Origin of the sequence: Mesorhizobium sp. M7A.F.Ca.US.005.03.1.1, from assembly GCF_003997975.1 — a bacterium.
In the GTDB taxonomy this organism is placed as follows: Bacteria; Pseudomonadota; Alphaproteobacteria; order Rhizobiales; family Rhizobiaceae; genus Mesorhizobium; species Mesorhizobium ciceri.
On the sequence record NZ_RZRO01000044.1, the window covers coordinates 1 to 50,165 of the forward strand.

The following is a 50,165-nucleotide window of genomic DNA, read 5'->3' on the forward strand; positions in this document are numbered from 1 at the left end:
GCCCATGCGCTTGCGCATTTCGGCGATGATTTTTGTCCGCGCAATGATGTTCTTGTGCAGCGTCTCGCGGCGCAGGTCGAGAAAACGGTATTTCAGCCTGATATCCTCGGGATAGTCAGGCTCGCCGAACACCGGCAGCGGCAATTCCTTGGCCGCCGACAGCACCTCGATCTCGCGGGCGAAGATCTCGATCTCGCCGGTCGGCAAATTGGCGTTGGTGGTCTCGGGCAAGCGCGCCTTGACCTCGCCGTCGACGCGGATGACCCACTCGCCGCGCACGGTCTCGGCGACCTTGAAGGCCGGCGAATCCGGATCGGCGACGATCTGGGTCAGGCCGTAATTGTCGCGCAGGTCGATGAAGAGCAGGCCGCCATGATCGCGCACGCGATGCACCCAGCCCGACAGGCGAACGGTCGAGCCGACGTCGCTCTTCCTCAACTGGGCACAGGTATGGCTGCGGTAACGGTGCATTGTCATTGGTAAAGTCCGGGATGCTGGGTTGCAGGCCAAGCATCAAGCCCGGCCTCAAAATTTGCGCGAAAAGCGCATGGGAGGCCGGATTTGTCAAGGCAAGCAGGCCTTTGGGGTTCGAGTCTCTGCCGGCCTTCATGCATTGCCGCCAGAAGTGTTTCTTGCAACGATGCAGCAATCAAACGATTTGGAGATGCTTTGTGCCAAAACGCACTCCCCCAAAGGGCATCGCGCCATATAATGGTCGCGAGTTGGAATTGATGCTTCGGGGCGACAAGCCAATGGCCTTGTTCGCAGCGGAACCGGGTATGGACACCGAAGATGTTGGTGACGCGCATTTCGGACCGATTGTCGAGGAAGGCCGCATCCTGAAATTTTCCCAGGTTGATTCAAAAACGTCTGTGGAGGAACGCTGCTACTGCCTGCCGACGGAGGAATGGCGCTGCAAGCTCAGCCTGCTGATCGCTCGGATGTGCCGTAGCGAAGCAGCCTTTGATGTCTTCACACCGAACGATCTGGCGAGGCTGGAAGGCACTCTTCTCGGCTACTCAAAGGAGAGTGTTGAAGCGTTTGTTGCACATGCAGCGTCTCTGAAATTTCTGAACCCCAGCACGGATTGAACGGCCTGCCCCTTCCCGGCCCAGGCCGGATTCGAACTTTGCTTCCAGGAATTGCCGCTGGTATTGGTCAAGGCGATGGTTCAAGAAGAGATCACCGACACGTGATCGCCTCTTCATGTCCTCCATCCGCCCGATGATCCCGCTTCTTCTCGCCGCAGGCATCCTGCTCGGCGGCAATGGGCTGCAGAGCACGCTGATCGCGCTGCGCGGCGCGCAGGAAGGGTTTTCGGCTTCCGACATCGGCCTGATGGGCACCTTCTATTTCGCCGGCTTCCTGCTCGGCTGCCTTGCCATCACCCGCATCATAAAGGCGGTCGGCCATATCAGGGCATTTTCGGCGCTGGCGGCAATCGCCTCAGTCGGCACCTTGCTCCTGGTGCTGGTCATCGATCCGGTGATGTGGTGCGCGGTGCGTCTTGCCGGCGGCTTCTGCTTCGCCGGGCTGTTCACCATCGTCGAAAGCTGGCTGAATTCCGGCGTCAGCAATCACGATCGGGCACGCGTGCTGGCGATCTACCGGATGGTCGACATCGGTTCGGTGACATCAGCCCAGTTCCTGATCCCGATCTTCGGCGCCGGCGGTTTCGCTATCTTCGCCATCATGTCGATGATGATCACCCTATCGCTGGTGCCGGTGTCGCTCGGCGACCGCTCCAACCCGACACCACCCGAAGAGGTCAAGCTCGACCTGGCGCGCGTCTGGCGGATTTCGCCGCTGGGCTGCTTCGGCTGCATCGCCGTCGGCGTCACCAACAGCGCCTTTCGCACCTTGTCGCCGGTTTATGCCGAGCAGATCGGCATGTCGGTCGCCGATGTCGTGACCTTCGTCAGCGTCGGCATCTTCGGCGGCGCCATCATCCAGTATCCGCTCGGCTACCTCTCCGACCGCTGGGACCGGCGCCGGGTGCTGCTGATGACGACCTGCTGCGCGATGCTTTCGGCGCTGGCGCTGGTGTTCATCGCCGGTAGCAATCCGCTGCTCAACTTCGTCCTCGTCTTCATCTTCGGCTGTTTCGCCATGCCGCTCTATTCGTTGTCGGCGGCCCACTCCAACGATCGCGCCGACACCGGCGAGTTCGTGCTGATCAACGCGGCGCTGATGCTGTTCTATTCCTTCGGCGCGATCGGCGGCCCGTTCGCCGCCTCGACGGCGATGCAATATTTCGGACCGGGCGCCCTGTTTGTATTCAGCGCGGTGGTCTATGCGATCTTCATCGCTGTCATCCTCTACCGCATGCAGGCTCGGTCCGGCGTGCCGGCGGGCAGGCGCGGCCGCTTCATTGCGCTCCTGCGCACTTCGACGGTTTTCGCGCGGCTGGCCAGGAGAAACGGCGATTCCGACGGTCCGGGAACCTCATGATGGCGGTGCCAAAGCTTGACGAAAGCCCCGGCGGCTGAAATCTAGGAAGACCTTACTCCTGCCAAAAGCGATTTGATGCACGTCATCACCACCCAGAAAGAACTCGAGACCGTTCTCGCCGCTTTCGAAAAGTCGGATTTCGTCACTGTCGACACCGAATTCATTCGAGAAACGACGTTTTGGCCGATCCTGTGCCTGATCCAGATGGCCGCTCCCGGCGTGACGGCACTGATCGATCCGCTGGCTCCCGATATCGACCTGAAGCCGTTCTTCAGGCTGATGGCCAACGAGGCGGTGGTCAAAGTCTTCCACGCCGCGCGGCAGGACATCGAAATCATCGTCCATCTCGGCGATCTGGTTCCGCATCCAGTGTTCGACACGCAAGTGGCGGCGATGGTCTGCGGCTTCGGCGACAGCGTTTCCTACGATCAGCTCGTGCAGCGCATCACCGGCGCGCGGCTCGACAAGTCGTCGCGCTTCACCGACTGGCGCCACCGGCCGCTTTCCGACAAGCAGCTCGACTATGCGCTGGCCGACGTCACCCATCTGATCGAGGTCTATCAGCACCTCAGCGCCGAACTGGAGCGGGAAAACCGCGCCCATTGGCTTAACGAGGAAATGGAGGTCCTTACCTCCCGCGAAACCTATGATCCGCATCCCGAGGACGCCTGGAAGCGGCTGAAGATGCGGCTGCGCAAGCCGCAGGAACTGGCGATCGTGCAGGGCGTTGCGGCGTGGCGCGAGCGCGAGGCGCGCGAACGCGACGTGCCGCGCGGCCGCGTGCTCAAGGACGACGCGATCTACGAGGTGGCGCAGCAGGCGCCGCGCGACGCGGCAGCCCTGGGCAAGCTGCGCACGACGCCGAAGGGCTGGGAACGCTCCTCGACGGCGACGGCGCTGCTCGGCGCGGTCAACACCGCCCTTGCCTTGCCCAAGGAGCAGATGCCGAAACTGCCAAAGAGTTTCCAGCCGCCCGAGGGCTCGAGCGCCGCGGCGGAACTGTTGAAGGTGCTGCTGCGGATCGTCGCCGAAAAGGAAGGCGTCGCCTCCAAGGTGCTGGCCTCCAGCGACGACATCGACCGTATCGCCGCCGAGGGCGAGGAAGCCGACGTACCGGCCCTGCAGGGCTGGCGGCGCGCGGTGTTCGGCGAGGCCGCGCTCAAGCTGGTACGCGGCGAGATCGGCATCAAGTTCGACAAGCGCAAGATTGCGGTGTTCGACCTGTAGACGTCCCTCGCGGATTTTCCTTCTCCCCTTGCGGGAGAAGGAAAAAGTGCCCTGCTCAAACCATGCCGAGCAGGTGCAGCGCGAACCAGATCCATCCCAGCAGGAGAATCACCGCACTGACGAAGAATGACCGGCTGCGCAGCAGCAGATTGTTGCTGGTCAGGTGAACCCAGGCGTGGAAATAGCGCGATGCGACGAAAATCCACATCAGCGCCAGGGTCAGATAGTTGACGCCGTTGGTCAGGTGCAGCGTCAGGCACAGCACATAGAACAGCACCGGCAGCTCGAACTGGTTGGTGAGATTGGCGGCAACGGTGACGCTGGAGGCCGGCTCGGTCGAACGCACCTTGAACTGAGCTGGCTTCGCCTCGCCTGACCTGATTGCGCCGTATCTGCGGCGACCCAGGATGCAGTAGACGATGTAGATCAGCAGCACATGCGCCAGAACAGGCCAGAAGATCGTGGTCTGGTTCACGAAGTTTCCCCTACCCGGCTAAGCTTTGCGCGCGGCATCAGGCCAGGCGTTTCTGGCCTGCCAGCCAGAAGGCGGCAATGACGATCACCGGGACGGCGAAAAGCGCGAATTTGGTGACGGTGAGCGCCGAAGCCAAAGACAGCGAGTCCGGATTCGCCGACAGGAAATCGGACAGAAGCCGCGCTACCGCGATGTTCTGGGCGTAGTCGGCAAGCGTGTAGGGCAGCACCAGGACCAGCGCGAAGATCGACTGCAGCTGCACCGGCTGCACGCGGAAAGCCTTCAATCGCCGGCCGGTGGCCAGGATCAGGCTGACCAGCGTCACAGACAGCAGCGCCGGGAACAACAGAGCGAAGGTCAGATAGTGCCAGACGAGAATGATCTCGCCGCCGCGCCGGCCGAGTGCCGTCAGCCAGGCCATGCCTTCGTCCGGAGTGAAACCGAAAATACGCATGTCGAGTGATGGCAAGCCGCCGCTCAACTGGCGGAAGTAGAGGAATTCCATAGCCGTCATGGCGGTGAAAACCACCGCCGACAGGAAACAGAGTGCGCCTGCGTGGCGCGGCAGCCGCAGGATCGTTGCCGTCAGGCTCCGCCCGAGCCCGTACTGGTCAGGCTCCGCCGGGATAGTTCGGGCTTTCGCGGGTAATCGTGACGTCATGGGCGTGGCTTTCACGAAGTCCGGCATTGGATATGCGCACAAAGGTGGCGCGCTCGCGGAAATCGGCAAGGTCGCGGCCACCAACATAACCCATAGCGGCTTTCAGCCCGCCCGCAAGCTGGTGCAGCACACCAGACACAGGTCCTTTGTAGGGAACCTGCCCTTCGATGCCTTCCGGGACCAGTTTCAGCGTGTCGCGCACCTCGGCCTGGAAGTAGCGATCGGCGGAGCCGCGGGCCATGGCGCCGACCGAGCCCATGCCGCGATAGGCCTTGAAGGAGCGGCCCTGATGCAGATAGACCTCGCCCGGGCTTTCGTCGGTTCCGGCCAGCAGCGAGCCGATCATGGCCGCACTGGCGCCTGCGGCCAACGCCTTGGCCAGATCGCCGGAATATTTGATGCCGCCATCGGCGATCACCGAGACGCCGGATTTGTGCGCCGTCTCGACCGCCGACATGATGGCCGAGAGCTGCGGCACGCCGACGCCGGCAACGATGCGGGTGGTGCAGATGGAACCCGGGCCGATGCCGACCTTGACGGCGTCGGCGCCGGCGTCGATCAGCGCCTGCGTGCCCGCGGCGGTGGCGACGTTGCCAGCCAGGATGCGGACGGAGTTGGATAGTTTTTTCGCCCGCGTGACGGCGTCGAGCACGCGCTGCGAGTGGCCATGCGCGGTGTCGATCACCAGAAGGTCGACGCCGGCATCGATGAGGCGTTCGGCGCGCTCGAAACCGTCATCGCCGACGCTGGTGGCGGCGGCGGCGCGCAGGCGGCCCTGTGCGTCCTTGGTGGCGTGCGGATTGAGCTGCGACTTCTCGATATCCTTGACGGTGATCAGTCCGACGCAATTGCCTTGCCTGTCGACGACGACCAACTTTTCGATCCTGTGCTGGTGCAGGAGGCGCTTGGCCTCGTCCTGGTCGACGTTCTCCTTGACCGTGATCAGGTTGTCACGGGTCATCAGTTCATGGACCTTCTGCGCCGGATCGGACGCAAAGCGCACGTCGCGATTGGTCAGGATGCCGATCAGCCGGCCGATCTTGTGGCCGCCGCTGCCGCCGTTCTCGACCACCGGAATGCCCGAGATCGAATAGCTGCGCATCAGGCCCAGCGCGTCGGCGAGCGTCGCGTCGGGGCCGATGGTGACGGGATTGACCACCATGCCGGATTCGAATTTCTTGACCTGCCGCACCTGCTCGGCCTGTTCGGCCGGCGAGAAATTGCGGTGGATGACGCCAATGCCGCCGGCCTGGGCCATGGCTATGGCAAGCCGCGCCTCGGTGACGGTGTCCATCGCCGCCGACAGGATCGGCACATTCAGGTCGATGTCGCCGGCGATGCGGGTGCGGACATCGGTTTCGCCAGGCATGACCTCGGAATGACCCGGCTGCAGCAGCACGTCGTCAAAGGTCAGCGCCAATGCGCCGGTGGACGTTTCGATGATTTTTGCCATGGCCAGTCCCTTGAACATAAAAACGGTGGGGGAATACAAAAAAGCGCTGGACCGGAATGGACAGCGCCGACTCGTTTCTTCCCTTTCAGGATTGGCGCTGGCTGGTACCACGTCCAAGCACCGATGAAAAGCCGATGATTTCACGCTCCCGGAAAGGTGACTTTCCGGCGAAGGGATGCCACCTGTGGTTGCCGGTCGCACAAAAGTGACAGCAAATTAATGCGACATCCCGGCGAAGGCATGGTAACCGCCCGCCTCAGGGCCGACATGCAACCGGCAACGCAACATTCAAGTCTGGACGCGTTCGTTGAACCGCACCATCCCGCTTATATTGGCGGTCGCCCTTTTCATGGAAAACATGGATTCGACTGTTATCGCGACATCGCTGCCGGCGATCGCCGTCGACATCCACACCAGCCCGATCGCGCTCAAGCTGGCCCTGACCGCCTATCTCGTCTCGCTGGCGATCTTCATTCCGATCAGCGGCTGGATGGCCGACCGTTTCGGCGCCAAGAATATCTTTCGCGCCGCGATCGCCGTCTTCATCGTCGGTTCGATCGCCTGCGCGCTCTCCGGTTCGCTGCCGGCTTTTGTGGTCTCGCGCTTCCTGCAAGGCATTGGCGGCGCCATGATGACACCGGTCGGGCGGCTGGTGCTGGTGCGCGCGACACCAAAAAGCGAACTCGTCGCGGCGATGTCCTGGCTAACCGTTCCGGCGCTGGTCGGTCCGCTGGTCGGTCCGCCGGTCGGTGGCTTCATCACCACCTATTTCACCTGGCACTGGATCTTCCTGATCAATGTGCCGATCGGCCTGATCGGCATCTGGCTGGCGACGCGTTTCCTGCCGGAGACCGAATCGATGGAGACGCGGCGGCTCGACTTCCTCGGCTTCGTGCTAAGCGGGTTGGCGGCATCCGGCGTGGTTTTCGGCCTGTCGGTGGTGAGCCTGCCCTATTTGCCGCCGGCCACCGGCCTTATCACCGTAGCGGTCGGCCTGCTGTCGGGCGCGCTCTATCTGCTGCACGCGCGGCGCGCCAAAAATCCCTTGCTGGCGCTCGAATTGTTCCGCAACCAGGTGTTCCGCTCCTCGGTGCTTGGCGGCGGACTGTTCCGCATCGGCATTGGTGCCGTGCCGTTCCTGCTGCCGCTGATGTTCCAGATCGGTTTTGGGCTGACGCCGTTCCAGTCCGGCATGATCACCTTCGTCTCGGCGATCGGCGCCATCGGGATGAAGTTTGTCACCGCGCTGATCTTCCGCGTCGCCGGCTTCCGCCGCGTCCTGGTTGTCGGTTCTCTGGTCGCCGCCGCCTCGATCGCCATCAACGGCCTGTTCACACCCGACACACCCTATCTCTTGATGCTGGCCATGCTGCTCGTCGGCGGCTTCATCCGCTCGATGTTCTTCACCGGCGTCAATGCGCTCGCCTATGCCGAGGTTTCGGCTGAAGACACCAGCAAGGCGACACCGATCACGGCGGTGTTCCAGCAGTTGTCGGTCGCGCTCGGCGTGGCGCTGGCCGGCGGAATCCTGGAAGTGTCCACAAGCCTGCACGACCGGTCACTGACGCTGGCGGATTTCCACACCGCGTTTTTCGTCGTCGCGGCGATTTCGGCCGCCGCGTCGCTGTCGTTCATGCGGCTGGCGCCCGATGCCGGCAACGCCATCTCCGGCCACGGCCGCCTGACCACACCCAAGACGCTGGAAACGAGCACGGCGGGGAAGTAGTTTCCTCTTGCCTTCTCCCCTGTGGGAGAAGGTGGATCGGCGCGAAAGCGCCGAGACGGATGAGGGGTGTTCCAGCGGAGTGAAACGTTGGCGCTCCCTGGAGCTCATCCGTCGCCTTCGGCGACACCTTCTCCCAGGGGAGAAGGAAGATCTCGCCCTTTGAAATCCTTGGCCAAGAGATAAAGCTCGACCGATTCATCCCGCGACGCCGGCGGCTTGACGTGATGGACCGAGCGGAAGTTCTTCTTGAGCATGGAGAGCAGTTCGTTTTCGGCGCCGCCCTGGAAGGTCTTGGCGAGGAAATGCCCGCCCGGTTTCAGGACGGAGAGCGCGAAATCGGCCGCCACCTCGCACAGATGCATGGTGCGGATATGGTCGGTCCGCTTGTGGCCGGTGGTCGGTGCCGCCATGTCGGACAGCACGATATCGGGATCCCCACCCAGCGCCTCGGCCAGCTTCTGCGGCGCCTGCGGATCGAGGAAATCCATCAGCAGCACCGGCGCGCCGGGCACGGCGTCCATTTCGAGATAATCGATGCCGATGACATGCGGCTTGTCGGCCGTCGATTTCGTCCGCGCGGCGGCGACCTGGCACCAGCCGCCGGGGGCGGCGCCGAGGTCGATCACCTTCATGCCGGGTTTCAACAGATGATGCTTGTCGTCGATCTCGATCAGTTTGTAGGCCGCGCGCGAGCGATAGCCGTCAGCCTTGGAGCGCTGGACATAGGGATCGTTGATGTGGCGCTGCAGCCAGCGGCGCGACGATTCCTTCAGCCCGCTCTTCTTCTTGATCCGCGTCTTCAGCACACGAATGCTGGCGGATCCTGGTTTTTCCGGTTTCTTGGTCATTGCTTATTTCTTCGGTTCGGGCTCACGCTCTGCCACGCCCATCGTTGCGCCAGACGCCATCATCGGCCATCAGTTCGCTTAAAATACCTTCGCGCAGGCCACGATCGGCGACTCGCAGCCGCTCGGACGGCCACACGGCGCGGATCGCTTCGAGGATAGCACAGCCGGCCAGCACCAGATCGGCGCGATCGGCACCGATGCAAGGGTTGGCGCAGCGCTGCTGGAAATCCCAGCCAACCAGTCTTTCGACCATGCGATCGACGCTGTCGCGGTCCATCCAAAGCCCGTCGACACGGCGGCGATCGTAGCGCTCGAGCTCAAGGTGGACACCGGCCAGCGTCGTCACCGTTCCCGACGTGCCCAGCAGATGAAAATTCGGGCTGGCCTTGAGATGGCTCAGCCGGTCGCGACCGTCGAAGTTGGCCAGCCGGCCGGCGACATCATCGACCATGGCGGCGAAGATCTCGCGCGTCACCGTGCGGCCGCCAAAGCGCTCGGCCAGCGAGACGACGCCGACCGGCAGCGACGTCCACGACACGATGTGATTGGCGAGCCTCGGCGAACGGCGGCCTGCGAGGTCGATGAGCGCGATTTCGGACGAGCCGCCGCCAATATCGAACAGGACGACGCCTTGAGTGTCGCGCTCGACCAGCGAGCCGCAGCCGGACACCGCCAGCCGCGCTTCGGTCTGGCGGTCGATGATCTCGAGCTTCAGGCCGGCCTCGCGCTCGACGCGGTCGATGAACTCGACGCCGTTTTCGGCCGTGCGGCAGGCCTCGGTGGCGATCAGCCGGGCTTTTCTGATCTTGCGGTTGCGCAATTTGTCGCCGCAGATTTTCAGCGCCTCGACCGCGCGGTCCATCGCCGGCTGGCCGAGCCGGCCATTGGCGGTGAGCCCCTCGCCCAGCCGGACGATGCGAGAAAAGGCGTCGATGACGCGGAACTGGCCATGCCGCGTCGGCACGGCGACCAACAGCCGGCAATTGTTGGTGCCAAGGTCAAGCGCCGCAAACACCGGAAGCTCCTGGACCGGCGGCCGACGGGCGCTCTGTTCCGGCCGTGGCACTACAGCGGCGGGCGAGACCGCCGACTCCACCGGTCTGTGGGCCTCCGCCGCCGGGGCACCGGCTTTGCCTGGCGCCGGCGATCGATTCTCCGCGGGACGCGCTTCGTCGCGCGCAAAAACCTTGCGCCCGCGCCTTCGCTTGCGCCGCTTCTTGGGCTTGCCTTTGTGGGGTGCGTCGCCCGCCTGCCCGTCCGCGGAGCGGAGCTCCGTCGGGCGGCGTTGCTGCCAGCTTGCGTTCCCCGGGCCAGCCGACCCCTGGGAAGCGCTGGACACGCCCACCTCCGGCGCGCCGGCGCCGGTGTCGTGGTCTTCCACTGTCGTTCCTTCCGGCGCCGCGCGAACCTATGATGGACGCAGCAGGCGCTTCAGTGTTTTAAGTTGCCGCCAGACTAACAGCGCCGCGCCCGATCACCAAGAGCCGCATGCCGAATTTTGCCGGCAGGCCGCTGACCGCCGTTCCGGCGCGGCCGCTCACTGCGGCAAATCTTGCCGGCCGGCGCTGCGACAAGGGTTCGCGGTTGAATAGCCGGCTTCGATGAGGCATTTCTGAAATGAGCGGAAGAATCCGGCAAAGCCGGCCTCCCACCAGCCACGAAAAGGAAGCGGACCCGCAACGCATGGCAGTCAGGCAATGAACTGGAGACGCTATTTCTGGCCGGTCGTCGGCATCGCCGCCGTGATCTTCTCGCTGCTGCTGCTCTGGCACGAATTGCGCGGCGTTTCGCTCGACGACGTCTGGGACGGTATCACGGCCATTCCGACCCGGGGTTGGGTTCTTGCCGCGCTGAGTTCGATCATCGCCTATGCCTCGCTTGCCGGCTACGACCACATCGCGCTCCTGCATATCGGCAAGCGCGTGTCGTGGCTGTTCGTCACGCTGTGCTCCTTCACCACCTATGCGCTGTCGCACAACATTGGCGGTTCGGTGTTTTCCGGCGCCGTCATCCGCTACCGCGCCTATGGTACCAGGGGCCTGACCGGACAGGATGTCGGCGTGCTGGTGGCGGTCTGCTGGATCACCTTCGTGCTGTCGACGATTTTGGCCTCGGGCCTCGTTCTGGTGTTCGAGCCTGAGATACTCGACCGGTTTTCCGGCATCGCCCATCATGGCCTGTCGGAAGCGGCCGGCATCGCGATGCTGCTGCTCGTCGCCGCCTATGTCTTCGGCAGCTGGCTGCATCTGCGCCCGCTGAAGATCGCCAGTTTTCAGCTCCACTACCCGGCGCTGCCGATCGTCGCGCGGCAACTGCTGATCGGCCCGATCGAACTGCTGGCCGCCGCCGCGATCATCTTCTTTGCCCTGCCCGCAGCCCACAATCCCGGCTACTTCGTCATACTGGGCGTCTTCCTCGTCTCCTTCTCGATCGCGCAGATCTCGCACGCGCCGGGCGGGCTCGGCGTGTTCGAGGTGGTGTTTCTCGCCGGCCTGTCGGACATGGATCCGGTCGGCGTGCTGGCGGCGCTGCTGGTGTTCCGACTGTTCTACCTGATCATCCCGCTGATTCTGGGCCTGGGCGTGGTGCTGTTCTTCGAACGCTCGCAATTCAGCCGGACGGAGGGTTGAGACGCGGGATTGGACTGGGAGCCGCGCGCCGGCATCTGAAGTGCGGCGTCTGAAATCACCTGACGAAACGTGCCATTGAACCACAGAGCAGGCTTGACTATTTTCCGCTGGCGGCTACAAGGCAGCGCTCACAGCGGCTTGCCCGCTCGGCCCGCACGGTTCATGACCGCGCCTGCTGGGGAATAGGTTAACGGTAGACCCACGGACTCTGACTCCGTTAGTCCTGGTTCGAATCCAGGTTCCCCAGCCAGTCCATTTTTTACGGTGAAATCAGGTACTTAACTTTTTTCATTAGCAAGGTGCGTTAGCACCTTTTGTTAGCTCGCGGGCCTGTGGAAATTGCCCTTCCGCCCGACTCTCGACGGTGATTCCGGCCTATAGTCGGCTCCCTTAACGCGAAGGGAGAACGACATGGGCGGCGAAGCTATGCTTGATGACGATAACGGCGCGGCAGAAATCGCTGCTGAATGGGGCGTCGATCTGGACCTACTCAACGATGCGTCTTGGGAACTGGAAACGATAGATGGCAATGACGGCGAGACCTACGGCTTTCTCGTTCGCTTTGATAGGGATACCGATCCAGACCTTTTGGTTTCTCTAGGTGTAGATTCCGGCAGTCTCACAAGAGAGGTTAGCTTGAACGCTTTCGACAAGCCCGATCGTGAGCCGGACGAATGAGCGTGCAGAACTCAGGCGCGGGAGGGCGACATGGAATTTGTTATAGGAATGCTTGTAAGTGGCTTTGTCGTTTGGGTGATCATGCGTCCAGCAGCTAGGGCACATCTGCCTCCAGAGAACGGCAGTCTGCCGAAGGCCGATAGCTGGAAGGACACATATTTTAAGTGCTAGGCAAAGACGAAGGGTTAGTAGGCATGCCAATCTCTGGCTTAATGGACGAAGATCACTTGGATGAGCGGCAATGAGCAACAATCCCGGCAAGAAGGGAAAGCCCGCTCCATGGCAAAAGCGGGCCGCCGAACACCGCGATCAGGCGCTAGAGGAGTATCGGCTCGCAAATAATCCGTCATACGCGGAGTGGTCAAAGCGACGGTCGGAAGCTGCCAGATCATTCAGAAAAGAAACTGGGGCCGATGACTTTTCGAACCGTGATCTTTTCAAGGCCATGAAAGCCGCGTCTGCTCGCTTGCGGGCATGGGACAAGGCAAACCCCTCCCCGACGTCATGGGACGACCACAAGCGGCTGGAAACAGAGTTTGCGGCGCAATATGTGCCAAGGGATTATTCCTAAAGGTCGTCAAGGCGGCATCAAACGATAGGCGGCGAGCGCCGACGCCAAGATGCAAAGGGCCGACAGGATGCCGGCGGCGATTCCAGTCCAATGGGTCCAACTAATCCAACGATTTGTGCCGTCATCGAACTTTGGCCAGTGCTCATCGTCGTAGAGATCATGCCGGGGCTCACGGCCTCATAGATGCGGGCGTGAAAGCTCCAGTTCGCCCAAACAAGGAAGCCGCACAGGAAGGCCAGAAGCAGGCCGGGCACATGCCACCAAAAGACCGAAGGCAGCACCGCCTTCGATAGCCGGTCGTTCTGTGCGAGGAACGCGACGGCAGCGCCATGCGCGAGCAAGAGCGATGCTATCAGCCACCCCCCGTAGTTGGCATTCAGTTGGAAGGCATGGCGCTTGTTCTTTTCGAACTCCTCATAGGTGAGCTTCCGAACCTCAATGGCTTCCCAACGAATCTTGACGGCCGGCCCTGCCTATGGTCGGTTGCGATGGGCAATCTACTTGGGGCAGGTTCATGAATATAAAAGACGCCTATAACGCTGCTGTTCGCTTGCAAGCGAACATTGTTAAAAACAAATTAGTTCAAGCTAGTTTGCAAGCTGGATCGCGGAACACGCCTAAACAGTGGAATTCTGAATTCATACGGCTGTTTGAGGATCTTGATTTCGAGGAGCGTAAATTACTCCGCGAAATCGGACAATACCAAAAATTACTTGAAGTTTATGATATCGCCAAGGAAGATCAAGGTCAGGTGTCCGTATTTGTTGTCCAAAATGCTTCTGAAGCACTTGGCAGAGTTAACGCCTACGTTCAAGCAAACGCTCCCTTTGCTAAGGGTGGAGAGAATCATGGCGCTCAGGATTCAGTCGAAATAACCTTTCCAATTGCGTCATTGAAATCGACAACCTTCGAATTATCAGAAGAGATCGATTGGTTCTTTAAATTATTTAACCGTGTATCTGCTGAATTTAGCGACGAAGAAAAGCCAACGATTATCAGCGTCGATAACGTCGACTTATCAATTGCAGTTGCGATTGATTGGAAATTCCTTCTTGTAATACTTCTTATATGGACGCGGTTCCAGAAATACATGAAGGATTCTCAAGAGATAAAAAGCGGTGCGGCGGCTGTGGAACCTCAAGACCGGCGCGCCGGCGCCGAATTCCGATGTCGTCGAGGCGCTCGACGTCTGCGAGCGGTCGATCCGGCTTGCCGATGAGGCCGGCGCAGCACAACATCCGGCGATCGTCCACCTGCACATCCATCTCCTGGAAATGTCCACCATGCCGGAGCGCGGCATGCGGTCAGCGGATCTGCTCGGCGAGATGTGCCCCGATGCCGGGCACATGAACCACATGCCGGGGCATATCTATGTGCTGTGCGGCGAGTATGAGAAAGCAAAACGCGCCAGCGAAAAGGCGGTGCGTGCCAACGACCTCTATCTCGCCTATGCCGACGAGCCGACCTATTATTTGCTCGGCTGCTGCCACGATCTGCATCTGATGATGTTCACCTGCATGTTGTCGGGCCAGCACCAGCCTGCACTGTGGGCCGCCGACAGAGTGCGCAGCCTGGTCGCGCGCGACGTGGTCGCCATCCAGGGCCGGCCAAAGCTCACGCAGACGGTGGAAGGCTACCATGCGATGAAATCGCATGTGCAGGTGCGCTTCGGCCGCTGGCAGGAGATCATCGACGAACCGGTCACCGAGGAGCCTGGCCTCTATGTGCTGACGGCGGCCATGCAGCGCTACGCCAAAGGTGTGGCGCATGCGACGCTCAAGCATTTCGCTGAGGCTGAACGTGAGCGCGAAGAGTTCCATCGGCATCTGAAAGGCATTGCGCCCGAGCGGCGCTTCCTCAGCAACCCGGCGCAAGCTTCGCTGGCTGTCGGTGCCGCCCTGCTCGACGGCGAGCTCGCGTACCACCAGGGCCGGCATGAGGAGGCGTATGGCCATTTGCGGCAGGCGGTCGAGCTTGACGACAATCTGTCCTACACCGAGCCGTGGGCCTGGATGCACCCGCCGCGCCATGCGCTGGCGGCGCTGCTTCTCGACCAGGGTCACGCGCAGGAAGCAGAACAGGTCTATCGCGACGATCTGGGCCTGAGCGGCACGGTGCAGCGCTGTGCCCAGCATCCGAACAATGTCTGGGCATTGCACGGGCTTGTGGAATGCCTGAAACGGCGCGGCGAGACCGATGAATTGCCGACATTGCAGACAAGCCTTGCAGCGGCGCTGGCCAAGGCGGACGTACCGATCACCTCGTCCTGCCTGTGCAGGACGAGCGCGCAGCAAGGCTGCTGTCACTGACGCGAAGTCTGCCTGTCGCCACTGTTGCGGCCGATCGGCTAGAGCAATTCCAGGAAAAGTGTGAAACGGTTTTCCATCCGGAATTGCGTCAAAACAAGGAGTTAGAGCGGGTCGCCGTTTCCGTGAAACGGTGAACTGCTTTAGCCAAACAAATTGTCGACCAGATCGTCGTTGGCGGTGGAAACCTCGCCGCCCGGGTATGTCACCTGCCGATCAGCCGAGGCTCCATGCTGCGTCGCCCCACGCCTTCGATCAGCACGGAACAGTCTATCTCATCGTGAAGTTGGGCGTTTGGGTCAGACGAAAGCCAGGAAGCATAGGAGCGAAGCTGCTTGAGCCTGGCTGTTTTCTCAAGCCGTGCCTGGCGCTCATCCTCGGCTGGTTGAGCCGGTCCTTTGTTCTTCTGGGCAGGAAATTGCATCCTGGCTCTCCTCGGTCACCGAGCCTGTGGAGACGGACTCAATCGGGCGTTGGCCCGTTGTCGCTCCGGTCTCTGCGGTTCTGAAGCCAACACATGCGCTGACGGGAGTCGCCATTCATCTTGATGATGGCGGACCCTTATCAACAATGCACCCGCGCCACCGCCGGGTGCTCCTGGTCCGGGTTCACTGCGCGCACGGCACTCGGCAGTCGGACGCAACTGCAGGAAATGGAACCAGATCGGCCGTGCGACGTCATAGAAGCAGGTGCCCATACGGGAGTGTGACCTCCATGATCAGGCTCGTTCTTGTCGCGGTCGCCATGCTCGTCATGGCATGCGATGCAACGGCGGCGGCAAAACTGGACGCGGCCGCCGTCAACAACGCCCAATTTGACGGCAGCGAAGCGAAAGGCGTCAGTGCGACCGTGCTGAAGGCGCAAATCCTCTTGGATCGTGCACGCTTCTCGCCAGGCCTGATCGATGGCCGCCAAGCAGAGAACTTCACCCGGGCAGTCAGTGCGTTCCAAGCGGCCAACGGATTGCCTGCCGACGGCAAGCTCACCCGCGAGACATGGGACAAGCTGGTCGCGACCTCCTCGCGCCCCGCGATTGAGACCTACGATTTGACACGCAAGGATGTGCATGGGCCGTTCACCAGGCGAATTCCGGCACGCATGGAGAGGATGGCCCGCCTGCCCAGGCTGGCTTACCACAATGCCTTGGAAAAGATGGCGGAGCGCTTCCACATCAGCGAGCAACTGCTTGAACGGCTCAATCCCGGCATCGGCTTCAGGAGGGCGGGGCAAAAGCTGCTCGTGCCAGCTGTCACCCGAGGTGATCCGCCGCAAGACATCGCGAGCGTCGAGGTCGACAAGAGCGCTCGCCAGGTTCGGGTGCTTGACCCTTCCGGCAAAGTGCTTGCGACGTACCCCGCCTCGATCGGAAGCCAGGAGAAGCCCGCGCCGAGTGGCCAGGCGGAGGTCAAACGCGTGGTGCACCACCCAACCTATCATTACGATCCCGAGTTTGCCTTCAAGGGGGTGAAGACCAAGCGCCCCTTCACGATCGCTGCCGGGCCAAACAATCCGGTGGGATCGGTCTGGATCGACTTGTCCATCGATAGCTACGGCATTCACGGAACGCCGGACCCAGGCAAGATCGGAAAGACCTTCTCGCATGGTTGCATCAGGCTGACCAACTGGGATGCCGAAGACCTCGCCTCTGAAGTGCAAAAAGGCACAAAGGTCGTCTTCAAGGACGAAGCGGCAGGATCGGTCGAACAAGGATCGCAGTAGGTAGGCGCTACGGCCTACCCATTTTCGACCGTGTGACTAGTCACACGGTCGTGTGACTGGCGTCGCCGAGGGCGTGGAGCGGCCCCTTACCCCAGCCACTTCTCGTAGTCGGACACCAGCAGATGGATCGGGGCAACGTCTTCGTCGATGTTGGAAAAACGGCCGATCGGTTCGCGAAACACATTGTCGGTGAGATCGTCGTTGACGGTCGAGACCTCGCCGATCAGCACATCCTTGCCCTCGGCCCAAAAGGCATGCCAGACGCCGGGCAGCAGCGTGACGCTTTGGCCCGGGTCGAGCTTCAGGAGCCCGCCCGCAGGCAGCCTGTGGATGGTTCCGTCGACCGGCACCGAAACCTCGGCCTTGGGATCGATGCCGCCGTCGCGGTCATGCATGAACAGTTCCAGCACCAGCTTGCCGCCGCCACGGTTGATGATGTCCTCGGCCTTGATGTTGTGGCGATGCATCGGCGACAGCTGGTCCTTGCGCGAGATCATGATTTTCTCGGCATAGAGCATGCCCATGCCCTTCTTCATGTCCTCGTAGCGGCCGTTGCGAACGGTGAACAGGAACAGGCCGAGCTCCTTGAACTTCTCCTGACCGTAATCGGTGATGTCCCAGCCGAGCCGCGAGGTAAACACGGCCGCGGAGTCGGCCTGGCGCGCCTTCGCCTCCTGCGGCGACCAATAGGCGAAGGGCGGCATGATGTAGCCGAACGAGCGGATGAAAGCGTCGGCTTCGCGGATGATGTCGTTGATGGCGGAGCGCTTCATGATCATGATCCCTTCGTATCGATTTGTCTGGCAAATCGCATAGCCGAACGTCGATGCGGTGTCGATCCATCTCGCCGCCTGCCCGGCCTTGCGCTTAGGCGCATGGACCACAGATCCGCTTCGCTGGCCGCGTGACATCGCGGATTTTCAGGGCCATAAATCCCGCGGATTCCTCATGGGGTGAAAGATGATGCCGACCGTCCACGACCTCGATACGCCGTCGATTCTCATCGACGCCGCGCGCGCCGAAGCCAATATTGCCCGCGCCCAGGCGCATGCCGACAGGAATGGGCTGAAGCTCAGGCCGCATATCAAGACGCACAAATTGCCCTATTGGGCGAAGAAGCAGGTGGCGGCCGGCGCCGTCGGCATCACCTGCCAGAAGATCGGCGAGGCCGAGGTGATGGCCGATGCCGGGCTGGCCGATATTTTTCTTCCCTACAACATCCTTGGGCGCGCCAAGCTGGAGCGGCTTCTGGCGCTGCACGGGCGCGTCACCCTGTCGGTGACAGCGGACAGCATGGAGACGCTCGAAGGGCTGGCAGCCACCTTCACCGATGCCGGTCATCGTCTACCGGTGCTGGTCGAATGCGACACCGGCATGGGACGCTGCGGCGTGCAGTCGGCCGATGAAGCGGTTGCGCTGGCAAGACAGATCGACAGAGCCGGTGGCCTCGCCTTCGGAGGACTGATGACCTACCCGGCCGCCGGGAAGGCAGCGGAGGCCGAAGCCTGGCTCGCCGACGCCAAGCAGGCGCTGGCCGCATCGGGCCTCGCCTGCGAACGCATCTCCAGCGGCGGCACGCCGGATATGTGGCGCTCCAGCGATACATCTGTTGTCACGGAGTATCGTCCAGGCACCTACATCTATCTCGACCGCTATCAGGTCGCCAAAGGCGTCGGCACGCTCGACGATTGCGCGCTGACGGTGCTGTCGACGGTGGTCAGCCATCCCACCGCGACGCGCGCTATACTCGATGCCGGCAGCAAGGCGCTGTCCAGCGACACGCTGGGTCTCGCCGATTTCGGCGAGTTGCCCGGCGTGCCGGGAGCGCGGGTGACGGGCCTGAGCGAGGAGCACGGCACCGTCACGCTTTCGGGTGACGGCAAATTGCGCATCGGCGAGCGCGTGCGTGTCGTGCCCGACCATTGCTGCGTCGTCACAAACTTGTTCAACGAGGTCAACCTGGTCGACGGCGACAAAGTGCTGGAAACGCTGCCTGTGGCGGCGCGCGGAAGGATGGGGTGAACTAAGAAGCGTCTTGCCTTCTCACACAAGGGGAGAAGGGGGAGAGCGCTCCGCCTGCCGTGCCGCGACCCTGCGCATGGCAATCACCCGGCGACGGCGGATTTCGGTGCGCATCGCCATCAGGTGCAGCGCGAAGAACAGCACGGTGAAGCCGAGCGCCATCACCAGAAGCGGCCACAGCAGGCTGGGGTCGATGGTGGAGCCGCCCATGCGGAACACCGAGGCCGGCTGATGCAGCGTGTTCCACCAGTCGACCGAGAATTTGATGATCGGGATGTTGATGAAGCCGACCAGCGTGATGATGGCGGCGGCCCAGGCGGCGCGGCTGGCATCGTCGAGCGCACGGGTCAGCGCGATGATGCCGAGATACATCAGGAACAGCACGAAGACCGAAGTCAGCCGCGCATCCCAGACCCACCAAGTGCCCCACATCGGCTTGCCCCAGATCGAACCGGTGATCAGCGCCAGCGCGGTGAAGACCGCACCGATGGGTGCGGCTGATTTCAGCGCGACATCGGCCAGCGGATGCCGCCAGACGAGCGTGCCGAGCGCCGAGACCGCCATCAGCGTGTAGCACATCATGGCCAGCCAGGCGAAAGGCACGTGGATGTACATGATGCGGACGGTGATGCCTTGCTGGAAATCCTCAGGCGCGGCGAAGCTCATATAGAGCCCGACGGCGAGGATCAGTGCGGCGATCGTGGCCAGCCACGGCACGACCTTGTCCGCCAACCCGACGAAGCGCGTCGGGTTGGCGAGATCCATCCAGCTCGTCAGGCGTGAAGTCGTGTCGCTCATACGGTTCTACATAAACCGCCGCGGCGTTCGGGGCAATCGAGCGGTGGTGTCGCAGGGCTGCAGCGCTTTGCCTTCTCCCCTGTGGGAGAAGGCAGAGACGTGCCTGATCAGGCGGCCGCTTCCTGCTGTTGCAGCACGGTGCGGCTGAGGCGGCGGACCTCCTCGTCGTTGAGCAGGCCGCCAGCGCGCAGCAGGCTGGCAAAGCGCCCATTGCGCAGCGACAGCTCGGTGAAGCCGCCCATCTCGACCACCCTGCCCTTGTCCATGAACACGACCAGATCGGCGTCGCGAACGGTGGTCAGGCGGTGGGCGATGATGAAGGTGGTGCGGTCGCGGCGCAGTTCGTCGATCGCTTCCTTGACGCGGTCCTCGGTCTCGACGTCGAGCGCGCTGGTCGCCTCGTCGAGCACCAGGATCGGTGCGTCCTTCAGCACGGCACGGGCAATGGCGATGCGCTGACGTTCGCCGCCCGACAGCTGGCCGCCACGTTCGCCAACCACCGTGTCGTAGCCATTGCTCTTGGACAGGATAAAGTCCTGTGCGGCAGCCGCATTGGCGGCGGCATGGATCTCGTCATTGCTTGCATCGGCGCGGCCGACACGGATGTTGTCCTCGATCGAGCGGTTGAGCAGGCCGGCATCCTGGAACACCGTGGCGATCGAATGGCGCACCGACTTGCGGGTCACGGTGCGGGTGTCGATGCCGTCGATCAGTATACGGCCATGGGACGGCGAGAAGACACGCTGCAGCAGGTTGATGAGCGTGGTCTTGCCGGCACCCGTCGGGCCCACGATGGCGACGGTCTGGCCCGCCTGCACCTCGAAGGACACGTCGTCGATGCCTTGGCCGGAATTGGCGAATTCAAAGCCGACATTCTCGAAGCGCACATGGCCGGTGACGTTGGAAAGATCGCGCAAGCCGTCCGGCTCGGCGGAATCAGCCGCGGAGTCCTCGAGATGGTAGAAATCCTCGAGCTTGGCACGGGCCTCGGAAATCTGGTTGGCGAAAGCCGACATCTGGTCGAGGCGAGCGATCAGCATCGTGGCAAAACCGGTGAAGGCAATGACGTCGCCGACACCCAACTGACCATGAGTCACGAGATAGGAGCCGATCGACAACACGATCAGCATCGAGATTGCCGATGACAGACGGTGCAAGGCATTGGCCAGCGCCCACCAGTCGAGCACAGGGTTCTGCGCGTCGAGCAGGTTCTTGACGTAGCGGCGCAGCGTATCGGCCTCGTGGCCGAGGCGATTGTAGCTCTGCAGCACCGCAACGTTGCTGACCGAGTCGGTCACATGCGCGAACACCTTGTGGTAGTGGCGCTCGACCGCGGCCTGGCCCGCCTTGGTGCGGCGCATGACCATCCGGCCGATGCCGACATAGAGCAGCCCGAGGCCAAGCAGCACCAGCGACATGCGCAGGTCCATGCTGATCGCGGTCGGGACCAGCAGCACGAGGGCGACAGCCGTGGACAGATGCTGGCGCATGAATTCGAGCCAAAGGCTGAACAGGGTTTCGACGGCGCGCAGCATCGTGTGCAGCGCATTGGAGGTGCCGTGCTGATGGTGCCAGGCGAGCGGCATGGTGATCACGCGCTCGAACGACTCGCAAAGCACTTCGCTGCGCCGAGCATGGGCGAAACGGTCAGCGCCGCGCGCCACCATGACGAAGGCAACGATGTTGAAGGCGCCGAGACCGGCCCACATGACCAGCGTGGTGAAGACAGAGCCACGCTCGGAGATGGCGCCGATGACGCGACCGAACATAATCGGCTCGAGAAGCGCTACGATGGCGAGAGCCACGTTGGCCGAACAGATCAACGCAACGCGTTTCCTGTCCGCGGCCAGATAACCGAGAGCTCGCCAGTAGATTTGCAGAAGGGTCACCCCAGTTACTCCGCCACGCTGTTTATTGTGCACTGCATCATTTTATTCGTACCGGTTGATACGTCGCAAAACAATGGCCGTGTACCCCTTCAGTTCCCTTAGAGCGAACAAAAGATGGCGACGTTCCGAAATCTGCCGTGATCACCTAACGGTTTGAGAAGACAGGTAAAATGTCAGGCATGCGGCGAAATCATGGCAGTTGGCACGTGCTGCCATAATTTTAATCAGCAACAATGTCGGGCGGATGACTGAGGCCGAAATCGCCTTTCGCGAAGTATAAAGCAAAACAAAGCTGCAGGATGCCCTTCCAGGCGAAGGGTGGCCAAAGCCTCACCGCTCGCGGCTACTCCTATGGGGCGCCTCAAACCTTTGATTTCATAGACTTCTCGGCGGGATGCCCGTCAACGGCAGACGGCAACGCCAGGCGGGATGGGGCCTCTCATCCCGCCTGGCGTGACAAAAGTCGCGGTCGGGGCCTCAGCCCCGAGCGCATGCTTTTTGGGCAACAGGCCTCAGGCCGGAATCCTGACGACAACCTCGGCAACTTCGCCGTCCTTCAGCTCGACTGCCGAAGCCTTGGTCTTTGCCCCATTCACCTCCAGCGACACGGCCTTGGCCTTATTGTCGCGGATGACACGAACCTTGAGTTCCGCCCCCAGCATTTTGAGATTTGCCGAGTACCCATCCCAGTGGCTTGGCAGCTTCGGCTTGAACTGGACACGCTTGCCGCGCCGTTCGATGCCCAGAATGCCTTCGACCGCAGCCCTGTAGAGCCAGCCGGCAGAGCCGGTGTACCAGGTCCAGCCGCCACGGCCGCCCTTGCCGTTGCCGGCATTGTCGTCCCCGGCATAGATGTCGGCCGCCACGATATAGGGCTCGACTCGATAGTGCTCGGCCGTGGCCTCGTCGGTCGCGTGGTTGACGGGATTCAGCATCGAGAAACAACGATAGGCCTCGTCGACCTGCCCCATCTCGGCAAGCGCGATGACGAACCATGTGGCGGCGTGGGTGTACTGGCCGCCATTCTCGCGCACGCCAGGCGGATAGCTCTTGATGTAACCGGGGTCCTTTTCCGTCTTCGAGAATGGCGGCGTGAACAGCTTGACGATCTTCAGCTTGTCGTCGACGAGCAGCTTCGTTGCTTGCTCCATGGCGGTGGTCGACCGTGCCGGGTCGCCCTCTCCCGAAAGCACACTCCAGGACTGGGCGATCGAGTCGATCTTGCACTCCTGCGAGTGGCGAGACCCCAAAGGCGTGCCGTCGTCGAAACTGCCGCGCCGGTACCATTCGCCGTCCCATGCGGTGCTCTCAAGCGCCCGCTTCAGAACATCGGCATGCTTTGCCCAGGCCTGTGCTCGCTTGGCATCACCCTCGGTCTTGGCGACGGGGGCGAAATCGCCCAGCGTCTTCAGCAGGAACCAGCCGAGCCAGACGCTCTCGCCCTTGCCGTGCTCGCCGACGCGGTTCATGCCGTCGTTCCAGTCGCCGCCGAGGATCAGCGGCAGGCCCGCGGGGCTGCTGCGCTTGATGGCGAGATCGAGCGCACGCGCGCAATGATCGTAGAGCGTCGCTGTCTTCTTCGAGATTTCCGGGGTGAAGAAGGCATCGTGCTCGCCCTCGCCCAGCGGCTGTCCATCGATGAAGGCCAATTGCTCCTTGAGGATGGAGGCATCGCCAGTGACCAGCAAATAGCGCGCCGTAGCGTGGGCAAGCCAGACCACGTCGTCGGAGATCAACGTGCGTACGCCAGCACCCGTGCGCGGCAGCCACCAGTGCTGCACGTCGCCTTCGGGGAACTGCCGCCGCGCCGCGTTGAGGATCTGGTCGCGCGCCAACTGTGGGTCATGCGCCAGCAGCGCCAGCGTATCCTGCAACTGGTCGCGGAAGCCGAAGGCGCCGCTGGCCTGATAGAAGGCCGAGCGGGCGCGGATGCGGCAGGCCAGGCTTTGATAGGGAAGCCAGTGGTTGACCATGGCGTCGAGCGCCTTGTCGGGCGTCTCGACCTGGATGGTGTCGAGGAAGCCGCGCCATTCGCGCTCATTGTCGGCCAATCGCTGGTCGAAGTCCTTGGCCCGATGCTCCTGCACCAGCGCGCTCGCCTCCTCGACCGACTCGGCGTCGCCGAGCAGCCAGAGCAGCGTCACGTCGCCGCCTGCCGGGATCTCGACGTCGCGGGCAATCGCCGCGCACGGATCGTCGCCGGCCTCGACACGGCCAGACAGCGCCGCACCACTCAGCACCGCCTGCGGTAGCTCGCTGGAACCATGCCGGCCCAGGAACTCCGATCGGTCTGTGGTCACCGAATGGACGCCGCCGTCGGCCGCCAGGAAGGCCACACGCTCGCCGAAATCCAGCCCATAGGGGTTTTGTGCCAGCAGCGCACCGGTTGCCGCGTCCCGCGACGGGACGATGGTTGCCGCAGTGCGCGACCGATGCCCGCCGAGCACCCATTCGGCATAAGCATAGACACGCAGCCGCGCCGGCACCGAGCCGGAATTCTGGATGCGCAGCCGCGAGATCTTCAGGGAATCGACCGGATCGACGACATGGGTAAGGTCCATCGACAACGGTCCGCGCTTCGAGCGGAAGGTCGAGAAACCCTGGCCGTGCCAGGCCTCGTAGGTCATCGAGGGATCGCGCACCATGGCGGCGAGCGGCGAGAATGCCTTGCCGCTGGCCTGATCGTAGATATAGAGGCCCTCGCCCGGGCGGTTCGAGACCGGATCATTCGACCACGGCGTCAATTGGTAGTCGCGGCTGTTTCGGCTCCAGGTGAAGGCTGCGCCCTCGGCGGAGGTGTGGAACCCGAACGAGGCGTTGGAGACGACGTTGATCCACGGCTGCGGCGTCGTGCGCCGCCCGGCCAGGCGCACGACATAGTGCCGTCCGTCGCCGTCGAAACCGCCAAAGCCGTTCCATTGGCTGAGTCCGCTGCCATCGGCGCTGACATTGGCCACCGCCTGCGAGGCAGGAGTATGCGTCGTGGGTGTCGGCGACGGCAATTCACGCGGAATCGGCAACGTTGCCAGAGCATCCCGCGCCTGCAGGGCCGCCGCCTCGGCGCGCTCGATCTGGTCGAAGATGGTGCCGTTGCGCGTGTGCAGGACGACGCGGGCGACGGCGAGCAGCGTCTTGTAGGTGGTCTCGTCCATGAGGTCGCGGCGTACCGCGAAGATGTGCTGGCGCGGCCCGAGCTCCTTGCCGCGCAGACGGCTGTTTTCGCACAGCGTCTCGACCGCCCGCTGCAGGTCCTGGACATAGGAGGACGCCTGCTCGTTGACGACGACGAAGTCGATCATCATGCCGCGGGTGCGCATATATTCCTGGAACCGCAGCGCCTGGGCGACGATTTCGAGATCGGCGACATCGCCGATCCTGACCAGGAAGATCGGGAAATCGCCGGAAATGCTTGTCGGCCACAGGCTCGACTGCTTGCCCAGCCCCGAGGCGATGGATTCGGCGGGAAGACGCAGGAACGGATCCGGATAGATCAGATAGCGCGCCAGCTTCTGCACATTGGCGGCATCGGTCAGGCTGAGGCCCATGTGGCGGGTCTGCACCTGGCTGCGCGTCCAGGCAAGCATGGCCTGGCGGGCAAAGCTCTCCGGATGGTCGAGGCGGGCGATGGCTTCGTCCAGTTCGGCACGGCCGGCGCCGACAACCGTCCAGAAGGTCAGCGATATCTTCTTGTTGGCCGGCACGCGCACCTGGCGGCGCAGCGAGGCGACGGGATCGAGCGTAAAGCCTGAGTGGCCGCCCAGCCTGGCGCCCGGGTCGAAAGCGGCTGCGTCGACGATGGTGCGGCCACGGCCGATGAAGGCGCGCCTGTCGGTCTCGGCCTCGGCGTCGCGCGCCGATCCGGACGGATCGGTGACGAAATGCACCATGGCGATATCGGGCTCGCTGGTCTCGCGCTTGCGCCGCGTGGCGAAGATCGCCGCGTTGTTCGCAGAGATTTCGGTTTCCACGAACATCTTCGAGAAGGCCGGATGCGCGTTGTCGGACGCCTCCAGGCCGAGCACCAGCTCGGCAAAGGAGGTCACTTCGATGTGACGGTCGGACGGACCGTCATTGTAGAGCGTGACCCGACGGCCCTCGCCATTGCCTTCCGAGATGACGATGCATTCGACCTCGGAGCGCAAGGTGCCCACCGATTTGACGAAGCTCGCCTTGTCGTCGGAGAACAAGGTCTGCGCCTTTTCCTCGGCGGCTCGCTTCGGTTCGGCTGTAGCCGACCACCAGTCGCCGGTGCCGGCGTCACGCAGGAAGATGTAGGAGCCGAGCCGGTCCTCGGTCGGATCCGGCTGCCAGCGGGTGACGGAGAGATCGCCCCAGCGGCTGTAGCCCGAGCCGGTCGCGCTGACCATCACCGAATAGCGGCCGTTCGACATGACGTTGGTCGACCGCAGCGACTGCAGCGGATTGAGCACGATGCGGGTGTCGGGGCTGTCGACTTCGGTCTCGTCCTTGGAGCGTTCGTCGGCCTCGGTCCTGACGGTCGCTGTCGGGATGTCGCGCGGCGCCCTCTCCTGCAGCAAGAGTTCGGCCGATTCGATGACCGGATCGCTGTGGAAGCGGTCGCGCATGCGACCTTCGAAGATGGCGTCGGCAACCGCCGCGATCGACATGCCCGAATGGTGGGCCATATAATTCTGGACGACGACATGGTCCGTGCCTTCCGGCACGCGCTGCGGCGTGAAGTCGACGGCATCGTAGTAGCCGTGGCGGCCGAGCGCCCCGATCTCCCGCAATCGGGCGAGATTCAGCACGGCTTCACGCGGATTGAACTGGGCCGCCAGTATGGTGGCGTAAGGCGCGATCACCGTGTTCTGGCCAAGACCGCGCTTCAGCCCGAGGCCTGGAACGCCGAAATTGGTATATTGGTAGGTCAGTTCGCGGTCGCGGGCATTGTAGGCGGCCTCCGAAATGCCCCACGGCACGTTCTTCTGGCGGCCATACTGGATCTGGCGTTTGATGATCAGCTTGCTGGTTTGGTTGAGGATCGAGCCCTGCGGCTCCTTCATGACCAGCGGCGGCATCAGATATTCGAACATCGAGCCGGACCAGGACATCAGCGCGCCCTGGAAACCGATTTCGACGATCGGCCGGCCAAGCCTGAACCAGTGCTCGGTCGGCAGATCGCCCTTGGCGATGGCGAACAGGCTGGTCAGCCGCGCTTCGGAAGCCAGAAGGTCGTAGCAGCTTTCGTCGAGCTGGTGTTCCTCGACCCGGTAGCCGATCGACAGCAGCTTGCGCTCCGGCCGCATCAGGAAGGAGAAATCCATCTCGAAGGCATAGCGGCGGGTGCGCTCGCGTAAGGTGAGCAGCTTGGCACGCAGCGCCTCGACGGCATTGTCGTCGCTGTGCGCGTCATGGACGTGCGCTTCGCAGGTGGCTTCCAGCCTTGCCGCCCAGTCGACGATGACGTCGCTTTGGGGCGACACCGCCTCGGTATGGATGGCGGTGGCCAATTTTCGGATCTCGCCGGCCAGCACGGCCAGGTTGATGGTGCGGATCGACGCCATTTCGGGCTGCGCCTTGATGGTGTCGACAGCGCGCCGCATGCCGTCGAGACGGTCGGCGAGGCGCTGGCGCAGCGGGCGCAGCTGACGGCGGTCGTCGGGCAGATCATCGAGGCTTTCGCTGAGGATGGTGACCGTGTCGAGAATGCCTTCGAAATCGCCCTGGAGGTGCACGGAGGGCGCCTCGGCCCATTCGGCGCAGGCCGCCGCCACCGCCACCAGATGGCCGGCGAGATTGCCGCTGTCGACAGCCGAGATGTAGAGCGGATAAAGCGGCTTCAGCGTCGTGGTGTCGTACCAGTTGAAGAGGTGACCGCGCTCACGCGGCATGCCCTCGATCGTGGCCATGGTGGCGTCGATGCGGGTGATGGCGTCGGACAGGCTGATCCATCCGAAGTCGCGGGCGGAAACGACGGACAGCAGGTAGACGCCGATATTGGTCGGCGAAGTACGAGGCGCCACCACCGGCGCCGGGCTTTCCTGGAAATTGTCGGGCGGCAGATGGTGATGCTCTGCCGTCACGAAGCTTTCGAAATAATGCCATGTGCGCCGCGCCACCGTGCGCAACGTATGGATATCGGCCTGCGATATGCGCAAGCGATCCTCGGTTTCAGCCGAACGGCTGATCCAGCTGGCGATGGCGGGCGAGCCAATCCAGAACAGCGCGAAGAAGAAGGCAACGAAGGCGCCGGTCGAATCGGCCAGCACCGGAATGGCAAGGCCGACGAAGCCGATGATCACGGCGCCATACATCATGCCGTAATAGGAACCGACATCGTTGTCGCCCGCCTTGTGCGCCTGCGAGGCGGTGCGCCATTCCAAAAGGTTCTGGCGGCTGACGAACAACCGATAGAGCGTGCGCACGATGGCATCGCCCATCATCCAGGCGTTGTGCGCCATCAGGACGATCTTCAGCGCCACCATGGCGGTGCCGAAGGCGACGTCGCGTGCCAGGGCCGAGAAATGGCCGCGTGGCGTCTGGTCGCCGCTCTTGGGCAGGATGGCGTTGACGATGTCGAATGTCGGCGCCATGAACAGGCTGAGGATCAGCAGGGCCTGCCATTGCGCGGCCTGTGTGAAGGGCAGCAGCGTCCAGCCGGCAATCGCCGCCATCACCCAGAAGATCGGCGTCAGCGAGCGGCGCAGATTGTCGATCATCTTCCAGCGCGACAGCGCCGGCACGCCGGAGCGCGGATCGAGCATGAAGCCGAGCAACTGCCAGTCGCCGCGCGCCCAGCGATGGTGGCGCGAGGCGTCGACCGAGTAGCGGGTCGGATAGTCCTCGACCAGTTCGACGTCGGTGACCAGCGCCGATCGCGCCAGCGCGCCCTCCAGCAGATCATGGCTGAGGATGGTGTTTTCCTCGATGCGGCCCTGCAGGGCGGCCTCGAAGGCGTCGACGTGATAGAGGCCCTTGCCGGTGAAGGACCCGTCGCCGAAGACGTCCTGATAGAGATCGGACACGGCAAAGACATAAGGGTCGAGGCCGCGATTGGCCGAAAACACCCGCTGGAAGAACGACGCATCGTCGCCTGATGTCAGCGACGCGGTGATGCGCGGCTGCAGGATCGCGTAGCCGGCGGTGACGACGCGCTTGCTGGCATCGAAATGCGGCCGGTTGAGCGGGTGGCAGAGCTTGCCTACGAGGGTGGCGACCGCGTCACGGGTGGTGCGCGTGTCGGCATCGAGCGTCATCACGTGGACGACGTTCTCCGGCAGCGGCACGTCGAGCGGCAGGAACGTGGTGTCGCTGTCGCCGCGCAGCAGAAGGTCGAGTTCATGCAGCTTGCCGCGCTTGCGCTCCCAGCCCATCCACGACCCTTGCGCCGCATTGAAGAGCCGGCGCCGGTGCAGGATATAGAAGCGCGGCGCGCCTTCGGAGGGATAGCGTGCGTTGAGGCGAGCGATCTCGGCACGCGCGAATTCGAGGATTTCGGTGTCGGCAGCATCGATCTCGGTCTTCGAGTCCGGCCAGTCCGACAGCAGCGCGAAATGGATTTCATCGGCCGTGTTGGCGAGATGATGCACCTCGATATTGCGGATGTTTTCCTCGACATCGTCGCGCGAGCCGATCAGCGACGGCACCACCACCAGCGTGCGCGCCTCGGGCGGCACGCCGTGCCGGTAATCGTAGCCGACGAGGCGCGTCGGTTTCAGGAACAGCGAAACGACCGTGTTGAAGAAGGCGAGCGCGCCCTCGCTGGCCGGCACGGCAAACAGCGCCAGCATGAGGACGATCGAAGGCACCGACAGGCCGAGATTGGCGAGTGCGTTGCCGGAGAGGACGAGAAGCAGCGCCGTCAGCGCAAACACCGGTACGACGATGCCGAGCCAGCCGGTCTTGCGGAAGGCACGCTTGACTGTCTGGCTGACGGTGGGTCGATAGCCGATCGCCTTCTCCAGCTCGAGCCGGCGTGGGCCGACGAGAAAGAAGCCGACATCGGTGTGGGCGGACCCGGTTAAAACGACGTCGCCGTCGCCATCGCTGGCGGCGTGGCCGGCCAGCTCGATGGCCTTCTCGGCGACGCGATATTCCGAAAGGTTCGAGCGGCGCGCCAATTCCTCGATCGCGGTCCGGTACTGGTCGCGCGAGAAGAAGTCGAGCGCGGCGAAATCGGTGCGCTCGCGCAGCACGGTGTCGATGCGGCTGACGCCTTCGAACCACACGGTCCAATCGACGTCGTTGATGAGGCGCAGGCCACGAATGATGTTGCCCGTCGTCACATTGCCGCTGGACAACGTGTGATGTTCGGAAATGATGATTTCCTCGGCATCGGAGCCGGTCTTTTCGAGCTCGCCTTCCAGCCATTCCAGAGCCTTGCCGGCATTCTGCGAGCCATCGCGCAGGCGATAGAGCAGCTGGGTGGCGAAGGTGGTGTCCTGTGCGTGGGCGCTGAAATTGGACAGGATCGACTGCCGGTCGGCGCTGTCGTCGGTGGCCAGGACCTTGTCGGCCACATCGTTGGCGATCTGACGCATCTGACGGGTTCGATTGACCCTGACCGCCAGCCGGCGCAGATTTTCGATCAGCACGAAGCGCAACAGCGAAGGCAGCGCCCAGAGTTCGCCGATCTTCAGCGGCTCGACCGACTGAAAACCCTGGACGATGGACTTGAACATCGTCGCCGAAACGGAACTGTCCGAATGTGCGACATAGGTCCAGGCCAGCGCCAGCGCGCGCGGCACGCTGCCGCCGTCAGGCAGCTTCAGGGTCGGCAACTGGCGATAGAAGCGGCGCGGCAGGTCGCGCTTGACCTGGAAAATGGTCTCTTCGACCAGGTAATTGTTGTCGAGCAGCCATTGTGCCGCCGGCGTGATCGTCTCGCCCCTCGCCTGCGCCGCATTGGTCGACCGGTAGACTTCCAAAATCTTCTTGGCGCTGTCGCGGATACGGGCCTGAAAATCGAAGGGCGTCAGCCCGAACAGGTCTGTGAGGTCGCCTTTCGCCAGGCTTTCACCGAGCAGCCGAAGGCGCTCTTCGGGCAGGTAATTGGAGCGGATCGGCTCTTCGGTGATGGCCGGGAAGCTCGCGCTTGTCTTCTCGATTTGGGCAGGATTCGTCTGAATATTCATTGAAAATTCCGTAAGCGGGCACTGAGCGGCGTCACCGCCACGGCAATGGCCCTAAAACCGGTTCAAATGCAATTGGTTGCATAAACCCCACTTGCCGAAAGTTTGTTTCCGCACCACGACAGGGCGTCGTCTCTCAGCAAAACTCAAAGACAAGCACCCCACTTCCCGCCAGCCAGATCGGCGGAGAGGATTCAGGCTTTTTCGTGATGCCGCCAGCAGCTTACGCTATATTTCGCCGGTACCGCGATCATGTTTGGAAACAAGCGTTAATCGTTGCCGGCGATGGCGCGGATCCGGATCACGAACAGCGTTGCCTCATGGGCGGGTTGGACAAGCAGGCCGGTGCTGACCGGCCCGGACAGCAGAGTGTCAAGCGGCCCGAGGCGAACCGGTTCAGCGGCGGGCACACTGATGTCGCCGTCCAAGCACAGGATGAGCGTTGTGCCGGCTTCAGTCCGGATTTCCACGGGGGCCGAAATCACCAGGCGTTCGACCGAATGCGTCATCCGGCTTCGGCGGGTCATGACATTGAGATCGGTGATCGGTCCGCCGATCAGCGCGGCCGAGGTCTGCACGTCGGCCGGGAAAGAAAACAGGGCGGTCGTCCTGTTTATAGATCTCGGCGGGTAGCCGGCAATCTCGAGGACGATGCCCTCGCCTTCGAGCACGGCAAGGGTGCGATCGATGCCGGCGAATTGCGAGAACGGACCGCTCGATTCGACACGCGCCATCGACACGCGCCAGTCGAAATCGTTTAGCCCGGCACCGGGCGGCGAGACGGCGATTTCCGTCGTCACGCCGCCGCCGTTCTTCCACGGCATCGACCGGTATTCGGCTGCCCGCAGGATGCGCATACCTAGCCCTCCGCTATGGTTACGGGCGTTCGAAACTCGAAAAGCCGACTCCGCGGCTTTTCGCCTGCCTGCGGCCGGACGTTTCTCACCCGAGAATGCCGGGCAGGTTGAGCTGGTGCTCCTTGGCGCATTCGATGGCAACGTCGTAGCCGGCATCGGCGTGGCGCATGACACCGGTCGCCGGGTCGTTCCACAACACCCGCTCCAGGCGCCTGGCGGCTTCGCGCGTGCCGTCGGCGACGATGACCATGCCGGCGTGCTGCGAGAAACCCATGCCGACGCCGCCGCCATGGTGCAGCGACACCCAGGTGGCACCGGACGCCGTGTTGAGCAATGCGTTGAGCAGCGGCCAGTCGGACACCGCGTCCGAGCCGTCCTTCATCGATTCCGTTTCGCGGTTCGGCGAAGCAACCGAGCCGGAATCGAGGTGATCGCGACCGATGACGACAGGCGCCTTCAGCTCACCCTTGGCCACCATTTCATTGAAGGCAAGGCCGAGCTTGTGGCGGTCGCCAAGGCCGACCCAGCAGATGCGCGCCGGCAGGCCCTGGAAGGCGATGCGCTCGCGCGCCATGTCCAACCAGTTGTGCAGGTGGGTGTTGCCGGGCGTCAGTTCGCGCACCTTGGCGTCGGTCTTGTAGATATCTTCCGGATCGCCCGACAGAGCCGCCCAGCGGAAGGGGCCTATGCCGCGGCAGAACAGCGGACGGATATAGGCCGGCACGAAGCCGGGGAAGGCAAAGGCGTTCTCGAACCCCTCCTCCTTGGCCACCTGGCGGATGTTGTTGCCATAGTCGAGCGTCGGCACGCCGGCGTTCCAGAACGCCACCATCGCCTCGACATGTTCGCGCATGGAAGCGCGGGCCGCCTTCTCGACCGCCTTGGGGTCGCTGACGCGCTTCTCGCGCCACTCGGCCATCGTCCAGCCCTTCGGCAGATAGCCGTTGATGGGATCATGCGCCGAGGTCTGGTCGGTGACCATATCGGGGCGAATGCCACGCCTGAACATCTCCGGGACGATCTCAGCCGTATTGCCAAGCAGGCCGACCGACTTCGCCTCGCCGGCCTTGGTCCAGCGTTCGATCTTTTCCAGCGCCTCGTCGAGCGTCTCGGCGCGCTCGTCGACGTAGCGGGTGCGCAGGCGAAAATCGATCGAGTCCGGGTTACATTCGATGGCGAGACAGCAGGCGCCGGCCATGACGGCGGCGAGCGGCTGGGCGCCACCCATGCCGCCGAGGCCGCCGGTCAGGATCCATTTTCCCTTGAGATTGCCGCCATAGTGCTGGCGACCGGCCTCGACGAAGGTCTCGTAGGTGCCTTGCACGATGCCTTGCGTGCCGATGTAGATCCACGAGCCGGCCGTCATCTGGCCGTACATCATGAGGCCCTTCTTATCGAGCTCGTTGAACTTTTCCCAATTCGCCCAGTGCGGCACCAAATTGGAGTTGGCGATCAGCACACGCGGGGCGTCCGGATGGGTGCGGAAGACGCCGACCGGCTTGCCCGACTGGACCAGCAAAGTCTCGTCATCGGCCAGCGTCCTCAAGGAGGCGACGATGCGGTCGAAATCGTTCCAGGTGCGCGCCGCCCGGCCGATGCCGCCATAGACGACCAGTTCGTTGGGATTTTCAGCAACATCCGGGTCGAGATTGTTCATCAGCATGCGCAGCGGCGCTTCCGTCAGCCAGGAGCGCGCGCTGATTTCGGTGCCGCGCGGGCTGCGGACTTCGCGGATGTTGTGGCGAGGATTGTTCATGGCGTCACTCCATAAGAGGATCTGATGTCAGACACGCGCCCAGGATGTCGCGGTCTCGAGGATTTTCCGCAGGGTGGCGCGGATCGGTGCTGCGAACTCGGCGTCATAGGGCACCGGCCAATTGTCCGGCGTGCCCTTGCCATCGGGCTCGCGCATATAGATGCGGTTGGAGAGTTCCATCTGCAGTGCGTGCACGCCTTGTTGCGGCTGGCCGAAATGGCGTGTGATCCAGCCGCCCTTGAAGCGGCCGTTGATGACAAAGGTTTCACCGGTTTCGGCCATGATCTGGCCGACCATCGCCTGCAGCGTCGGATCGGCGCTCCTGCCGTCATTGGTGCCGAGATTGAAAACCGGCAGCGTGCCTTCGAACAGGCGCGGCAGCACTGAACGGATCGAGTGGCAGTCATAGAGCACGATCTTTTCGTGTAGCCCGCGCAACCGGCCGATCTCGGCCTGCAAGGCGGCATGGTACGGCACGAAGAATTCCTCGCGACGCTCGTCGATCTCCGACGGCCCCGGTTCTTCGCCCTCGCGATAGAGCGGATCGCCATCGAAGGTCTCGGTCGGGCAAAGGCCCGTCGTCGCCTGGCCGGGGTAAAGCGAGGCGCCGGAGGGATCGCGGTTGACGTCGATGACGGTGCGGGAGATCGCGGTGTGCACCACCGTCGCCCCGAGGCCGGCGGCAAAGTCATAGAGATTATCGATCCACCAATCGCAGTCGCGGCGGCCGAGCCAGGGTGAGACCAGCCGATTCTCAAGGCCGGCGAGGTCGATGCCGGTGTGTGGTATCGACACCAGCAACGGGGCTGTGCCGGGCGTGACCGTCAGCCAGGGCGCGCTTGCCATCACACCGCTCCGGAAATCGACGGCAGAGCCACACCGCCGGCGGCCTCGATGGCCGCACCGCTGCGCACCATGGCGATGGCTTTTTCCATATCGGGGTGGAAATGGCGGTCATTGTCGAGATGTGGCACCTCGGCCCGCACCAGCCTGCGCACCGCCTCCAGGGCGTCGCTCGAGGCCAGCGGCGCGTGGAAATCGCAGCCTTGGGCCGCGGCCAGCAATTCGATGCCTATCACCGCGGTGGCGTTCTCGACCATGCCGATCAGCCGGCGCGCACCGTGCGCCGCCATCGAAACATGGTCTTCCTGGTTGGCCGAGGTGGGGATCGAATCGACTGATGCCGGATAGGCTTTCTGCTTGTTTTCCGAGACGAGCGCCGCCGCCGTCACCTGCGGGATCATGAAGCCGGAGTTCAGGCCGGGCTTGGGCGTCAGGAAGGCCGGCATGCCGGAAAGTGCCGGATCGACAAGCATGGCGATGCGGCGCTCCGACAGCGAGCCGATCTCGCAGACGGCGAGCGCGATCATGTCGGCGGCGAAGGCCACCGGCTCGGCGTGGAAATTGCCGCCGGAAAGCGCGGTGTCATCCTCGGCGAAGATCAGCGGATTGTCGGTGACGCCGTTGGCTTCGGTGCCCAGCGTGTCGGCCGCCTGGCGCAGCACGGTGAGTGCCGCGCCCATCACCTGCGGCTGGCAGCGCAGGCAATAGGGATCCTGCACGCGTTCGTCGCCAACCCGGTGCGATTCACGGATGGCGCTGCCGGCCATCAGATTGCGCAGGGCGTCGGCCGTCTCGACCTGCCCGGGATGCTTTCTCAGCACATGGATGCGCGGATCAAAGGGTGCGTCGGAGCCTTTTGCCGCGTCGGTCGACAGGGCACCGGCGACCAGCGCCGATTGGTAGAGCACTTCGGCCTCGAACAAGGCGGCCAGCGCATAGGCGGTCGAAAACTGGGTGCCGTTGAGCAGCGCCAGGCCCTCCTTGGCGCCCAGTGTCACCGGTTCCAGGCCATGCGAGACGAAGGCGACCTTGGCCGGGAAACGGCCATGTGGGGTAAAACATTCGCCGACACCGATCATCACCGCCGTCATGTGCGACAACGGGGCGAGGTCGCCGGAGGCGCCGACCGAACCCTGCGCCGGCACCACCGGGATGACGTCGTTGGCCAGCATCGCTTCCAGCAACTCGATGGTTTGCGGCCGCACACCCGACGCGCCCTGCGCCAGGCTGGCGAGCTTCAGCGCCATCATCAGCCGGCAAACGGCAACCGGCATCGGCTCGCCGACGCCGGCGGCGTGCGACAGGACGATGTTGCGCTGCAAGGTCTCGAGATCCTCGGCCGGGATGCGGACGCTGGCCAGTTTGCCGAAGCCGGTGTTGATGCCATAGACCGGCTCGCCCTTGGCGACTATCCTAGCGACGGCCTCGGCGCTCGCCTTGATTTTCGGCCGGCAGGCATCGTCCAGCTTGGGCACGGCGCCACGATAGATGGCGCGCCAGTCGGCCAGCGTCGCATTGCCGGGCTTCAGGGTCAGTTCGGTCATTGTCCTCTCCAGATGCGGGCATGCAGCGGGTTGAAGCCCATGCGATAGACGAGTTCGGCGGGGCGCTCGATGTTCCAGATCGCCAGGTCGGCGGATTTTCCGGCTTCCAGCGTGCCGGTTTCTCCCAGCAAACCAAGCGCGCGGGCCGCCTCCCGGGTGACGCCGGCAATGCATTCATCGACGGTCAGGCCGAACAGGGTCGCGGCCATGTTCATCGTCAGAAGCAGTGAGGTCAGCGGCGAAGTGCCGGGATTGTTGTCGGTGGCGACAGCCATCTTGACGCCGTGCTGGCGAAACAAGCCGATCGGCGGCTTCTTGGTTTCGCGAATGAAATAGTAGGCGCCGGGCAGGATCGTCGCCACGGTTCCGGCCTTGGCCATCGCCGCTGCACCTGCCTCATCGGTGTATTCGAGATGGTCGGCCGACAGCGCACCGTAACGGGCGGCGAGTTCGGCGCCATGCAAATTGGACAGTTGGTCGGCATGAAGCTTGACCGGCAGGCCGGCCGCCTTTGCAGCATCGAAGACGCGCGCCATCTGTTCCGGCGAAAAGGCGATGCCCTCGCAGAAACCGTCGACGGCATCGGCCAGCCCCTCGGCGGCAACCGCCGGGAGAATTTCCTTGGCGACCAGATCGATAAAGGCGTCCTTGTCACCCTTGGCTTCCGGCGGCAGCGCGTGGGCGCCGAGGAAGGTCGTGCGGATCGTCACCGGCCGCTGGTTGCCCAGCCGCCGTGCGGCACGCAGCGACTTCTTCTCGTTTTCGAGGTCCAGGCCGTAGCCTGATTTTACCTCCACGGTGGTTACGCCCTCGGCGATCAGCGCATCGAGGCGTGGCAGTGATTGGGTGACCAGTTCGCTCTCGCTGGCGGCGCGCAGCGACTTGACCGAGGAGACTATGCCGCCACCAGCCCGGGCGACCTCTTCATAAGTGGCGCCGGCCAGCCGCATCTCGAATTCGTTGGCGCGGTTGCCGGCATGGACCAGATGGGTGTGGCAGTCGATCAGGCCGGGTGTGATCCAGCGGCCCTCGCAATCAACCGTCTCGGCGCCCTGGGCCAGTGTCGGGGGCAGCTCCGACTCGGGGCCGGCATAAACAATGCGGCCGTCACGCGCAGCGACCGCGCCATGTTCGACGACGCCAAGTCCGGCAGACCCGTCGGCCATTGTCGTCAGCCGCGCATTGCGCCACAGACGAAGATCCCCTGCCCGGCTTTTGCTCTTTGCAGCCATCATCTTTTCCGTTTCAATCGATGACGATTATGTATATACATATTGAAACGCACTGCAAGTGCCTTCATCGCATGAGACACAGAGAACCGGAGAGAAAAGTGGCAGCGATCTTTGCGGAACAGGCGCTCCTTCCCGATGGCTGGCGCGAAAATGTGCGGCTTACCCTGGCTGAGGGACGCATCACAGCCGTTCAGCCTGGCGCTGCTGCGGCAGCCGGCGACGAACGTCACGCGATCCTGTTGCCCGGCATGCCCGATTTGCACAGCCATGCCTTCCAGCGCGGCATGGCCGGCCTTGCCGAGCTTCGCGGCCCCTCCGCCGACAGTTTCTGGAGCTGGCGCGAGGTGATGTACCGTTTCGCCCTGTCGATGACGCCCGATCAGGTCGAGGCGGTTGCCGCACAACTCTATGTCGAGATGCTGGAGGCCGGTTTTTCCCGCGTCGGCGAATTTCACTATCTGCATCACGACCGCGACGGAAAACCCTACGCCAACCCAGCCGAGATGGCCGAGCGCATCGCGGCCGCGGCCGGCGAGGCAGGCATCGGCCTGACGCTTTTGCCGGTGTTTTATGCGCACTCGTCTTTCGGCGGTGCCGCACCAAACGAAGGCCAGCGGCGATTCATCAACGATGTGAATCGATTCTCGCGGCTTGTTGAGAAATGCCGCGAATCGGTTCGCGCGTTGAATCAGGCTGTTGTCGGCGTCGCTCCGCACAGCCTTCGCGCCGCGACACCGGAAGAACTGTTTGACGTGACTGCCCTAGCGCCGGACGGGCCTATCCACATCCACATTGCCGAGCAGGTGAAAGAAGTCGAGGATTGCCTTGCCTGGTCGGGCGCGCGGCCGGTCGAATTTCTGCTGGCCAATGCCAAAGTCGACAAGCGCTGGTGCCTGATCCACGCCACCCACATGACCGATGCTGAAACCGTTGCCATGGCCAAAAGCGGTGCCATCGCCGGCCTATGCCCGATCACCGAGGCCAATCTCGGTGACGGCACTTTTGCCGCGCCGCTGTTCAGGGAACATGGCGGCCGCTACGGCGTCGGCTCCGATTCCAATGTGCTCATCGGCCTGCCCGACGAGTTGCGCCAGCTCGAATATTCGCAGCGTCTCGCCCACCGCGCCCGCAATGTGCTGGCGGTCGCAGGCGGCTCGACCGGCCGCGCACTGTTCGACGCCGCGCTCGACGGTGGCAGCGTCGCGCTTGGCGCCGGTGCTTCCGCGATCGCCGTCGGCGCATCCGCCGATCTTGTCTCGCTCGATCCCAAAAATCCCTCGCTGGCCGGCAAGACCGGCGACGCGATCCTCGACGCCTGGATCTTCGCCAATGGCAGCAAGGTCGACTGCGTCTGGGTGCATGGCCGCAAACAGGTCAGCGGCGGCAGGCATGTGAAGCGAGAGGCCATCGCTGAGCGTTTTCGCAACGTGATGACGGCGCTTTCGGCATGAGCATGGCCGGCACTGTGGAGGCGGAAGGCGGCGGCTCGCTGCACCAGCGCATCCTCTCCGACATCAGCGAGAAAATCCTGTCCGGCGCCTGGGCGCCCGGTCATCGCATCCCGTTCGAGCATGAGTTGAGCGTGCAATACAATTGCTCGCGCATGACGGTGAACAAGGCGCTGTCGCAGCTTGCCAAGGCCGGACTGATCGAGCGCCGCCGCCGCTCAGGCAGCTTTGTGCGCCGGCCGCAGTCGCAGGCCGCGGTGCTGGAAATCCACGATATCCGCATCGAGGTCGAAGCGCTCGGCCTGCCCTATCGCTACGAGCGCGTCGCCCGACACAAAAGGCGCAGCAGCGCCGGGGATCGCGCGCTGCTGGAGCTGGGCGTGGCCGGACCGGTGCTGGCGCTGGAGTGCGGTCATTTCGCCGGCGAGCGGCCGTTCGCGCATGAACAGCGGCTGATCAATCTCACCGCCGTGCCCGAGGCAGCGGACGAGGAATTCGTGGCCACCGCACCAGGACCATGGCTGATTGGCCGCGTGCCGTGGAGCGAAGCCGAGCACCGGATTCGCGCTGTCGCCGCCGACAGGCATATCGCGGCTGCACTCGATATAGAAACGGGTGCGCCCTGCCTGGTGGTCGAGCGACGGACGTGGAGCGCCGAGCACCCGGTCACCCATGTGCGCTTCACCTACGCGGCCGAGAGCCACACGCTGGTGGCGAGGTTCAGGCCGCAGGGGTGAGGCTGATCTCCCCCCACGTGGGGGGAGATTGGCAGCTTCAACGCCTCAAATCGCAGCGGTAATAATAATCTCGACCAGATATTCCGGGGCGGCGAGCTTTGCTTCGCCGGTGGCGCGGGCCGGCGTGTTGCCCTGCGGCACCCACTTGTCCCATTCCGCGTTCATCTCGGCAAAGGTGCTCATGTCGGCCAGCCAGATGATCGCCTGCAGGATCTTGGTCTTGTCGGAGCCAGCCTTGGCCAGCAATTCGTCGACAGCCGCCAGGATGTCCCTGGTCTGCGAAGCGACATTGCCGGTTGGCTGGCCGACCTGACCAGCCAGATAGACGGTATTGCCATGGATGACGATCTGGCTCATGCGCGGGCCGACATCGATGCGACGAATGCTCATTGGATGGTTCCTTCCTGTGGCGGTTGCGCTTCTTTAGAGTCGCGACCGGCTTGGGGCAAGGTCGCCAGGTCGAATCCCCTTGGGCCAACGGCATATGATACGCACACACGGCAAGTTGACCCTGCGGCCGCAATTCCGCCGGATTGGCTTGTTGACTAATGTAATAACATCACATATCCAATCGGCCGCTGGCAGCAGCCGGATTTCGCCGCCTACGGATCGCAGAATGACAAATACCTGCCTGACATTCCGCGACCTGACGCTTGGCTACGGCAGCCATCCGGCGATCCATCATCTCGACGGCACCATCCGGAAGGGCTCGTTGACCGCTGTGGTCGGCGCCAACGGCTCCGGCAAATCGACGCTGATGAAAGGCATTGTCGGCGTCCTGAAGCCCATGGCCGGCGAGGTTATCCGCGCGCCCGGTGTACGTGCCGCCTATCTGCCGCAGCAATCGGAGCTCGACCGCTCCTTTCCGGCACGGGTGGTGGATCTGGTTTCGCTCGGCCTGTGGCCACGGCGCGGCCTGCTTGGCCGCTACACCAGGGAAGATCGCGATGACGTCAGCAAGGCGCTGATGGCGGTCGGCCTCGGCGGCTTCGAGAAGCGGCCGATCGACACGCTGTCGGGCGGCCAGTTGCAGCGCACGCTGTTTGCGCGGGTCCTGCTGCAGGACGCCGACCTCATCCTGCTCGACGAACCCTTCAACGCCGTCGACGCCAAGACGGTCGGCGACCTCATTGCGCTGATCAAGCACTGGCATGGCGAGGAACGCACCATCATGGTCGTCGTCCACGATCTGGATCTGGTGCGGCAGAATTTCCCCGAAACGCTGCTTCTGGCCCGCCAGCCGATCGCCTGGGGCGAAACCCGGGAAACGCTGAAGCCTGAAAATCTGTTGCGCGCCCGCCGTTTTCACGAGGCCTGGGAAGAAAATGCACCCTGGTGCGAGCCGGGCGAGGACGCTCATGGTCACGATCACCATGGCCACGATCACGATCACCAACATGGCGTCGGACCGAGGGCTGCTTGATGGACATGCTTTACGGCCTTGTCATCGCGCCCTTCGCCGATTTCGCCTTCATGCAGCGGGCGTTGATCGGTTCGCTGATGCTGTCACTCGGCGCCTGCCCGATCGGCGTCTTCCTGATGCTGCGGCGCATGAGCCTGTCGGGCGACGCCATGGCGCACGCAATCCTGCCCGGTGCAGCCGCCGGCTTCCTGTTCTATGGGCTGGAAATCCTGCCGATGACCATCGGCGGCCTGATCGCCGGCGTCATCGTCGCGCTCGGCGCCGGCGCCGTCTCGCGTTTCACCATCCAGCGCGAAGACGCCTCGATGGCGGCTTTCTACCTGATTTCGCTCGCCATCGGCGTGCTGATGGTGTCGATCCGCGGTTCCAGCGTCGATCTCATGCATGTGCTGTTCGGCACCGTGCTGGCGCTCAATGACGAGGCCCTGACGCTGATCGGCGGCATCGTCACGGTGACGCTGGTCAGCCTCGCCATCTTCTGGCGGGCGCTGGTCGCCGAATGCCTCGACCCGCTGTTCCTGCGCTCGGTCAGCCGGCTCGGCAGCCCGGTGCATTTCATCTTCCTCGGCCTTGTCGTACTCAACCTCGTCGGCGGCTTCCAGGCGCTCGGCACGCTTCTGTCGGTTGGGCTGATGATGCTGCCGGCCGCGGCCGCCCGCTTCTGGACGGTTCGCGTCGAGCCGATGTGCGTGCTGGCCGTACTGATCGGCTTCGCATCCTGCGTCGCCGGGCTGCTTTTGTCCTATCACGCCTCGCTGCCATCCGGCCCGGCCATCATCCTGTCGGCCGGCGTCGTCTATTTCGCCTCGATCCTATTCGGCACGCGCGGCATCCTGCGCGCGCGCATCATCCATCACCGTCACAGAACGGCCTGATCCCCGCCCCTAGAAGGAGACCCCTCTATGCTGAAATCCATCCATGCTGCCCTGGCGATGAGCGTTATAACATTAACCGCCTTTGGCGCATCGTCGGCCTTCGCGGCACCGCTGAAAGTGGTCGCCAGCTTCACCGTCATTGCCGATTTCGCCAAAAATGTCGGCGGCGACCGCATCGATGTCACCACCATCGTCGGGCCGGATGGCGATGCCCATGTCTACGAGCCGAGCCCGGCCGATGCGGTGGCCATGGCCAAGGCCGACATCGTGCTGGTCAACGGCCTGCATTTCGAAGGTTTTCTGCAGCGGCTGGTCGATGCCAGTGCCACCAAGGCCTCGATCATCACCTTGACCAAGGGCGTGACGCCGATCGATTTCAAGCCTGAATTCGCCGATGCCGACGCGGCCGAAGGTGCCGGCACCGGCGGCGGCAAGACGGTCACCGATCCCCACGCATTCCAGTCGATTGCCAACGCCAGGATCTATGTGAAGAACATCGCCGAGGCTTTCTGCGCGGCCGATTCGGAAGGCTGCGTCAGCTACCAGACCAATGCCGCCGCCTACACCAAGAAGCTTGATGCGGTCGAAGGTGAAGTGAAAGCGGCAATTGCCTCGATCCCGGAGAGCAAGCGCGTCGTCATCACCTCGCACGACGCCTTCGGCTATTTCGAACATGCATACGGCCTGACCTTCCTCGCCCCGCAAGGGGTGTCGACCGACTCCGAACCATCCGCCGCAGACGTTGCCAAGCTGGTCAATCAGGTGAAGCAGGACAAGGCGGCTGCGATCTTCGTCGAGAACATCACCAACCCGCGCCTGATCGAGCAGATCGCCAGCGAAACCGGCATCAAGGTCGGCGGCACGCTCTATTCGGACGCGCTGTCGCAGCCCGACGGCCCGGCCGCGACCTATATCGATATGATGCACAACAACATCCGTCAGATCAAAGGCGCTATTCTCGGCAGCTGAGTTTGAAGGATCGTCCAGCCGGGCCGCATCGGCCCGGTTGGATTTTCTGGCACGCAATGTCTATTTGGCAGAGAAATCCTTCGGCACGGATTGCCGCCCATGTCGGGGAGTGGCAAGACTGCCACCTGACCAGTTTGCGAGGATGCTGCCATGGAATACCGCGAAATCAGCGAGGACTATTCGGTTTCGGGCCAGATCCAGCCCGAAGACGTCGCCGCCATCAAGAAAGCCGGCTTCAAGAGCATCATCTGCAACCGGCCCGATGACGAACAGCCGGGCCAGCCTTCTGCCGACACCGTCGGGGCAGCGGTCGAAGCTGCAGGCCTCGCCTTCCGCTACATTCCGGTGATCAGCGGCCAGATCACGGCCGAGAATGTCGAGGATCAGGCCGAAGCGCTCGAGGAACTCGACGGCCCGGTCTTCGCCTATTGCCGTTCCGGCGCCCGCTGCACCAATCTCTATGGACTGATCCAGCAGTCGAAGGGTTGAACGGCCCTTCCGTCATTAGGCTGGCGATCCTTCACACCCCCTCTGGCCTGCCGACGTATCAATGATATCCGCTCAGATTAAATCGGCAGCGCGCCGGTTTCCTTCAGCGTCTCCAGCACGATCGCCGTCTTCACGTGCTGCACGGATTCGTGCGGCAGTAGCACGCCGTTGACGAATTCCGACAATGATTTGAGATCCGGCGTCACCACTTTCAGGATGTAGTCCATCTCGCCGGTCAGCGCGTGCGCTTCCTGCACTTCGGGCAGCCGCGCCACCAGTTCGCTGAAGCGCCTTGCATTGTCGCGATTGTGGGTGGCGAGCGTGACCGAAATGACGCTGACCAGGGAAAAACCGAGCTTGTCGCGGTCGAGAACGGCGCGATAGCCCCTGATGAAGCCGTCCTCCTCCAGCCGCTGACGGCGGCGCGAGCATTGCGACGCCGACAGGTTCACCCGCTCCGAAAGATCGTTGTTGGTCAGCCGCGCATCACCCTGCAACAGTGCCATTATCTTGCGGTCGAACTGGTCAATGCGCGCCTCATCCATGGCTTTCCCCCACATCATGCACGCTTCACGCATGACATCATCATTTCAAGCGTTTGAATGCAAGCACCGTGCGCCTCCTCCGCGTTATCATCGTGTCAAATCGCCTTTTCAGGCCAGGCCAGCTTTCGGAGGAATATTATGGGTCCCTTCCCGCACGACGCCCCGCCCGCCAGGATCAGCAAGGACAACCCGGCCGGCACCGATGGGTTCGAGTTCGTCGAATTCGCGCATCCGGAGCCGCAAAAGCTGGCTGAGCTGTTCACCCGCATGGGCTATGTCGCGGTGGCCAAGCACCGCACGAAGGACATCACCGTCTGGCGCCAGGGCGACATCAACTATGTCGTCAATGCCGAACCCGGCTCGCATGCGATGAAGTTCGTCGACAAGCACGGCCCTTGCGCCGCCTCGATGGCCTGGCGGGTGGTCGACGCCAAACACGCCTTCGATCATGCCGTTGCCAAGGGTGCCACACCTTACGAAGGTGCCGACAAGGCGCTGGACGTGCCGGCGATCGTGGGCATTGGCGGCTCGCTGCTCTATTTCATCGAGACCTACGGCAAGAAGGGCTCGGCCTATGACGCCGAGTTCGAGTGGCTGGGTGCGCGCGACCCGCGGCCGGAAGGCGTCGGCTTCTACTATCTCGATCACCTGACCCACAATGTCTATCGCGGCCAGATGGACAAATGGTGGGATTTCTACCGCAACCTGTTCGGCTTCAAGCAGATCCATTTCTTCGACATCGATGGCAAGATCACCGGCCTGGTCAGCCGCGCCATCACCTCGCCCTGCGGCAAGATCCGCATTCCGCTCAACGAGTCCAAGGACGAGACCAGCCAGATCGCCGAGTACCTGAAGAAGTACAATGGCGAAGGCATCCAGCACATCGCCGTCGGCACCGACGAAATCTACGAGGCCACCGACAAGCTCGCCGCCAACGGGCTGAAGTTCATGCCCGGCCCGCCTGAAACCTACTACGATATGTCGTATGACCGCGTGAATGGCCATGACGAACCGATCGAGCGGATGAAGAAGCACGGCATCCTGATCGACGGCGAAGGCGTAGTCGACGGCGGCATGACCAAGATCCTGCTGCAGATTTTTTCGAAAACCGTGATCGGCCCAATCTTCTTCGAGTTCATCCAGCGCAAGGGCGACGAAGGTTTTGGCGAAGGCAATTTCCGCGCGCTGTTCGAATCGATCGAGCAGGATCAGATCAAGCGTGGCGTGATCAAGGTTCAGGCGGCGGAATAGCCATCGAACTCACTTGCGGCCCGGCCAATTATGACCTAAATTCTGGTCATAAGAGGTCATCTATGAATATCCCCATGGCAAAAGCGAAGGCTCAGCTTTCCGAATTGGTGAAACGTGCCCAGGCTGGCGAAGAGATCCATCTGACCCGACATGGAGAGGTTGTCGCAACCTTGAGCGCTCCCGTTCGGGCTGGTGGGAGCAAAGGCTTGCTTGGCGCCCTGAAAGGCCAGATTTGGATATCGGATGATTTTGATGAACTCGGTCCCGAATGGGACGAGTATATTAAATGAGCCGCAGATATCTGGTCGATACCCATATTCTGCTTTGGGTACTCAACGCCGATTCACGTCTTTCGGATCATCATCGCGATATCTTTCTCACAGGCAAGGATGTGATCGTCAGCGCCGTCTCGGTGGCCGAGATCGCCATCAAGAAATCGCTCGGCAAAGTGACGCTCACAGGCGACATCGTGGACATCCTGCGATCGAACGGGATTCCGATTCTCGGCGTAAACGAACTACACGCGGCGAGACTTGAACATCTGCCGCTTCACCACCGCGATCCCTTCGACCGCCTGCTTATTGCGCAGACCCAAATTGAAGGCCTGACGTTGGTCTCCGCGGATCGGCAATTTTCAGCCTATGACGTCGTATTGGCCTGATCGCCCAAGCCCAGCCGCTTGACCTCTTTCGCCGGGCTGAAGGGACAATACCGCGCGGTAGAGTCGGTCGTTCGACCAGAGATTGTTGCCGGCCATGCTGCGCGGGTAGTCGGGCAGGCTCATCACGTCATCCGGTTGACCGCGACAGATACAAGCCCGCCCACATAACGACAAATCCAGCAAGAACGATCAGCAGCAACCAGTTCATACGCCGACGCATGCTCTGCGTTTCCGCGTCCCGCGCGACGTCCATGTTGGTGATGGTGTGGAACATCATCGCCTTGCGCGGAAAGCCGCTGCGGTTGGTCAGGTCGGGCGATCGCGCCTCGATGCGATAGCTCAGCCGGATCGCCTGGATGAAGACCGCCAGTATGGCGAGTGCCCAGACACCAGCAAGCAGATAGCCCCCCGTCATGCCCTCACCTCTCGTATTTCTCGACCTTCTGTTCGATGGCGCCGAAGATCGAATGCCCGGTTTTGTCCTTCATCTCGATGCGCACCGTGTCGCCGAAGCGCAGGAACGGCGTTTTGGGTTCGCCCGACACAATGGTTTCGATCATGCGCAGTTCGGCGATGCAGGAATAGCCGGCGCCACCGGCCGAGACAGGCTTGCCCGGCCCGCCGTCTAGCTTGTTGGAGACGGTGCCGGAACCGATGATCGTGCCGGCGGCCAATGGCCGTGTCCTTGCTGCATGAACGATCAGCGCAGGAAAGTCGAAGGTCATGTCGATACCGGCATTGGCGCGGCCGAACGGCTTGCCGTTGAGATCGGCAAGCAGCGGCAGGCTGACCTTGCCGCCGTCCCAGGCATCACCCAGTTCGTCCGGCGTCACAGCGACCGGCGAAAACGCCGAGGACGGCTTTGATTGGAAAAAACCGAAACCTTTCTCCAGTTCCGGTCCGGTGAGCGCGCGCAACGTAACGTCGTTGACCAGCATGACCAGTCGGATCGCTGCCTTTGCTTCTTCGAGGCTTGCACCCATCGGCACATCGTCGACGATGACAGCGACCTCGCCCTCCATGTCGATGCCGAAGGCTTCGTCAGCCGTGCGGATCGGATCACGTGGCGGAATGAAAGAATCCGAGCCGCCCTGGTAGATCAGCGGGTCGGTCCAGAAGCTCGCCGGCATCTCGGCGCCGCGCGCTTTGCGCACCAGCTCGACATGGTTCACGTAAGCCGAGCCATCGGCCCATTGATAGGCACGCGGCAGCGGCGAATGGGCGTCATGTTCGTGGAAGCGCTCCGCCGGCATCGCATTGTTCTCAAGCGATTCCGCTATTGTCGCGAGATGCGGGGCGATGCGCCGCCAGTCGTCGAGCGCCGCCTGCAGCGTGCGAACCAGGAACGAGGCGTCGGTGAAGCGTGTCAGGTCGCGCGAGACGACGACGAGTTTCCCGTCGCGCGTCCCGTCCTTCAATGTGGCAAGCTTCATGCGGTTTCCTCTCCTGCTGCAGCTTTGGCGCTGCTTAAGCCCACAACAAGACCGTCGCGGGCGATCGTCAAGTCGCCGTTCCAAGTTTTCCTGACAGCGGCAGTCCAGTCGGCCTCGCCTATCAAAGAATCGTCGGCCGGAATAAGGTGGTTGAGCACCAATCTCTTCACGCCGGCATCGCTTGCGATGCTGCCGGCCTCTTCGGCAAAGCTGTGGCTGGCGAGCAGATGCTCTCTGAGGCGCGCACCATTGCCGGTCCTGGCCACCAGTCGCTCGATGCCCTCTTCCAGCATTGCCTCGTGGACGAGGATGTCGGCGCCTCGGGCAAAATCGGCGAGCGGCGGATAAAAGGCCGTATCGGCGGAGAACACGACGCTTTTGGCGCCATGCTCGAAGCGCAGCGCAAAACAATCGGTCACCGGCGGATGCTCGACGCGCAGCGCCGAAACCGTCAAGCCGCCCTGCGCGACCACCTGGCCTTCGCCGAATTCGCCGATCGACACCAGATCGCGAATATCCGGCCGGCCTTCGTCAACGATGCGGATCTCGATGTCGAACTCCATCGCCTGGCAAAAGCGCCGCCAGTAATGACCGGTGCCGGGCGGGCCGAACACGCCGACGGGCGTCGCGAGGCCCGCCGTCCAGGCGGTGTGGATCAGCGGCCCCAGTTCCAGCACATGGTCGGAGTGCAGATGCGTGATGAAGATCAGGTCGAGCGACTTCAGGCTGATGCCGGCATCGACCAGACCACGCGTCACGCCAAGGCCGCAGTCGACGACGATGCTGCGGCCGCCGATCTGCAGCAGCGACGAACTCGGCCATGGACCACCCGGCCGCAATGCCGGGCCACCCTTCGAGCCCAAAAGCACCAGCCGATCCGGCATTGGCTCGGTGATCAAGACCAGTCGCCCTCGGGCGTGCCGTTGAAACGCTTCTTCAGGTCGGCCCAGCAGTCGATGTAGTTGTCCTGCCGGGTTTCGAGCTCGGCGCCGTAGCGGGTCAGCATCTGCGGAAATCGGGTCTCGAACATGAAGGCCATGGTGTTGTCGAGCTTGACCGGTTTCAGCTCCGCGCGCGAGGCCTTTTCAAAGCCAGGCGCATCCGGCCCATGGGCCAGCATCAGATTGTGCAGGCTGATGCCGCCAGGCACAAAGCCTTCTTCCTTGGCGTCGTACTGGCCGTGGATCAGGCCCATGAACTCGCTCATGATGTTGCGGTGGTACCAGGGCGGCCGGAAGGTATCTTCGGCCACCAGCCAGCGCGGCGGAAAGATGACGAAGTCGATGTTGGCCGTGCCCTCCTCGCCGCTCGGCGCGGTCAGCACCGTGAAGATCGACGGGTCGGGATGGTCGAACAAAAGCGCTCCGACCGGTGAAAAGGTCGCCAGATCATATTTGTAGGGCCCATAGTTGCCGTGCCAGGCAACGACATCGAGCGGCGAATGGCCGATCTCGGTGACATGGAAATTGCCGCACCATTTCACGATCAGCCGGCACGGCGTTTCCTTCTCCTCGAACCATGCGCCAGGCGTCTTGAAATCGCGTGGGTTGGCCAGGCAATTGGCGCCGATCGGGCCGCGATCGGGCAGCGTCAGCTTGGCGCCGTAGTTCTCACAGACGTAGCCGCGCACTTCGGCGTCGACCAGCTCGACCTTGAAGACCAGACCGCGTGGCAACACCGCGATCTCGCCGGGCCGCAGCTCAATGACGCCCATCTCGGTGACGAAGCGCAATGCGCCGACTTGCGGCACGACCAGCAACTCGCCGTCGGCATTGAAAAAATGATCGTCCGCCATCGAGGTGTTGGCGACATAGACATGCGCCGCCATGCCGGTCTGCCCGAGCACGTCGCCAGCGGTTGTGATGCTGCGCATACCGGCGATGAAATCGGTCGGCTCCTTCGGCATCGGCACCGGGTTCCAGCGATACTGGCCGAGCGCCAGTTCATGATCGCCGACATTGGGCGCACTCTTCCACAAGGGATAGCTCGCCGCCTTGAAGCGGCCGGTGTGCTTGACGCTCGGCCGGATGCGGTAGAGCCAGGACCGCTCATTGGTGCCGCGCGGCGCGGTGAAGGGCGAGCCTGAAAGCTGCTCGGCATAGAGGCCGTAGGCCGGCCGCTGCGGCGAATTCCGTCCCTGCGGCAACGAGCCGGGCAGCGTCTCGGTCTCAAAATCGTTGCCGAAGCCCGGCATATAGGAAAAGGCCATTGCTTCCTCCCGAAATGGATATCAATTGACCAAACTGGTTTCATTTGTAACCATCGAAAATGTAACCATCAATGGCGGCTTTGAAAAATGGCGATCAGGAGCGAAGCGTCCGACGCGGCTGAAATTCTCAATCTGGAAAACTTCCTGCCCTACCGGCTCTACCGGCTTGCCGACGCCGTCAGCCGCGAATTTTCGAGGATATACAAGGACAGCCATGGCCTGACGCGGCCGGAATGGCGCACCCTTTCGGGGCTGGGGCAGCATGGAACGATGACTGCGACCGAACTCGGCGAGCAATCGGCTATGCACAAGACCAAGGTTTCACGCGCCGTGGCTGAACTCGAGCGGCGGCGCTGGTTGATGCGGACACCTGATGAGAAAGATCGCCGTATCGAACATCTGACGCTGACCGGAACGGGGCTTGCCGCCTATCGCGAGATGGTGCCGCTGGCGAAGGCGTTCGAACGGGATTTGCTGGCAAGGCTCAGCGCTGAAGAGCGCACGGCGATCACCAGCGGACTGGCTGCATTGGAGACCAGTCTGGTCCCGAGCAAGAGTTAGTCCAAGATCAAGCCAATCACTCTGAACGACGGAGTTCGAGCGAGACTGCGTGGAAACTCCCGAAGCATAGCATTGCTTTCGATTTAATCGTGATTTGCGTTGTCAGGCCGCATATAATGCCCATCATACCGTCAGGAGGATACGATGAGCATTCGCACATTAAGTGTCCTGGTGACGCTGCTTGTAGGCACCTGCACATTTGCGCAGGCGCAGCAGACAAAGCCGATGTCGATCGAAGTGTTCCCTTTCGAATTGGAGGACAAGAGCGCCGGGGCGGGAATAATTCCCCCGGATGAATATGACAGGCGCTATCTGTCGGAATCAGCACAAGTTGCTAAGGACATGCTCTCCCAGTCTGGGCGTTTTACAGTAATTGATGTGCCGGCGAGGGATACACAGGCTGCGGCGCCGCACGGATTGCGCAACTGCGCTGGTTGTGAAGGCCCGATTGCCAAGGAGCACGGCGCGTCGCTTGCCTTGCTTGGCGTCGTAACGCGCGTCAACCGAACAGAACATACTATGTTCATTCGCATCCTTGACGCCGAAACCGGGAAACATGTTTCGGAGGGGTTTACCGATCTTCGCATGGGTGCGAACTACGCGTGGCCCCGCTCCGTGAAATGGCTGATGAAAAACAGAATTCTGCGTTAGGGCGGCATCTACCAATCCATCACCACCTTGCCGGAACTGCCGCTGCGCATTGCATCGAAGCCGGCTTGGAAATCGTCGATGCCGATGCGGTGCGTGATAAGCCCGGAAACATCCAGCGGCCCCTGCACCAGCGCG

At 62.8% G+C, this 50,165-nt stretch carries 43 protein-coding genes, 1 tRNA gene and 3 pseudogenes; 23 read left to right on the plus strand and 24 right to left on the minus strand.

What is annotated here, in order from left to right:
• Window positions 1-477, minus strand: a 477-nt coding sequence (locus EN990_RS18740) for an OB-fold nucleic acid binding domain-containing protein (RefSeq protein WP_245469194.1), incomplete at its 3' end; no start/stop codon positions are given.
• 302 nt (window positions 478-779) lie between these two features.
• Between EN990_RS18740 and EN990_RS18745 the strand changes: the two genes are divergently transcribed.
• The 3 genes from EN990_RS18745 to rnd all read left to right on the plus strand — a co-directional run bounded on the left by EN990_RS18745 (window position 780) and on the right by rnd (window position 3,678).
• Window positions 780-1,091, plus strand: coding sequence for a hemin receptor (locus EN990_RS18745; RefSeq protein ID WP_245469195.1), 312 nt, complete (start codon window positions 780-782; stop codon window positions 1,089-1,091).
• Window positions 1,092-1,206: 115 nt separating this feature from the next.
• A complete protein-coding gene (locus tag EN990_RS18750; RefSeq protein WP_127384573.1) occupies window positions 1,207-2,451 on the plus strand; it encodes an MFS transporter in 1,245 nt (414 codons plus the stop codon).
• 75 nt (window positions 2,452-2,526) lie between these two features.
• Complete coding sequence (gene rnd, locus EN990_RS18755; RefSeq protein ID WP_127369637.1) at window positions 2,527-3,678, plus strand: ribonuclease D; 1,152 nt, start codon at window positions 2,527-2,529, stop codon at window positions 3,676-3,678.
• Window positions 3,679-3,733: 55 nt separating this feature from the next.
• On the opposite strand, the gene EN990_RS18760 is transcribed toward rnd, so the two are convergent.
• Genes EN990_RS18760 through guaB form a run of 3 tightly spaced genes read right to left on the minus strand, consistent with a single transcriptional unit; the run spans window position 3,734 to window position 6,267 of the window.
• Entirely contained in the window at window positions 3,734-4,153 is a 420-nt protein-coding gene (locus EN990_RS18760; protein WP_013532284.1) for an MAPEG family protein, read from the minus strand.
• A 37-nt stretch (window positions 4,154-4,190) separates the two neighbouring features.
• Window positions 4,191-4,814: a hypothetical protein gene (locus EN990_RS18765; protein ID WP_127369638.1), complete on the minus strand. Its 624-nt coding sequence runs from the start codon at window positions 4,812-4,814 to the stop codon at window positions 4,191-4,193.
• Window positions 4,765-6,267: an IMP dehydrogenase gene (gene guaB, locus EN990_RS18770; RefSeq protein WP_013532286.1), complete on the minus strand. Its 1,503-nt coding sequence runs from the start codon at window positions 6,265-6,267 to the stop codon at window positions 4,765-4,767. The genes EN990_RS18765 and guaB overlap by 50 nt, the downstream gene beginning before the upstream one ends.
• A gap of 307 nt (window positions 6,268-6,574) precedes the next feature.
• Here guaB and EN990_RS18775 point away from each other — a divergent pair, with 307 nt between their 5' ends.
• The gene (locus EN990_RS18775; protein ID WP_127388347.1) at window positions 6,575-7,993 is read left to right on the plus strand and encodes a DHA2 family efflux MFS transporter permease subunit; all 1,419 of its coding nucleotides are present in this window, start codon (window positions 6,575-6,577) and stop codon (window positions 7,991-7,993) included.
• A gap of 104 nt (window positions 7,994-8,097) precedes the next feature.
• On the opposite strand, the gene EN990_RS18780 is transcribed toward EN990_RS18775, so the two are convergent.
• Both EN990_RS18780 and EN990_RS18785 read right to left on the minus strand, forming a co-directional pair.
• Complete coding sequence (locus EN990_RS18780; protein WP_013532288.1) at window positions 8,098-8,841, minus strand: RlmE family RNA methyltransferase; 744 nt, start codon at window positions 8,839-8,841, stop codon at window positions 8,098-8,100.
• A gap of 22 nt (window positions 8,842-8,863) precedes the next feature.
• On the minus strand, window positions 8,864-10,222 hold the full coding sequence (locus EN990_RS18785) for a Ppx/GppA phosphatase family protein (RefSeq protein ID WP_127388348.1): 1,359 nt from the start codon (window positions 10,220-10,222) through the stop codon (window positions 8,864-8,866).
• 316 nt (window positions 10,223-10,538) lie between these two features.
• On the opposite strand from EN990_RS18785, the gene EN990_RS18790 reads away from it, so the two are divergent.
• From EN990_RS18790 to EN990_RS18815, 6 genes and pseudogenes are all read left to right on the plus strand, one after another.
• Entirely contained in the window at window positions 10,539-11,471 is a 933-nt protein-coding gene (locus EN990_RS18790; protein ID WP_127368310.1) for a lysylphosphatidylglycerol synthase domain-containing protein, read from the plus strand.
• 176 nt (window positions 11,472-11,647) lie between these two features.
• Window positions 11,648-11,721 (plus strand) — tRNA-Gln (locus EN990_RS18795).
• Between the two features lie 161 nt (window positions 11,722-11,882).
• A complete protein-coding gene (locus tag EN990_RS18800) occupies window positions 11,883-12,149 on the plus strand; it encodes a hypothetical protein (protein ID WP_127368311.1) in 267 nt (88 codons plus the stop codon).
• Window positions 12,150-12,390: 241 nt separating this feature from the next.
• Window positions 12,391-12,720: a hypothetical protein gene (locus tag EN990_RS18805; RefSeq protein WP_127368312.1), complete on the plus strand. Its 330-nt coding sequence runs from the start codon at window positions 12,391-12,393 to the stop codon at window positions 12,718-12,720.
• Window positions 12,721-13,234: 514 nt separating this feature from the next.
• Entirely contained in the window at window positions 13,235-13,939 is a 705-nt protein-coding gene (locus EN990_RS18810) for a hypothetical protein (protein ID WP_127368313.1), read from the plus strand.
• Window positions 13,839-15,029, plus strand: a pseudogene (locus EN990_RS18815) (hypothetical protein); the annotation flags it as partial. The gene EN990_RS18810 and the pseudogene EN990_RS18815, both read left to right, overlap by 101 nt.
• A gap of 202 nt (window positions 15,030-15,231) precedes the next feature.
• Here EN990_RS18815 and EN990_RS18820 read toward each other — a convergent pair.
• The gene (locus tag EN990_RS18820; RefSeq protein WP_127368314.1) at window positions 15,232-15,450 is read right to left on the minus strand and encodes a hypothetical protein; all 219 of its coding nucleotides are present in this window, start codon (window positions 15,448-15,450) and stop codon (window positions 15,232-15,234) included.
• 320 nt (window positions 15,451-15,770) lie between these two features.
• Here EN990_RS18820 and EN990_RS18825 point away from each other — a divergent pair, with 320 nt between their 5' ends.
• Window positions 15,771-16,745, plus strand: coding sequence for a L,D-transpeptidase (locus tag EN990_RS18825; protein WP_245469196.1), 975 nt, complete (start codon window positions 15,771-15,773; stop codon window positions 16,743-16,745).
• An 86-nt stretch (window positions 16,746-16,831) separates the two neighbouring features.
• Here EN990_RS18825 and EN990_RS18830 read toward each other — a convergent pair whose 3' ends face one another.
• Window positions 16,832-17,518 carry a D-lyxose/D-mannose family sugar isomerase gene (locus EN990_RS18830; protein WP_064995499.1) on the minus strand — a complete coding sequence of 229 codons (687 nt, stop codon included), beginning with the start codon at window positions 17,516-17,518 and terminating at the stop codon, window positions 16,832-16,834.
• 190 nt (window positions 17,519-17,708) lie between these two features.
• Between EN990_RS18830 and EN990_RS18835 the strand changes: the two genes are divergently transcribed.
• Entirely contained in the window at window positions 17,709-18,767 is a 1,059-nt protein-coding gene (locus EN990_RS18835) for a D-TA family PLP-dependent enzyme (RefSeq protein WP_164753446.1), read from the plus strand.
• Window positions 18,768-18,788: 21 nt separating this feature from the next.
• On the opposite strand, the gene EN990_RS18840 is transcribed toward EN990_RS18835, so the two are convergent.
• The 8 genes from EN990_RS18840 to hutI form a co-directional block, all read right to left on the minus strand.
• Window positions 18,789-19,565 (minus strand): heme ABC transporter permease, encoded by a 777-nt coding sequence (locus EN990_RS18840; protein ID WP_027162453.1) that lies wholly within the window; start codon window positions 19,563-19,565, stop codon window positions 18,789-18,791.
• A 107-nt stretch (window positions 19,566-19,672) separates the two neighbouring features.
• Window positions 19,673-21,454 (minus strand): glucan ABC transporter ATP-binding protein/ permease, encoded by a 1,782-nt coding sequence (locus EN990_RS18845; protein WP_013532297.1) that lies wholly within the window; start codon window positions 21,452-21,454, stop codon window positions 19,673-19,675.
• Window positions 21,455-21,966: 512 nt separating this feature from the next.
• Entirely contained in the window at window positions 21,967-30,549 is an 8,583-nt protein-coding gene (locus EN990_RS18850) for a glucoamylase family protein (protein WP_127384544.1), read from the minus strand.
• Window positions 30,550-30,815: 266 nt separating this feature from the next.
• Window positions 30,816-31,403, minus strand: coding sequence for a HutD family protein (locus tag EN990_RS18855; RefSeq protein ID WP_127368744.1), 588 nt, complete (start codon window positions 31,401-31,403; stop codon window positions 30,816-30,818).
• A gap of 85 nt (window positions 31,404-31,488) precedes the next feature.
• The gene (hutU, locus tag EN990_RS18860) at window positions 31,489-33,159 is read right to left on the minus strand and encodes a urocanate hydratase (RefSeq protein WP_127368743.1); all 1,671 of its coding nucleotides are present in this window, start codon (window positions 33,157-33,159) and stop codon (window positions 31,489-31,491) included.
• A gap of 27 nt (window positions 33,160-33,186) precedes the next feature.
• The gene (hutG, locus tag EN990_RS18865) at window positions 33,187-34,005 is read right to left on the minus strand and encodes an N-formylglutamate deformylase (RefSeq protein WP_013532301.1); all 819 of its coding nucleotides are present in this window, start codon (window positions 34,003-34,005) and stop codon (window positions 33,187-33,189) included.
• Complete coding sequence (gene hutH / locus EN990_RS18870; RefSeq protein WP_027162456.1) at window positions 34,005-35,546, minus strand: histidine ammonia-lyase; 1,542 nt, start codon at window positions 35,544-35,546, stop codon at window positions 34,005-34,007. The genes hutG and hutH overlap by 1 nt, the downstream gene beginning before the upstream one ends.
• The gene (hutI, locus tag EN990_RS18875) at window positions 35,543-36,778 is read right to left on the minus strand and encodes an imidazolonepropionase (RefSeq protein WP_127368742.1); all 1,236 of its coding nucleotides are present in this window, start codon (window positions 36,776-36,778) and stop codon (window positions 35,543-35,545) included. The genes hutH and hutI overlap by 4 nt, the downstream gene beginning before the upstream one ends.
• A gap of 98 nt (window positions 36,779-36,876) precedes the next feature.
• Here hutI and EN990_RS18880 point away from each other — a divergent pair, with 98 nt between their 5' ends.
• On the plus strand, window positions 36,877-38,229 hold the full coding sequence (locus EN990_RS18880) for a formimidoylglutamate deiminase (protein ID WP_127384543.1): 1,353 nt from the start codon (window positions 36,877-36,879) through the stop codon (window positions 38,227-38,229).
• A complete protein-coding gene (hutC, locus tag EN990_RS18885; RefSeq protein WP_082826433.1) occupies window positions 38,226-38,963 on the plus strand; it encodes a histidine utilization repressor in 738 nt (245 codons plus the stop codon). Before EN990_RS18880 ends, hutC begins: the two co-directional genes overlap by 4 nt.
• Window positions 38,964-39,008: 45 nt before the next feature.
• On the opposite strand, the gene EN990_RS18890 is transcribed toward hutC, so the two are convergent.
• Window positions 39,009-39,353 (minus strand): RidA family protein, encoded by a 345-nt coding sequence (locus EN990_RS18890; RefSeq protein ID WP_013532306.1) that lies wholly within the window; start codon window positions 39,351-39,353, stop codon window positions 39,009-39,011.
• Window positions 39,354-39,579: 226 nt separating this feature from the next.
• Here EN990_RS18890 and aztA point away from each other — a divergent pair, with 226 nt between their 5' ends.
• The 4 genes from aztA (at window position 39,580) to EN990_RS18910 (ending at window position 42,719) form a co-directional block, all read left to right on the plus strand.
• On the plus strand, window positions 39,580-40,386 hold the full coding sequence (aztA, locus tag EN990_RS18895) for a zinc ABC transporter ATP-binding protein AztA (protein ID WP_127369791.1): 807 nt from the start codon (window positions 39,580-39,582) through the stop codon (window positions 40,384-40,386).
• The gene (gene aztB / locus EN990_RS18900) at window positions 40,386-41,261 is read left to right on the plus strand and encodes a zinc ABC transporter permease AztB (protein WP_127369792.1); all 876 of its coding nucleotides are present in this window, start codon (window positions 40,386-40,388) and stop codon (window positions 41,259-41,261) included. The genes aztA and aztB overlap by 1 nt, the downstream gene beginning before the upstream one ends.
• Window positions 41,262-41,288: 27 nt before the next feature.
• Window positions 41,289-42,230, plus strand: coding sequence for a zinc ABC transporter substrate-binding protein AztC (gene aztC / locus EN990_RS18905; protein ID WP_013532309.1), 942 nt, complete (start codon window positions 41,289-41,291; stop codon window positions 42,228-42,230).
• Window positions 42,231-42,380: 150 nt separating this feature from the next.
• Window positions 42,381-42,719 carry a TIGR01244 family sulfur transferase gene (locus EN990_RS18910; RefSeq protein WP_127384542.1) on the plus strand — a complete coding sequence of 113 codons (339 nt, stop codon included), beginning with the start codon at window positions 42,381-42,383 and terminating at the stop codon, window positions 42,717-42,719.
• A gap of 77 nt (window positions 42,720-42,796) precedes the next feature.
• Here EN990_RS18910 and EN990_RS18915 read toward each other — a convergent pair whose 3' ends face one another.
• Window positions 42,797-43,264 (minus strand): Lrp/AsnC family transcriptional regulator, encoded by a 468-nt coding sequence (locus EN990_RS18915; protein ID WP_127370171.1) that lies wholly within the window; start codon window positions 43,262-43,264, stop codon window positions 42,797-42,799.
• Between the two features lie 138 nt (window positions 43,265-43,402).
• On the opposite strand from EN990_RS18915, the gene hppD reads away from it, so the two are divergent.
• From hppD to EN990_RS18930, 3 genes are all read left to right on the plus strand, one after another.
• A complete protein-coding gene (hppD, locus tag EN990_RS18920; protein ID WP_127370170.1) occupies window positions 43,403-44,515 on the plus strand; it encodes a 4-hydroxyphenylpyruvate dioxygenase in 1,113 nt (370 codons plus the stop codon).
• A gap of 62 nt (window positions 44,516-44,577) precedes the next feature.
• A complete protein-coding gene (locus EN990_RS18925) occupies window positions 44,578-44,805 on the plus strand; it encodes a type II toxin-antitoxin system prevent-host-death family antitoxin (RefSeq protein WP_013532313.1) in 228 nt (75 codons plus the stop codon).
• Window positions 44,802-45,176: a type II toxin-antitoxin system VapC family toxin gene (locus EN990_RS18930; protein WP_013532314.1), complete on the plus strand. Its 375-nt coding sequence runs from the start codon at window positions 44,802-44,804 to the stop codon at window positions 45,174-45,176. Before EN990_RS18925 ends, EN990_RS18930 begins: the two co-directional genes overlap by 4 nt.
• A gap of 27 nt (window positions 45,177-45,203) precedes the next feature.
• Here EN990_RS18930 and EN990_RS36220 read toward each other — a convergent pair.
• From EN990_RS36220 to hmgA, 5 genes and pseudogenes are all read right to left on the minus strand, one after another.
• A pseudogene (locus tag EN990_RS36220) lies at window positions 45,204-45,299 on the minus strand (damage-inducible protein DinB); the annotation flags it as partial.
• Window positions 45,300-45,303: 4 nt separating this feature from the next.
• Window positions 45,304-45,591, minus strand: coding sequence for a hypothetical protein (locus EN990_RS18940; protein WP_127384541.1), 288 nt, complete (start codon window positions 45,589-45,591; stop codon window positions 45,304-45,306).
• A 4-nt stretch (window positions 45,592-45,595) separates the two neighbouring features.
• Entirely contained in the window at window positions 45,596-46,609 is a 1,014-nt protein-coding gene (locus tag EN990_RS18945) for a fumarylacetoacetate hydrolase family protein (protein ID WP_013532316.1), read from the minus strand.
• Entirely contained in the window at window positions 46,606-47,493 is an 888-nt protein-coding gene (locus tag EN990_RS18950) for an MBL fold metallo-hydrolase (protein WP_064995500.1), read from the minus strand. The genes EN990_RS18945 and EN990_RS18950 overlap by 4 nt, the downstream gene beginning before the upstream one ends.
• Window positions 47,494-47,504: 11 nt before the next feature.
• Window positions 47,505-48,818: a homogentisate 1,2-dioxygenase gene (gene hmgA / locus EN990_RS18955; RefSeq protein WP_127368617.1), complete on the minus strand. Its 1,314-nt coding sequence runs from the start codon at window positions 48,816-48,818 to the stop codon at window positions 47,505-47,507.
• A gap of 87 nt (window positions 48,819-48,905) precedes the next feature.
• On the opposite strand from hmgA, the gene EN990_RS18960 reads away from it, so the two are divergent.
• On the plus strand, window positions 48,906-49,379 hold the full coding sequence (locus EN990_RS18960; RefSeq protein WP_024505603.1) for a MarR family transcriptional regulator: 474 nt from the start codon (window positions 48,906-48,908) through the stop codon (window positions 49,377-49,379).
• Window positions 49,380-49,523: 144 nt separating this feature from the next.
• Window positions 49,524-50,030 (plus strand): DUF2380 domain-containing protein, encoded by a 507-nt coding sequence (locus EN990_RS18965; protein ID WP_013532320.1) that lies wholly within the window; start codon window positions 49,524-49,526, stop codon window positions 50,028-50,030.
• Window positions 50,031-50,038: 8 nt separating this feature from the next.
• Here EN990_RS18965 and tdh read toward each other — a convergent pair.
• A pseudogene (gene tdh, locus EN990_RS18970) lies at window positions 50,039-50,165 on the minus strand (L-threonine 3-dehydrogenase); the annotation flags it as partial.

Bases quoted from the DNA above. Each gene is read 5' to 3' on its own strand.
- EN990_RS18745 (WP_245469195.1), top strand. From the start codon at position 780: ATGGACACCGAAGATGTTGGTGACGCGCATTTCGGACCGATTGTCGAG.
- EN990_RS18750 (WP_127384573.1), top strand. From the start codon at position 1,207: ATGTCCTCCATCCGCCCGATGATCCCGCTTCTTCTCGCCGCAGGCATC.
- rnd (WP_127369637.1), top strand. From the start codon at position 2,527: ATGCACGTCATCACCACCCAGAAAGAACTCGAGACCGTTCTCGCCGCT.
- EN990_RS18765 (WP_127369638.1), bottom strand. From the start codon at position 4,814: ATGACGTCACGATTACCCGCGAAAGCCCGAACTATCCCGGCGGAGCCT.
- guaB (WP_013532286.1), bottom strand. From the start codon at position 6,267: ATGGCAAAAATCATCGAAACGTCCACCGGCGCATTGGCGCTGACCTTT.
- EN990_RS18780 (WP_013532288.1), bottom strand. From the start codon at position 8,841: ATGACCAAGAAACCGGAAAAACCAGGATCCGCCAGCATTCGTGTGCTG.
- EN990_RS18790 (WP_127368310.1), top strand. From the start codon at position 10,539: ATGAACTGGAGACGCTATTTCTGGCCGGTCGTCGGCATCGCCGCCGTG.
- EN990_RS18800 (WP_127368311.1), top strand. From the start codon at position 11,883: ATGGGCGGCGAAGCTATGCTTGATGACGATAACGGCGCGGCAGAAATC.
- EN990_RS18805 (WP_127368312.1), top strand. From the start codon at position 12,391: ATGAGCAACAATCCCGGCAAGAAGGGAAAGCCCGCTCCATGGCAAAAG.
- EN990_RS18810 (WP_127368313.1), top strand. From the start codon at position 13,235: ATGAATATAAAAGACGCCTATAACGCTGCTGTTCGCTTGCAAGCGAAC.
- EN990_RS18820 (WP_127368314.1), bottom strand. From the start codon at position 15,450: ATGCAATTTCCTGCCCAGAAGAACAAAGGACCGGCTCAACCAGCCGAG.
- EN990_RS18825 (WP_245469196.1), top strand. From the start codon at position 15,771: ATGCTCGTCATGGCATGCGATGCAACGGCGGCGGCAAAACTGGACGCG.
- EN990_RS18830 (WP_064995499.1), bottom strand. From the start codon at position 17,518: ATGAAGCGCTCCGCCATCAACGACATCATCCGCGAAGCCGACGCTTTC.
- EN990_RS18835 (WP_164753446.1), top strand. From the start codon at position 17,709: ATGCCGACCGTCCACGACCTCGATACGCCGTCGATTCTCATCGACGCC.
- EN990_RS18840 (WP_027162453.1), bottom strand. From the start codon at position 19,565: ATGAGCGACACGACTTCACGCCTGACGAGCTGGATGGATCTCGCCAAC.
- EN990_RS18850 (WP_127384544.1), bottom strand. From the start codon at position 30,549: ATGAATATTCAGACGAATCCTGCCCAAATCGAGAAGACAAGCGCGAGC.
- EN990_RS18855 (WP_127368744.1), bottom strand. From the start codon at position 31,403: ATGCGCATCCTGCGGGCAGCCGAATACCGGTCGATGCCGTGGAAGAAC.
- hutU (WP_127368743.1), bottom strand. From the start codon at position 33,159: ATGAACAATCCTCGCCACAACATCCGCGAAGTCCGCAGCCCGCGCGGC.
- hutG (WP_013532301.1), bottom strand. From the start codon at position 34,005: ATGGCAAGCGCGCCCTGGCTGACGGTCACGCCCGGCACAGCCCCGTTG.
- hutH (WP_027162456.1), bottom strand. From the start codon at position 35,546: ATGACCGAACTGACCCTGAAGCCCGGCAATGCGACGCTGGCCGACTGG.
- hutI (WP_127368742.1), bottom strand. From the start codon at position 36,778: ATGGCTGCAAAGAGCAAAAGCCGGGCAGGGGATCTTCGTCTGTGGCGC.
- hutC (WP_082826433.1), top strand. From the start codon at position 38,226: ATGAGCATGGCCGGCACTGTGGAGGCGGAAGGCGGCGGCTCGCTGCAC.
- EN990_RS18890 (WP_013532306.1), bottom strand. From the start codon at position 39,353: ATGAGCATTCGTCGCATCGATGTCGGCCCGCGCATGAGCCAGATCGTC.
- aztA (WP_127369791.1), top strand. From the start codon at position 39,580: ATGACAAATACCTGCCTGACATTCCGCGACCTGACGCTTGGCTACGGC.
- aztB (WP_127369792.1), top strand. From the start codon at position 40,386: ATGGACATGCTTTACGGCCTTGTCATCGCGCCCTTCGCCGATTTCGCC.
- aztC (WP_013532309.1), top strand. From the start codon at position 41,289: ATGCTGAAATCCATCCATGCTGCCCTGGCGATGAGCGTTATAACATTA.
- EN990_RS18910 (WP_127384542.1), top strand. From the start codon at position 42,381: ATGGAATACCGCGAAATCAGCGAGGACTATTCGGTTTCGGGCCAGATC.
- EN990_RS18915 (WP_127370171.1), bottom strand. From the start codon at position 43,264: ATGGATGAGGCGCGCATTGACCAGTTCGACCGCAAGATAATGGCACTG.
- hppD (WP_127370170.1), top strand. From the start codon at position 43,403: ATGGGTCCCTTCCCGCACGACGCCCCGCCCGCCAGGATCAGCAAGGAC.
- EN990_RS18925 (WP_013532313.1), top strand. From the start codon at position 44,578: ATGAATATCCCCATGGCAAAAGCGAAGGCTCAGCTTTCCGAATTGGTG.
- EN990_RS18930 (WP_013532314.1), top strand. From the start codon at position 44,802: ATGAGCCGCAGATATCTGGTCGATACCCATATTCTGCTTTGGGTACTC.
- EN990_RS18940 (WP_127384541.1), bottom strand. From the start codon at position 45,591: ATGACGGGGGGCTATCTGCTTGCTGGTGTCTGGGCACTCGCCATACTG.
- EN990_RS18945 (WP_013532316.1), bottom strand. From the start codon at position 46,609: ATGAAGCTTGCCACATTGAAGGACGGGACGCGCGACGGGAAACTCGTC.
- EN990_RS18950 (WP_064995500.1), bottom strand. From the start codon at position 47,493: ATGCCGGATCGGCTGGTGCTTTTGGGCTCGAAGGGTGGCCCGGCATTG.
- hmgA (WP_127368617.1), bottom strand. From the start codon at position 48,818: ATGGCCTTTTCCTATATGCCGGGCTTCGGCAACGATTTTGAGACCGAG.
- EN990_RS18960 (WP_024505603.1), top strand. From the start codon at position 48,906: ATGGCGATCAGGAGCGAAGCGTCCGACGCGGCTGAAATTCTCAATCTG.
- EN990_RS18965 (WP_013532320.1), top strand. From the start codon at position 49,524: ATGAGCATTCGCACATTAAGTGTCCTGGTGACGCTGCTTGTAGGCACC.